This is a genomic window from Phyllobacterium sp., assembly GCF_037994405.1.
In the GTDB taxonomy this organism is placed as follows: Bacteria; Pseudomonadota; Alphaproteobacteria; order Rhizobiales; family Rhizobiaceae; genus Phyllobacterium.
This window is the reverse complement of the sequence record NZ_JBBNAN010000233.1, coordinates 1-55,243: the sequence shown is the minus strand read 5'-3', so window position 1 is coordinate 55,243 and position 55,243 is coordinate 1. Positions and strand designations below refer to the sequence as shown.

Here is a 55,243-nt window from a genome sequence, read left to right as displayed (position 1 = left end):
CAGTGCGTGGTGGTCCACCTTCACAATCACCAAACGATGATGCCTCGAAGGACCAATGGGAACGGGTTAGGCCCGCGGCCAGAATATCGACCATCAAGGCAAGCCCAAAGCCCTTATAGCCGCCAATCGGCAGTAGGCTGCCCTCCATAGCTGCTGCGGCATCATTGGTTGGCATGCCATTCGCGTCGATCGCCCAGCCATCCGGCAGCGCGACACCGCGATTATAGGCGTCGATCACCGCGACCTTGGCCACGACGCTTGAGGATTGGTCGATGACAAGGGGCTCGCGTCCTTCACGAGGGACGCCAAAGGCCAGGGGATTGGTGCCAAAGAACGGCGTCTGTCCACCGAACGGCGCGATGGAGGGCGATGCATTGGCGGCCATAAGCGCAATGAGGCCCTGCGCTGCGAGTTCTTCGACAAAGTAGCCTAGCGAACCGCAGGCATAGGAATTGCCGACAGACAAGGCGGCGATGCCGCAACGGTGTGCCGCCTGGACAAGCGGTTGCAACCCTAAGGCGATCGCCGGGTGGGCAAAGCCGGTTGCTGCATCTATCCTGAGCGCCGCAGCGGAAAGCATTTCAAGGCGCGGCTGTGCGTGACCATCGACCTTGCCGCAAGCCGCATGGTCGCAGTAAGTCGGCAAATATGAAAGCCCGACAATGGCTTGTCCGTCACGTTCCGCCGCAGCAATCGATCTGGCGACTGGCGCTGCGTTTTGTGCGCTGACGTTTGATGCGGTCAAGGCTTTGATCGCAAGGGTTTCGATTTCATCGAACGTCAACGTTCTAAGATCGGTCATACGGTCATTTCCTTTGTTTGGTCTGTCTTCTTTTGCAGCCTTGCAAGTTCCTCGTAAGGGATGTGACAGCGGATCTTGTGTCCGGGTTCCGCATCGATCAGTGGCGGCTCTCGTTCCTCACAAACAGCGCCAATCTTGCGCGGGCAGCGCGTGTGGAAAACGCATCCCGTCGGCGGGTTGATGGCGCTCGGAATTTCACCATCGAGCCGGACGCGAGCCTGCTCGGTCTCGTCCAGTTTCGGAACAGCAGAAAGCAATGCTTCGGTATAAGGATGATGCGGTCCCGAGAACACACGTTCCGAAGGCCCAAGCTCCATGATGCGGCCGAGATACAGCACTGCGATCTGATCCGACAGGTAACGCACCACTGCCAGGTCATGCGAGATGAAGATATAGCTGACGCGTTCCTTGGTTTGCAGATCGGCCAGCAGATTGAGAATTGCCGCCTGCACCGAAACATCGAGTGCAGATGTTGGCTCGTCACAGACAACGATCCGCGGATCGCCGGCAAAGGCGCGTGCGATCGCCACTCTCTGTTTCAACCCGCCGGAAAGTTGGCGGGGCTTTACGCTCAAATGCCGCTCAGTCAGCCGCACGGAACGGACAAGCTCGACAAGGCGTTTTTGTTGCGCGGAACCTTTGAGGCCCGCCAGTGTCCGCAGTGCCCGGCCCAGGATATGCCGGATCGAATGAGACCGGTTGAGCGCCGAATCGGGATTTTGGAAGACGATCTGCATCGCCTTGACCTGATCGGCTGACCGGCTTTCAAGCCTCGGCGCCAGCGGCTTGCCCTCAAGGTGGATAGCGCCGCCTGTGTCCGCAGGCACGAGACCGAGGAGCAGGCGGGCGAAGGTCGTCTTGCCGCTGCCGGACTCCCCGACAAGCCCGAGGGTCTGGCCCGGCATCAGATCGAACGAAATATCGTTCACGGCACGCAAGGCATGGCCGTGGCTGGCATAGGTCTTGTTGAGACCCTCAATGCGCAAGACAGGTTCCGGTGCAATGCTCATGACGGGCGCGGCAATGTTCCCGGGTGTTGTGCGTGGAAGCGTTTGTGCTTTCTCGTGATAGTGACACCGGGAAAGACGGCCCCCAAGATCATGCAACGGTGGCAATTCATTGTGGCACCGGCTGTCGGCAAGCGCACACCGATCAGCGAATGGGCAGCCGCTGATTTTCGCTCCAGGTGCGGGAAGAAAACCCGGAATTGTGTCGAGCCGTATCTGGTCCTTGCGCTGTCCGCCTCGCGGCAGGCAACGCAGCAAAGCGACCGTATAGGGATGACGAGGATTGTTGAAAACCTCGTCCGTGGGCCCCTCCTCCACCAGCATGCCGGCGTAAAGGACGCCCACACGGTCGCACATGCGGGAAACGACGGCGAGGTTATGGCTGATAAAGAGGATTGAGGCGGACAGTTCCTGCCGTAGCTTGGCAATCAGGTCGAGCACTTCCGCCTCAACCGTCGCATCAAGTCCCGTCGTTGGCTCGTCCAGGATCAGCATTGTGGGATCATTGGCAAGCGCCATGGCGATGCCAACACGCTGTTGCATGCCGCCAGAAAGCTGATGCGGATATCGCTGCATCACGCGAACGGGATCGGAAATGCGCACGCGGTTGAGCATGGCAATGGCCTGGTCCGATGCCCCCTGCCCCGTGATACCGCGCAGTTCGAAAATCTCGGTCAGTTGGCGCCCGATGCGGATCGACGGATTGAGTGCCTTGCCCGGATCCTGATAGACCATCGAAACGTGCTCGGCCCGCATCCTGCGCAGCGCTTCGCTGTCGAGCTTCATGACATTCTGGCCAGCAAGCGAAATTTCACCCGCAGTGATCACGCCGTTTCTTGGAAGATAGCGCACGACAGAAAGGGCGACAGTAGACTTGCCGCAACCCGACTCGCCGACGAGGCCATAGGCTTCTCCCGGACGTATTGTCAGGCTGAGGTCGCGCAGGACTGCCCTGTTGCGCCTGCCAACACGGTAGGCGACGGAAAGGTGGTGCAACTCAAGTGCATTGTCAGTGCTGGAAGGTTCAGTCATTGAGCGCTCCCTGAACCCCATCAGCCACCAGATTGACGCCAATGACCAGCGAGGCAATGGCAAGTGCGTCGAACAGTACAGTCCACCAGAACCCACCGCCGATCATGCCGTAATTGCTGGAAATACTTAGACCCCAGTCGGGCGAAGGTGGCTGGATCCCAAAGCCCATGAAACTGAGCGTCGCAACCGCAAAGATTGCATAGCCAAGCCGGACTGTCGTTTCGACGAGGATCGGCGGTATCACGTTCGGCAGTATCTCGACAAACATCGTATGTAGCGCGCTCTCCCGGCGCAGCTGTGCGGCCGCGACATAATCAAGTTCGCGTTCGGAAAGGACCGCAGAGCGCACCGTGCGGGCAATGATTGGTGAAAAACTGAGCCCTATGACGATGATGACCGTGGATTTCGATGTGCCCAGCGCAACGATTGCAAGGAGGGCAACAATGACAACAGGAATGGCCATAAATGCTTCGAGCACGCGGCTGATGATGTCGTCGACCAACCCGCGAAAATAGCCGGTAAAAAGACCAAGCGTCGTACCAGCCACTGTGGCGAGAAGCGTTGCGAGCGGCGCCACAGTCAGGATATCGCGCGAACCGACAATAACACGCGAGAACACATCGCGTCCGAGTTGATCCGTGCCAAACCAATGGTCCGCGGAAGGCGGCATCAGCGAATTGATGATGTCATCGGCAAGCGGATCATATGGCGTGAAATGCTCGCCAAAAAGGGCGCACACAACCCAGAAGAGCACGATGGCAAGACCGGTCAGGAAGGTTGCCGAACGGCTAAGCGAAATAACAACCTCGGTGGCGGGGCTGCGCTTGCTGACTGCGCTGGGCAATTCCGGTGGCTTTATTTCGATTGCGGTCATTGTTCCGTCCCCAGTCGAATACGCGGGTTGAGGACCGAGTAGAGAATGTCGGCAACCAGCGTCGCTACCGAATAGACGATGCCGATCGTCAGAATTCCGGCTTCAAGGATCGGGAAATCCTTGCCCCTAGCTGCCGTGAAGATAAGCGAGCCGATTCCTTGATAACGGAACAGCGTCTCGACCACGACAAGACCACCGATCAGGTAGCCGGTCTGGGTTGCAATCACGGTAATGGTCGGAAGCAGCGCATTACGCAGCACATGCCGCCAGATGACGGTGCGCCATGGGAGACCCTTTAGCACCGCCGTTCTCGTATAATCGGAATCGAGCGCTTCAATCATGCCGGAACGGGCCATGCGGGCAATATAGCCGAACAGCACCAGGAAGAGCGGCAGTGCGGGCAGGATCAGATAATAGATCTGCGTGAAAAACCCCGCATCTTTCGGCCAGGTTGCCGCGATAGGAAGCCAGTTGAGCCAGACACCAAAGACAAGAATAAAGATAATACCGGTAACGAACTCAGGCAGTACGGTCGCTGATAGCCCGCCGAGGCTGATGATGCGGTCAATCGGACGATTGTAATTCAGGGCAGCGATGATACCGCCGAGTATACCCAATGGCACGACCATGACGAAGGCGACCAGCGCGAGCTTCATGGAATGACCCAGCGCTTCGACGACGAACGGAGCAACTGGAGCGCGGAATATATAGGACGTGCCCATATCCCCCTGGACGAAACTGGAGATCCAGTCCCAATATTGCACGAGCAGTGACCGGTCCAGTCCAAGCGAGTGATTGAGTGCGTCAACGGCCCGTATATCCGCGAGCGGTCCCAATATGGCACGGCCGACGTTTCCGGGCAGCACCTGGCCGCCCAAAAACACCATTATGCTGAGCAGAAAGAGCGTTATGAGCGATAGAGCGACGCGTCTGAGCAGGAAAGAAAGAATGGCTGGTGCTCCTTGGTTAGCCAGCTCCGCATATATGGAGCTGGCTGTTGCAGGATGTCCCTTCCCTCCCCGTCAAGATTTCGACGCGCGGTCCAGATAGTTCTGTGACATGGCCGTCGGATGGACCCCGGTCACTCCCTTGGCTGTTGCCGTCAGGAAATCAAAGAAGTATCCGAAGATGACCGGCGTCTCTTCCAGTAGCAGGCGCTGTATCTTGCCTGCCGTTGCCTTCTGGGCTTCAAGGTCAAGCGCGGCAATATAGCCCGAAGCAAGCGTGTCATATTCCTTGTTCTTGAAGTGTGCCGAGTTCCACGTGCCTTCGCTCTTTAAGGGAGCGGACAGGTAGACGTTCGGCACGCCGCGATGCCCGTAATCGGTAATCCCCATGACCGAGTCGAGCCAGTTGGATTTGCCGAAAACGGCATCGCCATAATAGGCGCCCTGATCGAGAATGGTGAGTTCCAGATCGATGCCTATTTCTTTGACTGCATTCTGAATAAGCACTGCGTATTCCGGTATTTCCAGGTAGCGCTCCGTCGTCAGCGTGACCTTGAACCCCTTGCCGACGCCTGCCGCTTCCATCAGTTCCTTCGCCTGCTTCAAGTCCTGCTGCCGCTGCGGAACGGTTGGATCGGTCGAAGGATAGACCGAGGCAAACGGACTGTCATTGCCGAGCGCGGCCCGGCCACGCATGAGCCCCTTCTGCAGTTTGTTGCGGTCGATGCTCAGCGCGATGGCTCGGCGGACTCGAGGGTCCTTGAACGGATCCATATCGGTACGCATGTGCACCTGATGATGCGCGACAGATTTGAGGCTGAGGATCTCGACGTTGGGATCGTTGAGCAGGGCCACGCCGGCGAGAACCGGGAGCTGGTTGATCACATCCACCTGCCGGCCCTGAAGCGCCAGGATCATCGGCTGGATATCGCCGAAGAAAGTGAATTCCGTGCGGTCCGGCAAGCACTTTTCGCCCCAATAATCATCATTTCTGACGAATGAGGCGCCTACCTTAGGCGTGTATTTTTCCAGCTTGAATGGACCAGTCGCATTGAAGTTCTTCTCAAAATCGCCCTTGTAGTCAGCAGGTATGATAATCGCGTTGTAATTATCGGACGATACCATGTAGGGGAAGTTGCCGTTCGGCGCATCGAGATGGAATTCCACCGTATAGTCGTCGACCTTTTTGGTCGCGCCCTTTTGCAGATACCCGGTGAACACGGACAAGGCATTGGAAGAGTTTTTTGGATCGGCGAGGCGGTCGATGCTTGCCACGACGTCATCGGCCTTCATCTCGCCGCCACTGTGAAACTTAACGCCCTTGCGCAGCTTGAATGTCCATACGTCACCCTTGTCGTTCGGCTTCCAGCTCTCTGCCAGCATTGGCTTCAACACAAGATCGGGACCGTCAAGGCAAAGAAATTCACCGACCTGTTGCAACATCAAAAGCCCGCCAGCGTCAGCAACGCTGACCGGTTCGATGGCGGCGGTGGGAACGCTGCTCGCCACACGAATAGTCGCGCCTGGAGCGCCCTGCGCGCGTGCCAGGCTCGGCAATCCGCCGAAGCCGGCTGCAAACCCGACGCTTCCAAGGAAAGGTAATGACAGACCCAGCAGGCTGCCATGACGAATAAATTCGCGGCGGCTAACCCTGCCGTCAACGAGACCATCGATCAGATGGTTTTCGAGATCAGTCCGGCCACGCCGGAGAATGTCGAGAATCTTGTAGTTCTTCATGGCTTCTGCTCTTTCCCCTGTGTTCTGGTTCTTGCCGGACGAAGTATTTCACCGGCGTCTTCGTCGCCGAGCTGTCGGATCGTCCGCGACCGACAAATGATCGAATGCCATTTCCTCCGGGTCATTTGCAGCCCGGTCTTGGTGCCGGGGCTGGTGTCGAGCCAATCTTCTCCTTGTCAGTTCAACGGCAGGCGCCGATACGTCCCCTTCCTTGCGGGGTCATGATACTTGTTCCTTGGACCTTTATCCAAGTAATCGCGATGGCAGGCGGCCAATCTGTCTGGCGCCAGTGTAACGCCAAGACCCGGACCTTCTGGCACTGGAACAACATTGTTTCGCGGTGAAAACGGCCCGCCTTCAATGACATCCGTTGCCTGCATGCGAAACAGTGACTGGTTCGGCTCCCTGATCCAGCCAATTGCCGCGCACAAATGAAGATAGGCGGCGCTGCCGATGCCGGAGTCTCCACTATAGCACCAGAAATCAATCGCAGCATGCTCGCATGCTCCGATGAAACGCACGAGCCGTCCGATACCGCCGTGGATGGCCGGGTTACCGACGATGGCATCAGGCACCCGCAATTCGATAGCGCGCGCAATGTCGATATTGTGTGTGGAGAACGGTATCGAACAATGGCGGCGCAACTCACGCATTTCCTCGATTGTCGCCACCGGATCCTCCCAGTTGCGAACGTTCAGATCTTCTAACGCTCGCACAAGTTGTCGCGCCGTTGCAAGCGAATAAGCTTGGTTGGAATCGATCCGCAGCATCACATCATCGCCGAGCTTCTTGCGTATCTGCTCAAGGATGCGCAATGAGGTTCTTGGATCTTCGGTTGAGAACTTTCCCTCAAAGAAAGTCGTCCCGTAAATCTCGTGCAGTTCGGCACAATAATCGGCAACTTCTTCCGGCGTTTTCTCGCCCTTTCTTTGCGGCCCATCGCTGCGCAGGGAGAAATAATCGGTGAAGGGTATCTCTTTGCGCACCGCCCCACCGAGCAACTGGTAAAGCGGCTGGTTCCAGGCCTTGCCGCGCAGATCCCACAGCGCCATCTCGATTGCGCCGAACGCCATGATGCGATTGCGGTCATTGATGCTCTGAACGCCGGTCCAGAACGGCAGGCAGACGTTTTCAGCGCCGGCAATATCGAACGCGTCGCGCCCGATCAGCCTCGGGGCCAGCACGTCGGTAATGATGGTAGCAGCAACAGCACTCGGCGCTTCGCCAAGGCCGACCAGCCCATCGTCCGTCTCAACCTCGACGATCGTCGGCGAAAAGCCATCCAGTTCGCCAAACACCCACACATAGGGCGCCTCAAGGGTCAGGTTGATCGGTGTTGCGGTGATACGGCGAATTTTCATGTCAGTGGCAGAGCTCGAGGAAGGGCTTGCCGAGCAGTTCAGGATCAACATCGATCCCAAGACCTGGACCATCAGGAACGCCCATGCGGCTGCCAACGACAGGGGGCGCATTTCTGGCAGTACGGACCGTCACCCATTCATGGAAGGCAATGGCATGCAACCGCCGTTCTTCAGGTGTTGAGAGCGAAAGGTGCGCCATCGCTGCGGTATCGATTTCCGCCCCGCCGGTGTCTTCAACCGTAACCATGAAACCGAGATCGACGGCAAGGTCGCGGATCTGGCGTGTTTTGGTTACACCGCCCAGACGGGAGATCTTTAATGTCAGTCCGTCGGCTGCGCCTTTGCGGTGAATATCGAGCATCTCCTCCAGCGAAGTCACAGATTCATCGAGAACCATGGGCTTGTCGAGCGAGCGGCGAACCGAAAGACAATCGTCTATGGACACGCAAGGCTGCTCCATCGTGTAATCGATTTCGCGTGTGGCATCGACGAACTGCCGCGCCTGATAGGCCGACCATCCCGCATTGGCATCGCAAAAGATCACTGTACCTTTGGGGACGGACGCTGCGACTGCAGTCACTTTGTCAATATCGTCGTGGACTTTCCCGCCGACCTTAACCTGCAGACGGCAATAGCCTTCAGAGACGATGCGTTTGGCATTGGCTATCATCGCCTCAACAGAGCCGTGTGTAACGACCCTGTAGAGATCGGCCATATCACTTTCCTTGCCTCCGAACATTGTCACGAGCGGCACCGCCGCGTCGCGCGCCGTCAGATCGGAGCACGCCATGTCGAGCGCCGACTTGATATAGGGGTGCCCTTTGAAAACGGTGTCCATCAGCCGGTTGAGGCGGGTAAGCGCACGCGGGTCCTGGCCGAGGAGATGAGGAGCAATTTCGGCGACGCCGGCCTGAGCGCCTGCCGCAAAGGCAGCAGAATAGAAATTGCCCAGCGGCGCCATCTCACCCCAGCCAGTCAGTCCGGTGTTCGAGGTGACTGACACAATGACTGCGTCGAACCCATCGGCGCCGCGCCCCTTTGACATGTTATAGCGACCCTCAACGAATGGCTGCATGACGCGGTAGGCTTTTATGGTCTCGATATGCACGGCGTACGATCCTATGACTGGTGAACAGAAGCGGGGCCGAGAAAGGTATCGGCAGCAATCAGGTGTCGATGGGTTTCTGCTTATTAGCTCCGTTATGACCGGTAGGCGCCATATCAATGGCGTTTCGCCCCTCCAGGCTTCTTGCGAAAGCGACGAGCTCTTCAAAGTCGAGAGCAATATGCTCGCGCGCATGACGCTGAGCCGCTCCCATATCGTTACCTTTGAGCAGGCGCACATATTCCTCGTGAACGTCGAGCGATGGCACAGGCTCGTTGCGTGCGCGCTGATGCAGGGCAAAGTACATCTGAAGCCGGCTGGTCAATCGCTGCCATGTATCGAGCAGCAACGAATGATCGGCCCACTCATAGATCAATCCGTGCAGTTGTAGTGCCGTTTCGATCTGCCTCGTCGTGTCGACTTCGAGAGTTGCCTGTTTGACCGCATCATGCCGCCGGTCAAGTTCGGCATAGAACTGCGCCGTCCTGTTCGGCCAGCTTCTTTCGATGGCAAATTCATCGAGAACCTGATTGAGCGAATAGGCGTCCTCGATATCCTTGGCTGTTACTTCGATGACAAACGTTCCGGCATAAGGAATGCTGGTTAGGATACCCTCTTGAACCAGTTCCCGCATCGCCTCGCGCAAGGGCGCACGGCTGACACGCATCTGCTCGGAAATACGCAGCTCGTTCAGCTTCTGCCCTGGCTCGAGCTTGCCGGTGAGGATCGCCCGCTTCAGCAGCGTGACGATCTCCGCGCGGCGGGTTGTATCAACGATCGGATCGAAATCAATTCCGCTCATCTGTCGAGATCCTATGCTGAAAATCAACAAAATCAGATTGTCGACAATATTGCAATAATGAATCTTGTGAACTAGGATTCCATAGGTCGGCTCCACCTGCTTGTTGGTCGAGACACACCGCCCGCTTTGCGCTCACCGGAGATTAATATGACCCTAACCGGCTCTTTTCAGTTGGCTGCTTCCACCATTACTTTCCTGCTCGCAGCCATATGCGCAAAATCCTGGGCCCTTGGACCAAGCAGCGCAAAATTGCTCCTGACGATTGGCCTATATTCCGTTGGCAATCTGATTATGCTGCGCCTGGTACGTGAGTTTGGAATGGCGTCAGCCTTTAGCCTGTCAGCCGTCATTCAACTTATCGCCGTTAACCTGATTGCCCTGATGGTCTTTGGAGAAAGACTGTCCCTGGTTCAATCAATCGGAATCGTCCTCGCGGTTTTAGCCGTCTGCTTGATAACATTTGGACCGGTCGCTGAGTAGTCGCAGCCCGGCTACTCAATATCCTTGATGGCGTCGAGCGGTCCCTTCAGCGCGGTGCGCGGCGGCACGAGTTGAGGCTGAATGAGATAGGTCTGCACCACCGGACGGCTTTCGGACATGATCTCAAACGCCTTTGTGATCATCCCGTCGACATCTTGACGTATCATGATGACGGGAAACGGCAGGAACGATCCAAAAGGATCGTAGTCGTAGCAGCCGACAACGATGTCCAAAAAAGCCTCGTTGGGATGCTGTGCCATAAATCGCAGCAGCCCTTCGAAATTGATCGACGAATTGATGAACAACCCTCGCGGCAGTTTTCCTTCGCGCTGGTAAAACTGTTCGAACGCAATCTGCGCCATGTTGGGCGAGTACCCTGTCGGTTCTATGCATTTGTCGGAGTCGCCATCCATAAGCTCGCGTTTGACCGCTCGAAACCCGCGAATACGTTCACGGCTCGCATGGTCATCGCGCCCACCGAACAAATAAAGCTCATCCGCTTGAAGTGGCAGGTCTGAACTGAAATGGCGGATAACGGCTTCGGTCAACATCCGCGCTCCGCGATAATTATCGCTGATCACCGACGGTGCCAGCGCGCCTGGCAAGTCGATATTCACGTGCTTCAGCCCCGATGCGACGCACAGAGCATGAACACCGTCCGGATCCGTGGCGCCGGCCACGATCAGTTCGTCGACTGAATAGGAAATCAGTGTTTCGACTGTTTGCCGTTCTTCTTCCGGATCGCGGCAGGCGCTCACGACAATGGGACATTGCCCGCGGCTGCGGACATGCGCTTCGAACGTTTGGGCCATTGACGAAAAGTAACGATTGTCATGAACCGGCAGCAGCAGGCCAACAAGACCTGATCTTGAGCTGCGCAGACCCCGCGCCTGAAGATTGGCGGTATATTGATGCTGCTCCGCCAGATTGCGAATAAGATTTGCCGTACTTTCCTTGATGCGCCGCTTGCGCCAGGTACCGTTCAGAACCGCGCTTACCGTCGACGGTGAACTTCCGGAAAGAACCGACAGGTCATAGATGGTCGCTTTCTTTTTCGGTTGGTGTTCCATCAATTTCTCCTGCCGTCTTCTTAGTGCCAAACTCCGCTTGACGAAAGATTAAAACTGGCTGATATTCATTGCACCATCGATTGTGCAATTATACAACCCTTGATGGTGCGCTTGGATGCCGCGAGGAGGCGGTGGCTGATTCAGCGGGAGCTTTCGGGACCGTTTCGGTTCTGTATATGCCCGCTGCCCGGTTGGATGATAAGCTCCCGTGGGGAGCAAAGAGGAGGAGGAAGGAAATGAAAAAACTTTTGATCGCCGCAGTCGCGGTGTCGCTGTCCTTGGCGGGTGCATTGATCGCTTCGGCCGCCGATAGTGGCAAAGTCGGTGTCGTCGTTAAGATCGGCGGCATTCCGTGGTTCAATGCCATGGACGCCGGTATCAAGGAACAGGGCAAGAAGATTGGTGTTGATGCTTTCATGGTTGGCCCGACGAGTGCCGATCCGGCCCTTCAAGTTCGCGCCATCGAGGACTTGATTGCGCAAGGCGTGAAAGTCATTGGCGTTGTTCCGAATGATGCAAAGGTGCTTGAGCCGGTGCTAAGCAAGGCCAAGGAAAAGGGCATTATCGTCATCACCCATGAATCGCCAAGCCAGAAGGGCGCCGACTGGGATTTCGAGCTTGCTTCCTCAACCGGATTCGGTGAAGCGCATGCGAAACTTCTTGCCGAGAAGATGGGCGGCAAGGGCGAATATGCCGTTTTCGTCGGATCACTAACCGTGCCGCTGCACAATGCATGGGCTGACGCAGCCAATGCCTACATCAAGAAGAACTATCCAGACATGAAGCTGGTCGGTGACCGCTACGGCGTTGCTGAAGATGTCGACAAAAGTCGCTCGACCGCGCTTGACCTGATTTCGGCCCATCCGAACCTTAAGGGCTTTCTGGCTTTCGGTAGCCAGGGCCCGATTGGTGCTGGACGCGCCGTTGAAGAGCGCCGCAAGACCGGCCAGATCTTCGTCCTTGGACCATTCTCCCCTGGCCAGGGACAAAAGCTCATCAAATCCGGTGCCATTTCCGGTGGCTTCATGTGGAATCCAAAGCAGGCCGGCGAAGTCTTCGTCACCCTGGCTGACAAGCTGATGAAGGGCGAAAAGTTGAAAGACGGCGATAATATCGAGGGTCTGGGTGTGATCCACCCTGATTTCGACAATCACAACATCATCGTCGATGAGCTGGTGCCCATCAATAAGGAAACTGTCGACGATTTGGCCAAAATGGGCCTTTGATCCTTCGCGGATCCTCCCTGCTGCCGGACCACCACGTCTGGTCCGGCAGCTTCAAATCACGGATTTGACGGGCATATCACAATGGCTGAGATCGAGAGCATGGGTGGCGTGAAGCCGCTCCTGTCGTTGCACAACATCAATATGACCTTTGGCGGCATCAAAGCGCTCAAGAATGTGAGCTTCGAGGTGCTGCCGGGCGAGGTTCATTGTCTTGCCGGCGAAAATGGTTCCGGCAAAAGCACCCTTATCAAGATCATAACTGGTGTCTATCGCCCGGAGGCAGGAGCCGTCATCGAATATGACGGGCAGACCTATACGCATATGTCTCCGGTAACCGCACAGGCTGGTGGAATTCAGGTGATCTGGCAGGACCTGGCACTGTTTCCAGAAATGACTGTCGCCGAAAACATCGCCTTTCACAGCGTGATCGGCCGCTGGCCACGTCTTGTCAATTATCGCCGTATGCGTGAAATCGCAGTCAAGGCGCTGAACCGCCTTGGCGTTACGCTCGACGTCGACACCCCGTTGAAGGAATATTCCATCGCCCAGCGTCAGATCGTGGCGATCGCCCGTGCGCTGGTGGGGGAGGCAAAGCTCGTCTTCATGGACGAACCTACCGCCTCACTGACACAGTCCGAAACCGATCACCTGATCGAGATTGTCCGCTCCCTTTCAGCCTCCGGCGTCGCGGTGGTCTTTGTTAGTCACCGCCTTGCCGAGGTGTTAGAAATATCAAATCGTTTGACCGTGCTGCGCGACGGCGCACTGGTCGGTGTCTACCCAGTCGAAGGTATGACCCAGTCTCGCATAACCGAGTTGATGACCGGCAAATCTTTTGACCAACAGGTCCGTGCCAAGCCGGTCGAGGACAAGCAGATCGTACTGGAAGTCAAAAGACTATCACGCCCGGGCCAGTTCGAAGACATTTCTTTCACCGTTCGCCGCGGCGAGACGCTTGGTATCACCGGGCTCTTGGGCGCAGGCAGGACGGAACTCGCGTTATCGATCTTCGGCATGCTCAAGCCGCGGTCCGGAACTGTCTCACTGGACGGCAAGCCAGTCCGCTTTTCATCAAACCGCAAAGCCATCGAGGCTGGCGTCGCCTATCTTTCGGAAGACCGGCTATCGCTCGGGCTTATTCAACCGCAATCGATCGCGGACAATCTGGCGATCGCGTCGCTCGACCGCATCAAATCCGGCGGGCTGCTTTCCGAGATCCGCAAACGGGAACTGGTCGGACGCTGGGTTGCGGATCTCGGCGTCAAGATTGGCCGGCAGAGCGATGCGGTTTCGACCCTGTCGGGCGGAAACCAGCAACGTATCGCTATCGCCAAATGGTTGGCCACTGATCCGAAGCTTCTCATTCTTGATGCGCCGACGGTGGGCGTCGACGTTGGCGCACGTGCTGGCATCTTTGAAATTGTTGCCAAACTCGCCCAGAGCGGCCTCGCCATCATCCTGATTTCCGATGAGGTCCCGGAAGTCTATTTCAATGCAGATCGGGTGCTTCACATGGCGCATGGGAAGATGGCCGGATGGTTCGATCCGCGGTCCTGCACCCTTCAGGAAATCGAGGCGGCTGTCTATGCGTAAGCTCGTTCAATCCCATGCCACCGAGTTCGCGCTGCTTGGCGTCATAGCGGCCATGTGCATTTTCCTTTCATTGGCCACTGACAACTTTTTTTCCCTCGGTAATGCGTTCGATCTGCTCAACACGAGCTCAGTCAATATCATCTTTGCTGTCGGGCTTTTGGTCGTCCTCATCGCCGGAGGCATAGACATTTCTTTTGCTGTGGCAGCATCCGTCGTCCAGTACGGCGCAGCGCTGATCCTCGGATGGATTGGCGGAGGCGGTTGGATAAGCGGGCTTGTGATTGCCGGCGGTCTTGGAATATCGCTTGGCGCATTCAACGCGTTTTTGATCCACCGGTTCCGGATCATCTCGATTGTTGCCACGATCGCCACCTTCAACATCTATTTCGGCCTGCTGATGTTCTTCACGCAAGGCGTATCGATCTACGATCTGCCGGAATGGCTGACAGACAGAGTGGTTTTGTTCGAACGCGAGATGCCCGACGGCACATGGGCGGAAATAACACTGCCCGTGCTCGTAATGGCAATCTGTGTATTTGCGACTTGGCTGCTGATCACTCGCACAACGACAGGCCGGCAGCTCTACGCCTTCGGGGATAATCCGGAAGGGGCGCGCCGTTTCGGTGTCAATATCGGTGCGATGCAGTTCATCGCTTTCGGCTGGCTCGGGATGATGGCAGGGATCGGCGGCCTCATTCAGGCACATTATGCGCAAGAAGTGGTGCCGAACGCGCTCTACGGACGCGAGCTCGATGTACTGGCGGCTGTTGTCCTTGGCGGCGCACGGCTTGGCGGCGGCAAAGGATCGGTGCTCGGCTGCGTGCTCGGCGTTCTTCTGATCGCTATCACTCAAAACGGGCTGAACCTAATGGGTGTCTCCCCATTTGCATTCAAGATGATCATCGGCGCCATTATCCTGGTCGCCATAACACTCTCCAACACCAGCCTGGAAAAGCTTTTGCCATTCATGCGTGAGCAAGGAGCCCGGCGATGACCAGCATTGCAACACGCATCAGGGACCTGTTTGGCCCTGAGATCGCCGGTCCCGGCTTCGCTTTTGTTGCCGTAATGCTGTTCTTCGGCATTGCTTCTCCGCAATTTCTGAGCGGGGCAACATTTGGCTCGGTGGCGTTCCAGCTTCCTGAGCTTGGCCTATTAACGCTGGCAATGCTTCTGCCGGTGCTGACCGGCGGCCTCAATCTGGCCATTACCTTTACAGCAAATATCGCTGGACTGACGGTAGCCTGGGTGCTTCAGGCCAATGGCGGTGTCGATGCAGGCATCGCTTCCTTCGTTCTCGGCTGTATTCTGGCAATCGCAGTCGGGGCCGCGACCGGCGTTGTGATGGGCGTCGTGATTGCCTATACGCGCGCTCATCCGATCCTCGTTTCCCTGTCGATGATGATCTTCGTGCGCGGTCTCGGCGAGTTCCTGACCCGTGGCGGCGACGTTTCCGGGTTCCCAGCCTTCCTGCAGCCGATCGGTCACGGCAGCATTCTTGGCATTCCGATACCGCTTTTGATCTTTGTCGCCTGTGTCGTTATCTGGCACGTGCTTTTGACGCGGATGAAGCTTGGCTTCAACACCTACATGATTGGCTCAAATATCGAGGCAGCGCGCTATTCCGGCGTCAATACACGCAAGGTGATCGTGCTTGTCTATACATTGTCTGGTGCGATGTGCGCCATCGCGGGCATCATCATGCTGGCACGCTTCAATTCCGTGCGTGTTGGCCACGGTGAATCTTATCTGCTGATCACCGTGCTTGCCTGTTTTCTTGGCGGCGTCAATCCGTTCGGCGGCTTCGGGCGCGTCATCCCGGTGTTCGTCGCACTGGTCGTTCTCCAGCTCCTCTCGTCGGGGCTCAACCTTATGGGAGCCAATCAGCATCTGGCAACCGCGGTCTGGGGCATTCTCCTCATTGCGGTCATGATCCTGCGTTGGCTCGCGGCTCAACTCCTGATTTTCAATCGCACAAAAGGATAAGACAATGTCTGTTCAGGGATTTGGCGTCCATACCAGTATGTGGACAATGAACTGGGACCGCGCCGGCGCCGAAAAGGCGATTGCGGCAGCGGTCAAGTACAAGATGGATTTCATCGAGATCGCCCTGCTCAACGCGCCGGCAGTCGATGCAGCGCACACCCGGGCACTTCTGGGCAAGCACCAGCTCCGGGCCGTCTGTTCGCTTGGCCTGCCAGAACCGGCATGGGCTTCGGTTCGTCCAGATGCGGCGATCGAACATTTGAGGGTCGCGATCGACAAAACCGCTGAAATGGGCGCGGAAGCGCTTTCCGGCGTTATCTTCGGCGGTATTGGTGAGCGCACTGGCGTGCCGCCGACGGAGGGGGAATACGACAATATCGCCCGGGTTCTGACAGCGGCTTCCAAACATGCCAAGACCCGCGGTATCGAACTCGGCGTCGAGGCGGTCAACCGTTATGAGAACCACCTCATCAATACCGGTTGGCAAGCGGTGCAGATGGTCGAGCGCGTCGGCGCCGACAACATCTTTGTCCATCTCGACACCTACCATATGAACATCGAGGAAAAGGGTGCCGCTAACGGCATTCTCGACGCTCGTGAGCACCTTAAATACATCCATCTTTCCGAGAGCGACCGGGGGACGCCGGGTTACGGCAACTGTCCCTGGGACGAGATCTATGCGGCGCTCGCGGCTATCGGCTTTAAGGGCGGGCTGGCAATGGAAAGTTTCATCAACATGCCGCCGGAAGTCGCCTACGGACTTGCCGTGTGGCGTCCCGTCGCCAAGGATGAGGAGGAAGTCATGGGAAATGGCCTACCCTTCCTGCGCAACAAGGCGAAACAGTACGGTCTCATCTGATCGAGTAGGCTTAAAACCATATTCAGCCATCCGGGAGGAGAAGGAATGGCTTTTGAGGAGCAGGGAAACGATCGCCCTTTGATGGTTGCTGTTCTTGATGTGGGCAAGACCAACGTCAAGCTCAATGCAGTTTCGACTACGGGCGATGTGGTAGAGACACTTTCGGTTCCCAATCCTGTGCTGCCGGGCCCGCCCTGGCAGCATCATGATCTCGAAGGCTTGAGCGGTTGGATTTTCGGCAATCTTGCCGGGCTCTGTCGACGGCACACGATCGCGACATTTGTCGCCACGGGACACGGATCAGGCGGTATGTTGACCGGTCCCGATCCAGATGCCGGTGACGGTACCGTTCTGCCGATGATCGACTATGAACAGCCACTGCCTGATGCAATCCGTGACGGCTACGCACCGCTTTGCGGCACGTTCTTCGATCGCGGCAGTGCCGTCATGCTCTCGTCTACCCATCAGGCACGGCAGATGTACTGGATGGAGTGCGCCTTCCCGCAGGACTTTGCACGGGCACGCTGGTTTCTTGGTATTCCGCAATATTGGGCTTGGCGTTTAAGTGGTGCCGCCGTCTCTGAGGCCACATTTCTGGGAGCGCAATCGCATCTGTGGAACGTTGCGAAACAGCACTGGTCGCCGATCGTTACAATGCGCGCCTGGGAAAGGCTGATGCCACCCTTTGCCAAAGCCTGGACAAGGCTGGGCCCGGTCCGTCCCGAGCTTGCCAAGCGCCACGCTCTACCCGACACCTTGCACGTGCTTGCTGGCGGCCATGACAGCAGCCTCAACTATTACAGGTACCAGGCTGCCGGGCTGGATCGCCTTACAGCCGTTTCAACAGGCACGTGGATCGTTGGTTTCTCCGGGCAAACACCGCTCGAAAAACTCGATGAACATCGCGGCATGACGTGCAACAGCGATGTCTATGGCCACCCGCTGGGCGGTGCGCTAACCATGGGCGGCCGTGAATTTGTTCACGTTGCTGGGGCAAACGGCACCGCGATTGACAGCGACCGGGCCGCAATCGCAAAGATCATTCAGCAAGGGACAATGGCGCTTCCGTCTTTCGGTGATGATGACGGGTTGTTTCCCGGCAGTGCCGGTCGGGGAAAGATTGTTGGACCGGCACCTGTTGATAGCGTAGAACGGACATCGCTTGCGATACTCTATACGGCCTTGCTAACACTCGAATGCCTCGATGCGCTCGGCGCGAACGAACTCGTCGTTCTCGATGGCAGCTTTCTCAACAATCCAATGTACGCCGCGCTGGTCGCAGCGTTGCGGCCGGAGTGCCGCACGCAATTCAGTCTGGAGGCTTATGGCGTTGCCTCGGGGGCGGCGCTCCTTGCAACGCACCAGACCCGCACGGCACCCGCGACGATCGCGTTGCGCCAACCTGAAGACCTCGGTTCGCTTGGACCAGTACTTTTGGATTATGCGGCCCGCTGGCGCGCACTGTCCCATGCAAACGCAATGAACAAACCAGATATCGCTCCGGGTTCAAATCCGGACCACAGTGCTGAAAAGAAAGGTATTTCCCATGCAAACTAACCAGTCCGACACGGCGCTTCGCCGCGAAATGGTCGACATCTGCCGCCGGATGAATTCGGCCGGCATCAATCAGGGAACCGCCGGGAATCTCTCCGTCCGAACCGAAGCCGGATTTCTTATCACACCTTCCTCATTGCCCTATGACACAATGCAGCCTGAAGACCTGGTTGAAATGGATTTTGCTGGCACTTATGTCGGACGCCGTCCATCGTCCGAATGGCGCTTCCACCGCGACATTCTGAAAAACCGGACAGACATCAATGTCGTGCTGCATTGCCATTCGATCTATGCCACAACGCTCGCCTGCCACCACAAGACGATCCCGAGTTTCCATTACATGACAGGTGTCGCCGGAGGTACCACAATCCGCTGCGCGAAATATGCCACTTTTGGCACACAGGCCCTGTCGGACAATGCGCTGGACGCCCTGCAGGACCGCCTGGCCTGCCTGTTGGGTCAGCATGGTCAAATATCCCTGGGAAAGACGCTTGAGGCAGCATTGTGGTTGGCAATCGAGGTCGAAACGCTGTCGCGCATCTATGTCCAGGCGCTGACACTCGGCGAACCACCGGTACTCCCGGATGAAGAAATGGCACGTGTTATGGAACAGATGCGTCGCATGAGCTATGGCCAGGCACCCGATCCTGAAGGCGCGAACGATGTCGCAAGGCCCCGTTAGCTGCTTAATAACGGATTTGCAATTCTTTGAGCCTATAGACATCAGGTGAAATTGCCGATCTGGACAGAAGCCCCCTCGCCTCTGGCTTTAGCGGTCACTCACTCTCTTTTCTGGGCCGCACCTGTCCATGCCACCATCCGCAACCGACAACAAAATGGAAAAGCGAAACGAGGAGCGCAAGAAGACGAGGCTGCGCTCAGGCAAGCTTGTGACGCTCGATGGCCAGTTTCTAACGGAATGCCATTTTCAGAATCTTGCAGGTGGTGGGGCCAAGATCAGAATCGTCAGCCAATGTACGATCCCGAACCGCTTCTGGCTGTTCGACGATCAATATTGCGGCGCTCTGATTACGGAAATTGTCTGGCACAAGGATGCGGAATATGGCGTTCGTTTTGTTCAAGATCCCGGCATAGTTCCGCTGAACGATACAATTTTGAACACGCTTGCGGGCAAGTATTACTCACTCTGATCATTCGCATGCAATTGCACCTTGTGCAGTTACGGCCGTTCGAGACCCTTGGTATTCTGGTCGCGAATTTCCTTGGCCGTGATGTAGTTGAACTGCTCGACAAGCAGATCTTTTATCAGCGGCTGCGGCAACCGGGCATTGACGCCGTCAATAATCGATTTCTTGACGTCCTCAAACCTGACGCTCTGCACGTCCTTCGCAGCAGAATAATGCCCGTAGAACTGACTGAAAATCTCGTCATTGATGAAATAGGAAACAGGGACGTTGATGGACGCCTTTACGGTCTTGTCGAGGGTATAGGCAAGCTGTGTTATGACGTAGCCGTTGACCGCGCCATCAATAATAATTGGAACACTGAAAACATCGGTCTTGCCATCATCCAACGCGACTTCACCGGATTTCGGTGCAACGGCAGCTGTTGCCGAATTCTGCCAGACGGCAAAATACAGCGATCCGAGGGCTACGCCGCAAATCCACAGACCGATAAGCGCAATACGGATCATGCCCCGTGGCCGTCCCTCAACTGGTGCATTGTATAGGTGCCATCGGCTTCCTGGGTCTCAAGCGCATCACGTATCAGCCCGGTTAGTTCTGTCACGGCGCGCAAGTGAAGTTTGAGCGCTTCGCAATTGCGATCCAACTTCTGGCGCAAATTGTCGAGGAAGGGCTGGAGTGATTTCAGCGCAGATGTGTCGAGCGTCTTTGCCGCCTTGCCCATCGCCTTGTTGAAGTCCCGCAAACCCCGGCTCTTGTTGGCATTGATATCTGCTAGATCGACCGTGTGGCCATCAAGAAGCAGGCGCGTCTCACGCTCTACCACTTCTTCCAATCGCCGAATCGCGAAAAGGACTGGATCAAGCGCTGGTTCGTTCCTTGGGGCAAAAACTGTCGTTTCGGTCATATCGCTGAGCTTCTGATTGTCGTTCACGATTTCCATATCCATTCCCTCCAAATTTTTCGGCCTCAGCCCTGTCGGGGTTCTTCAACGTTTTGCGTTGTTTTCATTTGCTTTTGAATGAGTTGCCGTTCGATCTGGTACAAAATGACATTTGAATCCTGTTGTTTGAAATTGAGTTGGTCATTGGGTATACCCGGTGTTGCCTGCGCCACTTGCGCGGCTTCGCTTTTCGCCTTCCTGGCGCTTTGCAGATCCAGCATGCGCGCGATACCAATACCGCCAGCATCGGTCATCTTGTTTGCAACGGCTTCCGCCATCATCGATTTCCAGTAATCGCCTGCAATGCCTTGACCAAAGACGGCCTGATTATCACCTGTGAACATGGACTCGACAAAGGATTGCAGCATGAAAGCTTCGAACTTCTTGTAGGCTGGATTTGGCGCCTCAGGCACTTTCGCATCAGCCATTGCGACACCCGTCTGCTGTATTGATGCAAAATTATCGCGCGACAGCTGGAGCGATGCCGCGATGCGGTCGGAGACCATGCTTCGCAGTTTCTCGACGGATGCTCGCATGGTTTCCGGATCCGCCGCCATGGCGACATCCAGTACCAGATCCGAAGGAGGACTAATGGCCATCGATTGCTGTTCCATCCCGTTTCATGTCCTGCACCTTAACCGCTCAAACTTACGGGAGGCTTGAGCCCGCACCATCAGATTGAATGTTTCGCCTGAAGATGGCTCATATATTCATCCATCTCGTCGGCAGCGCGAAAGCGCTCCAACTCTCGTCCCAATGATTGCAAGCGGCGATCAAGCGTATCGATCGTACGGGATATCTTCAGCAATTCTTGTCTCTGAGCGATCATACTCTCAGCCAATTGCGCCTGTCGCGCCTTGTTCAGCTCCAGCCGCTTCATGATGATGTGCGCCGGCACGATCACGGCATTGCCCTCGAAGCGATCATCATGCATCTTGAACAGGGCTGCATTCTCTTCCTCTATGGCAGCAAGCTGCTCATTAAGGCGAGCGAGTTTCATCTCGGCCTTTGCCTTCGCCAATTTCTGCAACCTGATCATTCCGAGATAGGACGCTCTGGCCTTTGGCATTTTAGAAGCTCCTCAAATACGAACCGGCTTCATTGCTGAAAAAACGCAGCAGATCGGGCATGGCGAAATAAAGCAGCATCAGTCCACCCGCGAGAACGAAGGGCATCGAGATGAAATACACCGGGATGGAAGGCGTCAGCTTGTTGATCAGGCCAACCGCAATATTGACGACCACGGCAAAGACAATGAAGGGCGCAGCAATACGGATGGTGGCGAGGAACGCTTTAGAGAGTGTATCGGTCAAGTTAACCATGGCTGTTCCCGGTTGGAAGATGCCGTCGACCGGGATTGCCGAATAGGAGGAAAGCAGGGCTCGAAATACTTCAAGGTGCAGATCGGAGACAAAGAAGAGGCAAAGCGCCGACAGGGTAACGAAGCTTGCGATCGCAGCTTGCGGTTCTTCTGATTCGATCGCTCCCGCGGGTGCCCCGGAATAGCCCGTCGCCATGGCAATCGCATTGGCCATGAACTGCAACGCCCAGAAATAGAGCCGCGCAAGAACGCCGATCATTGCGCCAACGATGATCTCCACAACGATGATCCGCATCAGCAGCAACGGCGCGGATTTGGCCGCCGGTTCGACTTGTGGCAGGACCAGGGGCACAACCATCAGTGAACAGGCTAGTGCAAGGAAGAGCCGGATCTGCATGGGGATGCGCGGACTGGAAATGCCTGGCATGACCAGCAGGCAGGCGCCGACACGCGCAAAAACCAGAAAGGCCGCGACGATGCTATCACTCAGCTGCGGCATGGTTCAGCCGAGCCTCACGAGATCGTCCCGAGCGAGCGAACTTCAACGCCGCGGGCGATTTCGACATGTGAGAGAACCGACAATGTCGCGAACAGGCGTTCGATGATCATGCGGATATAGGGCCGTGCCTCTGGCGAGGCGACCAGGACAAATCGTTCGCCCGCATCAAGATATTTGCGGATTGCCGCACTCGCCTCGGTGCCGAACTGTTCCAACAAACGCGGGTCGATATCGAATTCGGTGATCTCACCCTTGGCGTCGCGCTTGAGGCTCTGGTGGAAGACCAGATCCCAGCGATTACCAAGGCGCAGGACAGAAAGAACGCCGTTGTCGGCAAGATCACCGCAGATCTGTTGCGCCATGCGCATGCGCACATGTTCGACGATCATCTCGGAGCGACGGACGTGGGGAGCCACCTCGGCAATCGCCTCAAGAATAAGATTGAGGTTGCGGATGGACACCCTTTCCGAAAGCAGAAGCTTGAGCACCGCTTGAAGGCCCGAATAGGACAGATGTGCCGGGCAGATGTCATCGAGCAATTTGCGGTATTCGGGGCCGAGCCGATCCAGCAATCCACGCATATCCTTATAGGAGAGCAGCTGGGCCAGGTTGTTGCGGACGATTTCGCTCAAATGCGTGAGCAGCACCGAAAGATTGTCGACGGTCATGTAGTTGTCGCGCTTGAGCTCGGCGGCGAAGGTTTCCGGCACGGAATAGGCCTTCATGCCGAAGGCTGGTTCCCTCACCTCTTCGCCCGGTACATGCGGCGGCGGACGGTCGCCGGGAATGACCAGGATCTCGCCAACCCTGACTTCATGCGAGGCAACTACCGTCCCGTGGATCTTGATTCGGTAAGTCTTCGGCGGCAACAGAAAATCGTCCGTCACCTTGATCTCCGGGACGACAAACCCGTATTCGACTGCGAACTTCTTGCGCATCTTGTTGACGCGATGCGCCAATTCCAGTTGAGAAGCGAGCAATCGTGCCGAAAGCTGCTTGCCCATGCAGAGTTCGATCTGTGCGGTCTCGAGCGACGCTCGAACCGAATTGCGATCCTCCTCTTCGGCAGCCTTGTGCTTCATGGCCAGTTCGGCTTGCGCAGCTGCCGCGACGCGCGCCAATTTGCGCGGCACAGAAATGCCGATGACAGCCAAGCCAATCGCCAGCACGAAAAACGGAAAGGCCGGCAGACCAGGCAAAATGCCAAGCACGAACAATAGCAAAGCCGCTACGAACAGTGCCTTCGGATAGGCGCCCAACTGACCAAAGACGGCTTTGTCCGTGGAACCGCGTGTGCCGCCCTTGGACACCAGAAGGCCTGCGGCAAGTGACACGATCAGCGCAGGTATCTGGGTGACAAGGCCGTCGCCAACCGAGAGTTTCGTGAAGACGTCCGCCGCCTGACTGACCTCCATGCCATGGCGCGTCACGCCGATAATGATGCCGCCAAAAATATTGACAGCGGTGATGATGAGGCCAGCGATAGCGTCGCCGCGTACGAACTTTGAAGCACCATCCATTGAACCGAAAAAGGCGCTTTCTTCTTCCAGCTCGCGCCGCCGGTGTTGCGCCTGTTTCTCGTCGATCAGCCCGGATGAGAGATCCGCGTCGATCGCCATCTGCTTACCGGGGATAGCGTCGAGCGTGAAACGCGCACCCACCTCGGCGATACGGGTTGCACCCTTGGTGATGACGAGAAAGTTGACGATGATCAGGATGGCAAAGACGACCAATCCGATGACGAAGTCACCACCCATGACAAACTGCGAAAAGCCATGGATAACCTGCCCTGCAGCGGCATAGCCCTCGTCGCCATGGGTGAGAATCACACGCGTCGTCGCAATATTGAGTGACAGACGCATCATCGTGGCGATCAGCAGCACGGTTGGAAAAGCCGAAAAGTCGAGTGGCCGCTGGATCCACAGTGCGACCATCAGGATCAACACTGAAAGGGCTATGGAAAAGGCAAGGCCGATATCGAGAACGATGGGCGAAACCGGCAAGAAGAGAACCGTAAGGATGATCACGATACCGAGCGCCAGTCCGACGTCGCTGCCGGTGAGGTATCCCTTGTCGCCCAAACGTTTTACTGCGGCCTGCTGCACGGCTTTCTCCTATTATCTCTGCAACAATAGGGAGCGAAGCTTACGCGAGGCCAAAGTGCTGGCTGATGCTGGATATTTCAGCCATTGTTGGTCTTGCCTATACGCCGGGCATCCGCATCCCTACGCCTTATGAGAACGGGCGCCTTCAGAACCCGTTTTCAATGCGCGAATAGACCAGCAATGTGAGCGTGTTGATCTGCGAGCCAACAAAAGGCGCCGTGAGCGCCAGAACGGCAAGAATAACGATGATTTTCGGAACGAACGTAAGAGTGATTTCCTGAATCTGCGTCAATGCCTGGAACAGCGCGATACAGACACCGGCAAGCATGGCCGCTCCCACCGCGGGGCCGGAGGCGACAATCACCGTCCAGATAGCCTGATTGATGATATCGAGCGCATCGGCCTCATTCATGATTAGCTGACGACGATTCCAGCCGTGATCGGAAGCGTGGCCCCGCCCTTGAGCGTCGCGATCATTCCATCACTGTAAATGCGCACCGACTCAACTACACCACTGGTAGTGCCGTCGGCACTGGTAACAGTCCTGCCAATGATACCATCGGCCTGCTGCAAGGATGAGCTCGCCAGTAGCTGATCCAGCTTGGTGTTGGTTTGCATGGCCTGCTCGACACTGGAAAATTGCGCCAGCTGGGTGACCTGCTGTGTCGCATCCATCGGCTGGGTCGGATCCTGGTTCTTCATCTGGGCGACGAGGAGCTTCAGAAACGTCTGATAGTCCACACTGGGACCAGCGGTCTTTGTCGTATCCGTCGTGGTGCTGGTTTGAGTTCCTACAGCAGGGATGGTGGTCATGCGAGTGCCTCCGGCCTGACATTCTGTTCTGTTTGTGAAGGGATGGCCGGCTCTGTGTCGCCGGAAAGTATCTGCGCTTCGAGGGCATAGAGCAGTCGAATGGATTTCAGCGCCTCGAACACACGATCGTTGCAGACCAGTTCGTCGATCAGCTTCAGCTCCTTCAGCATCTGCTGGTTTTCGAATGTCGCAAGGAGTGACGTCAGCATCCGCTTGAACGTACGATTGGCGTCTTCCTTGATGGCAGGATTGATCAACATGATCTGTGCGGCGAAATAGAGCTGCCGCAGAGGCGTCGTTGTTTGATCGGCCTGGAGAACGTGGCTTTCAAGAAGAAAACTCACATCGTTCATGAATTCGAGCGACACTTTCCGGTCGGCGCGCAATACGGCACCGTTCACATAGATTTTTTCACCGGCACGCAGCGAGATTTTCATGCTTTAAAGCCCGTCGCGAATGGTTCTGGTAATTTCGATGATACTGTCATAGTCCGTGGATTTTTCCTGCCGGATTGCCTCCAGCTCCTTAAGAATGAATATGCCGATCGAAATCAGCGAAGCGCGCAGTTCAGGCGGCAACCCATTTGCCGGGCTGCCAAGATCCTCGATCACGAGCATCCACAAACGTGACGTAAACAGGACAGCTTCGATACCTTTGTAGGAATAGCCGCCCTCGTCCCGGGCTTCTTCGAGCATCATGATCGACTGATCGAACAGGGAGCGTTCGCGCTCCTTGGCGTTGTCAGCGCCGTCGCTCATGATGTCGTCGTATCGGGCCTGGTACATATGTCTTTCCAGTCTGCTACGATTTATTTCAGATAGTTGAGCAAGCTCAAGCTCTGCAGCTTGACCGTAAGTGCATAGGACGCCTGGATCTGCGTGGTCAGAGCATTGACCCTCGTTGCTGCCTCATTGGGATCAACGGCTTCAAGGTCGAGCACTGAACTGTTCAGGACCTTGAGCTGAACCGTTAGCCGGTCTGTTGCGTCCTTTGTCCTTGCCTGCGCATTACCGAGGAAGGACTGTGTGTCGGCCAATGCAGTCGTTGCTTGGGAAGTCGTTTCGCTAGCCTTGCTAACCACGGCATTGAAGGCAGCTTGATTGAGACCGATATCACCCAACTCGGCAATCATCGTGTAGCTCATGGCCATCTGGCGAAAACCGGCACCATTAGCGCTGACGGAGGTTTCCGCGAGTTCACTTGGAGCAATCCGGCTCTTGACCAAAGTATCCGACGCCGAGGACCAGTTGGTCGACCACGACGTTGCATCGAATTGCGACGAAAACGATGTATCAAGGTAATTCTTCATGTCGGCAGCGCTGATGTTCGCCACCTGCGGATCAGTGGTTGGAAAGCCAAAATAATCCTGGAACGATTGCAGCACCGCCGCACGGGCAGGATTGCCGGCAGCATCATAGTCGCCGAGCGGTTTCACATCGGTATTAACGCCGGCGAAAACATACTCACCGTTGAAACTCGTGTTGACGAGATCAGTCGCTGTCTGCATCAGACCCTTTGCTTTGTCGACAGCCACAGCGGGTTCTGCAGCGCCACTGGCAAGAGCGGTCACAAGGCTGAGAAAATCCTGACTACCCTTGACTATGTTGCTTAAGGCGGACTGGGACGTTGTCATTCGTTCTGCGGTCACGCCGTTGGTATCGGTAAGGACCGTCAGGCGATCATATTCCTTGCGCAGCGAGATCGACTGGCCTGTTCGGCTCCCTAACGTAAGCCCCTTGTCGAAAACGAAGCCAGTCGTGGATTCGGTTTGCGCTTTGATAAGATCCGCTTGGGCTTTTGCCAGAATGTTGCGGGTCGAGTTTGCCAGTACGTATGACGAAATGGATTGGGTTTTCATATCTATGACGCCGCCTGGAGGAGTTCTTTGAACATGTTATCGATGGTGGAAAGGATCTTCGCCGACGCCTGGTATGAGTGTTCGAGATCGAGCATCGCCGCCATTTCGTTGTCGATATTCACGCCACTCACATTGGAAAGAGCATCGCTCGCTCGCGATGCCAGAACGCCGTTATAGGTGTTCGTCTCGGTCACCGATTGGCGCTTGGCTTCAAGTGAGCTGATCGAAGCGTCCGAAAAATCGAGTAGGCTCTTGTCATTGCCGGCACCTGCTGCGGGATCATAGCTGCGCGGCGTGGTGATCGCACTGATGAGCTTCTGCAACCGCGCTGAAAAGCCGGCCGAACCATCGGGATTTTGCACGTAATCCGGATCAGCCGGGACCGTACCACCATCGCGCAGCAATGCGGGATTCCCGCCTTCGGACAGGACATATGCCGAAGAAACCTTGATCGTACCGGCGATACCTGGGGAGATCGTTCCATCAGCCGGCATTACCGGTGCGCCGGAATAGGTGAAGAGCCCGGGGACAGCCGGCTTGGTTGGCGGCGTTCCCTGGTCCGTCTCGGCAAACATGCTGACCAGGCTGCGTGCAATTTCATCGAGTTGTTTTTGATAGTCCGGTGCTACCTGGTCGCGTAGCTGCAAAAGGCCGCTCAGGCGGCCCGTGCCATAAGGCTGCTGAAACGTATCATGCGACAATGGCACGCCATCGACATAGACCTGGTTGCCGGACGTTCCCGCACTAAAGGCGCTTGTCGGCGTGAAGCTGACCGTACGCGCGGATCCCTCGAAGAGCGTCACGCCGGATTGGGCGAACACCACCATGTCATTGTCGCCGCGCACGAGTGTGGTGATGCCGATTTCACTGGAAATCTGCTTCAGCAAACCGTCGCGTTCGTCGAGATCGTCGGATACATCCGCACCGGTCCGCGTACCGTTGACAACGCGGGTATTGACGGCTTCGAACTTCGCCAGAAGCGTGTTGAGGTTCTTGACCGAGTCATTAATGTCAGTATCGGCATCCTGGCGCAGTTTTTGTACTTCGTCATTACCGCTATTGAGCGCACTAGCAAGATCCGCGGCCTTCGAGACGACCGCTTGTCCGACGGTGGTGTTTCCCGGCTGCGAGGCATAGAGCTGCAGGGAGTCGCGCAAATCCCCCAGAAGCGCGCTCGGCGAGGCCGACGCATCATTGGCGGAATAGATGCCTGAGAGCCGGTCAAGGCCACTTTGAAGCGTATCGGAGGCACCAAGTTGGCTGTTGGTATCAATGTACTTGGACAGGAGCGCTGCGTCGGCGGAACGGGTCACTGAAAGATAGGTCAAACCGCCGGGGCCACTGACCACCGAACCAATACGCCGCGAAAAATTGGGATCGTTGGCACCCGCAATATTACGCGATACCAACGCGGTCTGTTTCGAAACGGTCGTAAGAGCACTCTGAGCAGTGAGGAGCGCCGAAGTTAGTGACATGCCCTTTGTCCAATCGCCATTAGAAATTCAGCTACCTTTTCAGATTGACCAGCACATCCATCAAATCCGCCCCGGTCTGGAAGACCTTGGAATTCGCCGTGTAGTTTCTCTGAGCTTCGATCATGTCCGTCAGGTCCTGCGCGATATCGGCAGTCGATTGTTCAAGTGCGCCCGAACTCAGGCTGCCAAAACTCCCGCTGCCGGCAAAGCCAATCTGCACATCGCCGGAATCCGCACTTGTCGAGAAAACATTGCCCGACATGACGAGGAGATTGTCGGGGCTTGGAACGTCGGCCAGAGCGATCTTGTAGATCGCGCGCTTCGCGCCGTTCTTGTAGATGGCCATTACAGTGCCATCGGCACCAATATCCACATTGTCGATCGGGCTGGGTGAATTGCCGTCAATCTTTACCTCGATCGGCGTGTAGTCGCCGGCCAGTTGCTTTGTTGCGGCAAAATTCAGTTCGAGCGTTTGGCCATTGGGAATATTGACTGAAAGTGACGTGTCGGTAGAGGTAAGTTTGCCGGTCACCGCATCGAAATCAAAGTTCTCCGTCCTTAGTGCTGCAGCCGAGTATGGGAAACCGCCCGTCGCTGCCGCATCCGCGTGATTATAGGCTGTGACTTCCCACTTGTTGTCAGCTGTCTTGCTCATATAGAGATCGAGAACAACCACGTTACCGAGATTGTCGAAGGTCTGGACGGACGTCTTGGCTGTGTATTGCGCGCTCGCGGTCGCTGTCGCTGATGGCAAATTGGCCGCTGGCACGATTGCCGCCCCGGCCGGGAAATTGGCCGTGAACGTGCCGACACGGCTCGGATCGGCAATCAGGTCATTTTGCCCGATATTGACCTTCTCCAGCCCCTGATAGCCGTTTGCCACAGGGTTCGCATTGCCGTTCGTGATGGGATAGCCCATCAGATAATAACCGGCGGTATTCACCAGATTGCCCGAAGCATCAGGCACGAACGAGCCTGCGCGGGTGAGATATGGCGTGCCATTTGCGTTGCTGACGATGAAAAAGCCATTTCCTTGCAGGGCAAGGTCCGTCGACGATGTGGTGTAGCGCAGTGAGCCGTCGTCGGAAATGTGATGACGGACTGTCGTTTGGATCCCGCCGGAATTATATTCGCCGCCCGAGCTTGGCAGGACGAGTGATGAGAACTCCGTGCTGGCCCGCTTGTAGCCGGTCGTGCTGGAATTGGCGATGTTATCCGACACGGTCGACAGACGGTTGGCCTGGCCATTCATGCCCGATATACCGGTTCGCATCATTCCGTAGAGGCTCATATCCGTCTCCTTCGCCAAAACTCCGTACAAGATCGTTATCGTGCGATACTTGCGCGAAGCTGACGCTTTGCATTCCTGAGGGGATTCTTGAATTCCGACCCTTCCGCCGAGGCGGAAAATCGCTTAGTCGAGATTGATGCAGTAACCAAGGAAGCGCTTGGAATCGATCGGGTCATGCCCAAGCTGCTCACGCAGTTTCTTGCGCAGCTTGCTGATGTGACTTTCCACGACGCTTTCCTCGACATCGCTGTCAAAAATGCCGTAGATGGCACTGAATATCTGCGCCTTGTTAAGGCGGCGTCCGCGATTGGCGATCAGATATTCAAGAATGCGGCGCTCCCGCCGCGGCAGCGAAAAATCGACGCCATTTATTTGCGGATCGCGGCCATCGGAAAAGACCCGGATCGGGCCGATCTGGGTGCCCGCGCCACCATTGCCATACCGGCGGCGGATCGCATTGATCCGCGCCAGGATTTCACGCACATGCATCGGTTTGCGAACAACATCGTCGACACCGGCTTGGAAAAGTTCCAGCGTGTGCTCCAATGACTGTGACTCGTTGACAGCGATAACCGGCGCCGAACAACGCTCGCGAATTTTGTGTGGAAACTGGCTGCGATTGGCACATTCCCCTATGAGAAATGCCTCGACTGCCATAATGTCGCTCTGCTGGACAGTGGCGACCCAATCGCCAAAATCATCGGGAGCAAACCCTGTTGTTGTTATGCCCTCACGGGCGAACCACGCCGAATACCCACTCGTCACCAGACTTCGTTCGTCGACGACTACGATCACAACCCCACCTTCCGAATCAATAAGATGCCCCAAGCAATACACAACTAGCGGGGCGGAAGACTCGGCGACAATTCCCAATTAATTGCACCTAATTTATTGGGAGTCCGAACTAATTTTGAAGGGGTGTCTCTTGCTGCGGCAAAAAGGCGGGTTCCACACCCGGCAATTTCTGCTGCTGGGACCTTACCAAGAGATACTGTTGCGCGCAAATTCACGTTTTATTACTGAGTATTAATAGAGTCACTTATCGCAAAACATTCGGGCCTTTTGCGTCCAGTTTCCAAACCCGGTTGCCACCATATTCTCCATTACCCGGCAAACATAGTACTTCTGCGCCGGATCGTTGTTTGGCCCGGCATGATAACGTGCTACGGCCATTGTCCAGCTGCCTTCGCGTGAACGAAGCTGTTTTAGAAATCGCGCGGCGTAATCCACATTGGCGGCCGGGTCGAGCATGGCGCTCACCGAGGGGAAAGCGGCGGAGTGGTAAAAGTGATCAATTTGCATGCATCCAAGGTCGATCAGTTTGGCTCCGTGTGCATATACCTCGTTGAATTTTGCCTCTGCAGCTGCCGCTGATGGCATGAAAAAAGCTCGCCCATCGACGTTCATGGCATAGGGCTGGAGTGAGTCCTTGTGCCCGGTTTCAGTCAGGCCGACTGCATAGAGGATGCCGATGGGAATGTCGTATTTTGTCGAGGCATGATGCATCTCGCGCTCGCAAAGATTCTCGGCAAATGCAGACGGGCACGCGACGAAAGCACTAAACAACCAGGCCGCGTGAAAGGTTGCTGTCAATCCCAGTCCTGGCCAATTTTTCCTCGCGCTCATCCGGTAAAATATCTCCAAAAGACTGCTGGTTCGTCGACCGATCGCCGGGCGTTCCCTGGAATGCCGAGTGACCTTGACCGTTGGCGCGCGAACCGGCTTGCTGCTCTTGTCCACTTGGATTTTGTTGCCCTGTCTGCGTGTTGGCAGAGGTACTGGAACGATCGACCACCGATATTGTGATGGAGGAAGCATCATCGCCTATACCCGCCCGCTGCAGTGCCTTTCCGAGGGTATCGTGATCCTTGGCGAGGTGGTCCGCCATTGCCCTGCTTTCCGCTGTCAGTTGAATATGCATGCCTTCCGAAGTCAGCCGCAACCGCGCGGTGACCGTTCCAAGCTCGATCGGTTGCAACTGAATGACCAGCGTCCTTGCTGCCCCCGTGGTCCGGTCAGACAGGATCTGGACATCTTGCACCTTTAGATGGGTCGTTAGCTGCGGCGTAGCTGGCGCTGGGGTTGCGGCCAACTTTACTTCAGCCTGAAGCGGAACCGGCGGGGTTGAAACCGATGCGTTGGCTATTGGCGCTGACTGTTCCACTGCAACTTTTGCAATACTCCTGGGGTCTGGCGCCTCCGCTTCTGCAGCTGCTGCGTCGTTGGCCGCGCCTTGTGTCGGCACTGGTGCAGGCAGGGACTGGGCTTTCTCCTGTTTGACTGAAAGATCAGGAGTCGCTTCCCGAGGCATCGGCTTCGTTGTCGCCTGAACCGGCTTTTCGGGCTTGGTATGAGGCAGCGGCGCGTCGTATTCCACGCCTTGGTCAATTGCCGCCAGCACGGTTTCGGAAGGTGCAGACATGGCCCCAGTCTGTTCTTGCGTCAGCTCTGCGTCTGCGACAGGCTCTTGGCTACCCTGGCGATGTTCCTGGCGTTGCAGCAGCTGTTCGAAGGCCAAAATTGTCTGACCGAACACATTTTGAACAGAAGCGGTCGCGGATGATCTGTCCTTGTCCGGCTCGGCTGCCTTATCCACGTCGGATGACGCTGCGCTATCGGCCGCATCATCCGTATCAAGTTTCAATTTCGGCAATGCGATCTTCACAATGGTCTTGAAATCCAGAACATCGTTGCTCTTCGGCATTTCTTGATCATTTCCGCGATCCTTGCCCTTGTCACGGACAAGCGCGTCGAACGGCGATCTCAAAGGCATGTCAGCTCCAATGGTCATTTTCTGGCCTTCCCGAGAAGCGCGTCGATGGCGTCAAGTTTCTTTCGTGTCTCATCAATCAGAGGATCAGCCGCTTCGGCCCGCAGCGGGGTGGCTTTGGCAGGCACACTGGCGGGCACAGGCGCGCTTATGACGTCCGGCTTTTGCACCGTTTCCAGCTCCGGGATTGGCTGTGCAAGGATCCTGCTTGCCATAGCCATCGCTGCATCCAGCAGTTTTACATCGCGATCATGCAGGCGTTCTTTCGGCAATTTTGACAGCATGAACTTGGCATCACCCGTCTTGTCCGAGCCGACATTGCTGATTGCCAGGTAAAGCTTCGCCTGTGTGTCGTCGGCTCTCATCGCAACAGCAAGTGCATCGGCTCGCACCGAGATAAAGCGGGCACGGGAGAGATTGCCGCCGACAATCGCGCCACGTGCAATGCGCAGGTAAAAGGGCAACCGTGCATTTGGCCATGCGAGGGAGGCGACCTCTTCAATCTCGTCATTGCTGATCTTGTCTTTCAGTTCCGTCACGGCATCGACAAGCTGTCGGAAGAAATCTTCCGAATAGGGCGAGAAGGCGAATCGCTGCAGATAGTTGCGCGCAAGCAGCCTGACCTTGTCCTTGTCGCCAAGGCGAGCAGCGATGATCAGCCCGCGCCGCAGTGCCGCTTCCTCGAGCAGAGTACCAGGTGCATTGAGCCGGATATAATCCAGCCGCTTGAGCGCCGTTCCAGCATCGAGGGCGGCAAGCTGCGTCGCGGTAACCAGATAGATGGAGGCAACAAGTTCGCTTGGAGCATCTGCTGGCAGTTCCTGGAAATTCTCGATCGTACGTAGCGTATCGCCCTCCGCATAGGCGAGAGATCCGGCCACGAGTTTGGGATCGATCCGGTCGAGTTTGGTCGATGTGAGGATTGCCCGCACGACCTCCGGATTGCCGCCATTGAGGAGGTAGACGAAAATTGAATAGGCATTGGCAGGTTTCTGCCAGACCTCCGGCCTGGCTGCCCGCAGCTGTTCGGCAATATGGCCGAGGACGCGATTGAGCATCGGCAGCGCTTCCGGCTTGCCGGAGGCCACCTGATCCTGGAGCATGCGCATGGACCGCACCAATAGGTAAGGCTCAGGCGCAGGCAGGTTGACCTGTGCGGCGGCCGTGGCCAATGGCAGGCTCACAAAGCCGAAAAGCAACCATCGCAGTGCGCGCCGTACCCTCATCTGGCAGCCGTCTTCAAAAAGATGTCGATGCGTCGGTTTTGCGCAGCATAGGGATCTGCTGCGATCTTCGGATCGCGGTCTGCATAGCCCTCGACGCGCAGAATGCGTTTCGGATCAAGCCCGCCACGCGTCATCATGTAATAGGCCATTTGCGCTCGCGCCGACGAAAGGCGCCAATTGTCATAAGTTTCGCTCTTGAACGGCCGTGCGTCGGTATGCCCGCTGATGATGACGTCTCCCTTGCGGGAGGCAATGATCTTGGCGATTTGATCAAGCACCTGAACGACGCGTTTGTCCGGTTTGGCCGAGCCGATGGCGAACATGCCGTAGTCCACCTTGTCGGTAAGCTGGATCATGACACCTTCTTGCGTGGGTACGACTGTAATATCGGGTGCTTTGTTTTCGCTGGCAGCACCTGTCTTTTTGGATATTTCGGCCGCAAGATCGCGTGCAGAAGCGACCTGAGCGGCATCCGGTTTATCGTCCTTCGCCAGCGCCTTTTCGGCAGGATCGGACGGTTTCGTGTCTTCAACCGCTGGGGATTTTGTCTCGGGCTTCAGGTCTCCGGCCGCCATACGCTTCTCCAGCGCCGCCTCCTGCTTTTGTATATCGGCCTTCTCGGCATTTGCCCGTTGCTTGGAATTTTGATCCTGCGACGGTGGCGGTACGGCTGGGCTGTTCGTTAGGGGAAATATCTCTTCTTCCACATGAGTAGACCAGTAATTGGGATTGAACGGATCGCGATAGGCATCGCCGCCCTCGGCGCCCGTTGAGGGACCAGCCTGGCTGGAACCGCCCTCCCCTTTGGCAGAGCGGTTCTGCAGGACGCCGGAATCCGTGGCGATCTCGGCAAGAACCGCATATGGATCCTTGAAGATCTGCCGTTCTTCTTTCTCCGGTACCGGCTCTACCTGTTTTTCATTACGTGCGCTCTTGGTCTCTGGATCGGTCGATTCCGGACGTTCGAAGCGAACCTTGCCCTCCACGTTCTCGGTTTCCTCGATGCCCTTGGGACGCGCCTGCCGGTCCATCAGCTTGACCGGATTGAAATAGCTTGCAACAGCCGCCTTCGTTTCCTCGTTGGCAGCGTTGATCAGCCACATGACGAGAAAGAATGCCATCATCGCCGTCATGAAATCGGCATAGGCGATTTTCCACACGCCGCCATGATGTCCCTCTTCGCCATCACCGCGGCCACGGCGGACGATTATAATCTCGCGATGTGTTTCAGGGTCAATGTTCATCGATTCTGATCCTTCAGCGTGTCGATCAGGCGGCCAAGTCGCGTCTCGATGACCACATCGTCTAGTTTTATCGACAATTCCGATTGACTGGCCTCGGTGAAGGTGAAGCGTATCGGATCGATCTCAGGCCGCTTGTGTAGCGCATCGAGAAGGTGCCGAGGCCCGGCAACATCGACGAGTACTCCCTCAAGTCCTTTGGTCAGCCGCTCCACTTCGCTGACAAATCCATTGATCGTACGATCGCGCAGGCTCTCTTCGACCAAGGGGGCGACCACCGCCGCGAGTGAACCGGAAAGGTCGCCAGCTATAGCCGCAAGGCCATCCATGATCTGTGCTGCCATGCGGGCACCAGTTTGTTGCACAAACAGTGCATCGGCTGCCGCCAATTGTTCCTGGAATTCACGCTCAAGCCGCATCTTTTCGGCTTCGAACAGCACCGCGGCCTCTGCCTGACCCGACTCGCGACCGGCGGCAAAGGCATCCTTGATCTTGAGTTCGTAGTCGATGATATCGACAATGTCTTCCAGCGGCTCTTTCGTATCTTCCACCGGATCGGCGTGTTCTTTACTCGCACCTGTAAAAACCGTAACGCGATCGGCCGACACATGTTTCGGCGTAAAATCCGTCAGCACACTGGCAACTGATCTCGTAGCCATCAAGCCGCCTCGTGCACCCATTGCTTAAGGATCGCCGCCACACGCTCTTCATCCATATCGATCATCTGCTCGAGACGATTCTGAGCTGGAACACGCATGCGCCGCCTCAACTCGCTGAGATCATCATAGGGCAGGCTATGTTCGGTGCGCGCCGGGGCCACGGCCGGAAGATTCGCTGCGCTGGCGAGGTTGGGCACTGTCACATCCGAGCTGGAAGCGAGCTGCGGCACCTCCTGCGGCTTGCCCATTTCACGCATCAACGGGCGCACGCCAAACCAGATGATGAGCGCAACGGCGGCAATGAGTGCAGCCGCATTTGCGAAGCTGCCGGCCTGACGGAAGATCATTTCCGATATTGGCGTGGCCGTCGGCTGCATCTGTTCATCAGACGCTTCCATGAAATTGACCGCGGTCACGTTGATGACGTCACCGCGCTTCTGATCGAGGCCGGCAGCTGTTGCCACAAGTTCGGTGATCTTGGCGATCTGCTGCTCGACAAATTTGTCCGGAACGGGCGTAACGCCCGCTGTCGCCATCAGCCGTGCCTGATCGATGACAACTGCGATCGAAAGCCGCTTGACCTGGTAGCCGTCGCTGGTCGTGGCGACAGTTTTCGAATTGAGTTCGTAGTTTGTCAGTTCTTCGCGTTTGTCAGTCTTTTCCGACGAACTGTCGCCATTCTTGCTTGCGATAGCTTCCTGCGGAATATTCTGCTCGACGCCTGTTGCATTGTCGCTGGTGGAATTCTTCGAATCGCCGCTTTCGCGCACCACTCGCACCGAGCGTTCCACACGCGATTCAGGATCGAAAACCGTCTCATTCGTCTGGCGCCGATCGGTATCAAGTGCGACCTGAACGCTGGTCTGGAAATGGCCGACGCCAAGATAGGGTGCGAGGGCCTTGCGGATATTTTCATCCACCGATGCCGAGACATTCTGTTCGAGCGTCGCCGACATCACCGCGCCGGCATTGGTGCCATCGTCCTTTGATGCGAGGAGACGGCCGTTGGTATCGAGAATGGTGACCTCGGCCGCGGTTAGTTGCGGCACTGCTGCCGCCACGAGCTGGCGGATCGACTGGGCCGACTCGATGGCAAAATCGCCTTCGGTGCGAATGACAACCGAAGCGGACGGTGCCTGGTCGCCGCGGCGGAAACTGCCCTTTTCGGGCAGAACGATGTGAACGCGCGCTGCCTTGATGCCGCGAATCGCCTGGATCGTCCGGGATATCTCGCCCTCTAGCGCGCGAACGCGGGTAATTTCCTGCATGAATGACGTGAGACCGAGCGACCCCATATTGTCGAAGAGTTCGTAACCGGCATTGTTGCTGGTGGGCAGGCCTTTTTCCGCCAGATACATACGTGCCTGGTCGGCTTTCCCAAAGGCAACAAGAATGGACGTACCGTCCGATTTGACGTCGAAGGGAATGCCTGCTTCGCCAAGCGCCATGCCCATGCGGTTCACATCGTCGCGACTGAGGCCGACATAAAGCGTCTCATATTGCGGACGGTTGAGATAGAGGCTCGAAGCGAGAATGGCCCCGAACAGCGCAATCCCGATAATCCCGAGGGCAATGAGCCGCCGCGCGCCAAGCTTCTTCATGCTCGCGAAAAGCTGCTCGAATGTCTGCCTGATATTCTTTTCCATCAACACCCACCACGATCCCGTGACGAAACAATAGAGGGCGAAGCTTGCGCGAAGTTAGAGTCCGCGCTGCGGAATGAAAAAGGGCCACGCAAAAAGCGTGGCCCAGACTTAATCCGAAGAACTCGCCCTTACTGGAAGAGTTTCAGAATGCTCTGGTTGCTCGAATTGGCAATCGACAGAGCCTGCACGCCAAGCTGCTGCTGAACCTGGAGAGCCGACAGACGAGCCGATTCCTTGTTCATGTCAGCGTCCACCAGCTGGCCAACGCCGCGATCGATCGCGTCCATCAGGTTGTCTGTGAACGTCTGCTGGGTCGTGATACGGGTCTTGGCCGAGCCGAGAGCCGCAGCAGCAGCCTTCATTGCATCAATAGCTGTTCCGACGGCCGCAGAGGTTGTGGCGCCGGTCAAAGCGGCTTCCAGATCATAGGCAGAAACGGCCATGGTGGTCACACCGGTACCGGATGTATAGCCGGTCACAATGTTCTGTGCCGTGCCGCCGGTTGCCAGCAGGTTGACGCCTTGGAAGGTGGCACCCTTGGCAATATCAACAACTGCGGCTTTGGATTGCGCGATGTCCGCATCGATGATTGTGGCGTCGGTGCCTGGTGTTTCCCTGGCAACATATTTCGCCTGGATGTCCTGGGCCTTTGTGATCGCTTCGTTCAAAGCGGTGTAGGCCGTGTCAACGATGGAGGCGCCGAGACCAAGACCGTCCTTGACGGCCGAAAGAGCCGAATTCTGGGTGCGCATACCGGTGGCGATTGACCAGTAGGCAGCATTGTCGGCAGCCGTGGAAACGCGCTGACCGGTAGCAATACGGTCTTGCGTGGTAGCGAGGTTCTTGTTGGTTGTGTTAAGTGTCTGCAGCGCCGTCATTGCTGACGCGTTGGTAAGAATGCTGGTCATAGGATGAAGCCCCTAATGAGATACTTGATGGGGACATATCGGATTTTCACCGATCTGACGGAGCGGCATGATGCCTATTGTCTCAACGACAACCCGTCATGGTTGATGAGTACGACTAAAGTATTACCGTTTTAATAACAAGGGGCTTTGCTTTTTAAGTGATGCAAAGTTTGAACTTCGTGCATTGCCTGTGCGCCTCTTCTTGTTGATGGAAGTGAGCGTTTGCAGCGCGGTCATCATCGACATATGCCAGAACATTGGACGTCAAAAATCCCTATGAACAATATGGCGGGGACATACCCGTTCGGCCGGCCTAACGGACCGGCCTAGTGCCTGTCGCCTCGAAATATCGCACGCCGTTATACGCTAATGTTATTGGAGCTGGTCGCACCGGCATTTCGACTTAAGTTCTAGGCTCCGGACCTATTAATCTGGCATCAACATTTGACAGCAACTGCCATGAGGCATCGCTCGAAAACGGACCACCATCGGCAACTTTGCGCCGGAAGCGGGCTTCCAATAGGAGTTGTCAGGCGCTGCTTCATCTGCCGTGGGGCGGCTTATTCGGGTGCGGCAACGCGAATGGGACGTGTTCCGACCGGAGCGCCTGTCTCGCGGTCGATGGTGACGGGATCGATCTCCGTTCCGGTCTCGGCGTCGAAGAACCGGGTCACCTTGCCCCCGCCGCGATGCTTGCGTCCCCACGCGCCGATCGCAAATAGGACCGGCAGAAAGTCGCGGCCGGCTTCCGTCAGCACATATTCGTCCCGTGGCGGACGGTCGGAATAGCGGCGTTTCTCCAGCAGCCCCTCGTCAGTCAGGGCTGAAAGTCGCCCCGTCAGCATCGTCGGCGCGATACCAAGACTCTTGCGGAATTCATCAAAGCGGGTGAGACCCGCATGGGCATCTCGCATGATCAGCATACTCCATGCATCCCCAACAAGGGCAAGGCTCCGGGCGATCAGGCATGGCTGGTTTGAAAGATTCTTCATGTTGATATCTTTTTGATAGTGACTTACTACTAATTTCATAGTAACTGATTATTCATCGATGTTCCATGACAAAATGAAAGCAGACGGCAATGAGCAAGACAGAACGCGGCATCGCCCTGGTCACGGGCGCTTCCTCAGGCATTGGGCTGGTAACGGCACGAGCGCTGCGGCGCGATGGCTACCGTGTATTCGGTACCAGCCGAAAGCCGATGTCCGATACCCCGGACGGGATCACGATGCTGATCTGCGATGTAACCGATGACGCATCGGTGCAGACGGTCGTCGACGAGGTTCTAAGCCGCGCAGGGCGGATTGATCTTCTTGTCAACAACGCCGGGATCGGGCTGCTCGGCGGCGCTGAAGAGTCCTCTGCGGCACAGGCGAAGGCTGTGTTCGACGTGAACGTGTTCGGCGTCCTGCGGATGACAAATGCAGTCCTGCCCGTGATGAGACGCCAGCGCAGGGGCCGAATTGTCAACCTGAGTTCCATACTCGGGCTAATTCCCGCTCCTTATAACGCCCTCTATGCATCGACCAAACACGCTATCGAGGGCTATTCGGAATCTCTCGATCACGAAGTTCGAACGCAGGGCATCCGCGTTGTGCTCGTCGAGCCCGGTGTGACCCGCACGTCCTTCGAAGATAACATCACCCGACCAGACCAGCCGCTTCCCGTCTATGATACTATTCGCGCCGACGCGCAGAGGCTGATGCGCGAACTCATCGAGAAGGGTGACGCACCTGAGGTAGCCGCCGCAACAGTCGTAAGGGCCGCCAATTCGGCATCGCCCAAAAGACGCTACACTGCAGGCAAAGCAGCGGGGCAGGTTCGTTTTATGCGCCGCTTCCTGCCGGAGTCCTTCGTAGACAAAAACCTGCGGAAATTCAGCAGACTTCCCGATTGAGCTTGCCTCGCCGCATGGCTGGCGCTGCCGGCTCACCACAGAAACGAAAGTTAGTCTGATGAAATCATTCCTGATCGATCGATATACGAAAGGCGGCGCTCTGCGGCTCGGCGAAAGTCCCGAGCCGCAGCTGCGGGAGAATGACGTGATGGTGGAGATTCACGCCGCCAGTGTGAATGTTCTGGATACCAAGATCAGAGATGGAGAGTTCAAGCTCATCCTACCATACCGCCTCCCGCAGGTCCTCGGCAACGATGTAGCGGGCGTCGTGGTCCGGGTCGGGGCCAATGTCCGGCAGTTTAAGCCCGGTGACGAGGTCTATGCACGTCCGGCCCAGGATCGCATCGGGACATTTGCAGAGTATATCGCCATGGACGAGGCCGATGTAGCGATGAAGCCGAACAATCTGACCATGGAAGAGGCCGCATCCATTCCGCTTGTCGCCCTGACAGCATGGCAGGTGCTTGTCGAGCGGGCCAACTTGCAAAAGGGGCAGAAAGTCCTGATCCATGCCGGCTCGGGCGGCGTGGGCACGATCGCGATCCAGCTTGCCAAGCATCTCGGGGCATATGTGGCGACGACCACAAGCACAGTAAATATCGATCTCGTCAAAAGTCTCGGCGCAGATGTCGTGATCGACTACAAGAAGGACAACTTCGAGGAGGTCCTGCAGGGTTATGACGTCGTACTAAACAGCCTCGGCACAGACACGCTGAAGAAATCCCTTGGTGCGCTGAAGCCGGGCGGGAAGCTGATCTCGATTTCCGGTCCGCCGGACCCGGATTTCGCAAAAGAGAATGGTTCTGGCTGGCTGCTTCAACAGGTCATGGGCCTGCTAAGTTTCGGCATCAGGAGAAAATCGAAACGCCAAGGCATCAGCTATTCCTTCCTCTTCATGACGGCCAACGGTGGGCAGCTTGGTCAGATTACCGCCCTGATCGAGGCAGGCGCCATACGACCCGTAGTGGATCGGGTCTTCCCGTTCGAGAAGACCAATGAGGCGCTGAACTATGTCGAAACGGGTCGTGCGAAGGGGAAGGTTGTCGTCGCTGTGAAGTGACGTCAGGGGCCAATAGGGGCCAGCGGCATTTGTCACTTGCAGCCATATCGACGGATTGATTCAATTGCAGTGCAAGGAGGCATTGCAATGAGTGATTACCTGCGCTGTACAGAAAGCGCCACAAAATCGAAAACATGTTCGGAAAACTCAAGGACTGGCGTCGCATTCACACCCGATATGACCGCTGCGCGCGCACCTTCATCGCAAGCATTTGCATAGCGGCAGCCGTAATCTTTGGCTCTGATGAGTGGCTCGTGAGCCTTGAACGGTCATGAATATGAGCGGATCAGGCTTCCCACCAGAATATTCCAGCCGTCGATCAGCACAAAAAACAGTATCTTGAATGGCAATGACAGGACAGTCGGCGGCAGCATCATCATACCCATCGACATGGTCAAGGTCGCGACGATGAGGTCGATCACCAGAAACGGCAGAACGATGAGAAAGCCGATCTCGAAACCGCGGCGCAACTCGGATATCATGAATGCCGGCACAAGGATGCGCAAGTCCACCACTTCGTTCGTCTTGGTGCGAAACGACTCGTCAGCCAGATCCTCGAAGAGCCTCAGATCCTTGTCACGCACCTGCCGCAACATGAATTCGCGGAACGGCGTCGTGATCTCGTTCATCGCGACATCTTGTGTGATTTGGTTATTGACCAGCGGCTGAACACCCTTCTGCCACGCCTGGTCGAACACCGGCGCCATCACGTAGAACGTCATGAAGAGGGCAAGGCTGATCATCACCAGATTGGCCGGTGTCGTCTGCAAGCCAAGACCAGCGCGTAGCAGCGAAAAGGCAATAGCGAACCGTGTGAAGCTCGTCACCATGATCAACAGGCCGGGCGCGATCGACAGGACCGTCAGCACCGCCAGCATCTGGATGATCTGGCCGCTTGTCGATGCGCTGCCAGGAGGTATCAGCCCTTCGAGAATCGAAGTTTGCGCCATCGCTGTGCCACTCAAGGTCAGCAGCAGCACGGGTGTCAGAAGCCGTCGTTTCATTCCATCACCAGCGCCCAGATGTACACTTTCTCGATCTTGCCTTCGGAGCGCATGCGCGCCCTCTCCTGCAGATCCATTCTCAGATATTCGAGCCCGGCGGGACCGCGCAGCTGCATCAGATTGACTGTACGCAGGAATGCCATGAAGTCTCCGGCGACCGTTGCCGCCAGTTCATCCGATATTTTCTCGCCGGGGCGGGCGACAACGCCGGCTTCAAGCCGCAACCACACATCTTGCGGGATCTTCACATTGGTAAGGATCGGCTTGAGTGGTACGACGGTGCCGGTTGGAATCTCGGCCTGCGTCTTTTTCCCCTCTGCCGTCTTCGCCGTATCAGCATCGTGTGTAGCCAGCCCGAGTTGTCCACCAAGAAACCAACCGCCTCCGGCTGCAATGAGCGTTAGAACAGCGACCACCGCGATCAAAGCGATGGTCGTAGGACCTTTCGGTGGTATCGAGATCGTGTCTTCTGCGACGGCGCTCATTATTTCGACCTTAGAACGGTGCGACGGTGTCGAGGACCTGCTGTCCCCAAGGCGGCTGCTGCACCTCGCTCTGCCGCCCGCGCCCGCCATAGGAAATGCGCGCTTCCGCGATCTTCTCATAAGAAATTGTGTTGTACCCGGAGATATCCCGCGGCCGTACGACACCGGCAACATTGAGAATGCGCAATTCGTTATTGACGCGGATTTCCTGCGATCCCTGCACGACCAGGTTTCCGTTTGGCAGGATGTTGGTGACGATCGCCGCAACCCGCAGATCGACCTTCTCGGACCGCTCGATTTTACCCTCTCCCTTGGAATTGGTGTCGGAGTTGAGGTCAAGATTGCCATCGATAGTCCCACCCGGGAAACCGCTGCCGCTGATATCGGCCTTACCACCATAGACCTGCGATGAAACGCGTGACCGGTTCGACTTGTTGTCGAATTTCGCTTCTTCGTCGATCCTGATGACAACGGTCAGCACATCGCCAGGATTGCTCGCGCGCGGATCACGGAAAAAGCTGGCTTGGCGATCTTGCCAAAGCGAATATTTCTGCGGCCGGGGCTGCGTCGGGTAATAAGCCGGATCGGCAACGTTGAAAGACTGCCCGACGCCAGCACCAACCGGCGACATTGCTGGAGCGCGGTTCAGGTCGCGGAAATTGTCCGCACAACCCGAAAGAACAACGACACTGGCGAACACGATTGATGGTGCCGCTTTTTTCATTGGGCGGTTCTTTCTTTTTCTGGAACGACACGTGACCCGACAATAACCCGGGCCAGCCTCGACGATTTCTCTGCAGGCATCTCGTTCAAAATGACACTGGACACGCGCGGGTTGAGCTTGAGCAACAATGCGGCTGCGGCCTCATCGCCGAGAAGCGCCATTTGCGCTGCGGCTGCGTCAGGACGCATTTTTGAAATGATTCCAACGAGCGAGTCCTCGGCCTTGTCGATGAATTCATCGCGCCGCTTTAGCCAGACTTCATATTCCTTGCGCTTGGCATCCAACTGTTCGATGCGGCTGTCGACATCCGCACGCAATTGCTGGAGCTCGCGCGTCTGCATGGCATAGCGCGCTTCCGCAGCCTTGTCGGTAATATTGGTGCAGTAGCGGTCGATTTCCTCGCCGGTTTCATCTTTGGGTGCGGCCTCCTGTGAAAGCCCGTAGGCGACGGGCAAAAGCATGGTGCAGCTGAAGGCAAAAATCGCAAAGCCCGTGCTGATGAATTTCCTCATGTTCAACACCGCACTCATTGAACGACCAGCTCCGCGTGGAGCGCGCCCGCGGTCTTGATGCCTTGAAGGATGGCGATTATGCCTTGCGGCTTCACGCCAATCTGGTTGAGACCCTTCACCAGGCTCTCCAGATCGGTCCCGCCCAGTACACCGATATTTGATGTCTGCGCCGCCTGGATATTCGTGTTGGGCTCGACAGCTGTCACACCATCGGAGAACGGTTCGGGCTGCACGATGGTTGGCGTTTCGGTCACACGCACTGAAAGACTGCCGTGACTGATCGCAACGCGCGAGATTCGCACCTTCTCGCCAATGACGACCGTGCCAGTCCGTTCGTCGACAACCACCCTCGCCACCTCGTCCGTGGAGACCGGGAGACCTTCGATCTCCGCAAGAAAGCGTGTCGCGGACATGTTTTTCGGCTTGCGCAACCGGATCGATTTGGAGTCGCGTTCCTTGGCGACCGGCTGATTGTAGCGCCGTTTGGCAAAGGCATTGATTGTGTCGGTTATACGCACCGCGGTGGTAAAATCGGGCTCACGCAGCTCGACAACCAGTTCATCCTGGCCGAAATTGCCGGTTACTTCTCGTTCGACCAGCGCACCATTGGGAATGCGGCCGCTCGTCGGGACGCCTTGCGTGAGTGTCGAGGCCTGGCCTGATGCGGTAAAACCGGAGACGACCATATTGCCCTGAGCCACGGCATAGGTCTGACCGTCTGCGGCTGCGAGCGGTGTCATCACCAGCGTTCCGCCAGCGAGCGATGTCGCGTCGCCCAGCGATGAAACGGTGATATCGATACGGGACCCGCGTCCTGCAAAGGGCGGCAGATTGGCTGTCACGATGACCGCTGCAATATTTCTGACACGGGACGTGCCCGGCGGAAGGCCGATACCGAGATTGTCCAGCATGGCCCGCATCGACTGTTCCGTGAACGGCGCATTGCGCAAACTGTCGCCTGTACCGTTCAGGCCTATGACGAGACCGTAACCGACCAGCTGGTTTTCGCGCACGCCCTGGATATTTGCGATGTCTTTCAGGCGCGCGATCGCCCCGCCTTCGCCCAAAGGTGACGCTGCGCCACCCCAGCGGCCATCGTCAGCCTCTCTTTCGGCCTTGCGCCAGGCGGCCTGTGCATCGGCCGGCGAGCGATAGTCCTTGGCATTGGGCGACGATTCACCCGCATGGACCAAAGTCGTTCCCGCAAGGATCAGGGCTACGAGACACGCAAGTCGCCGCATCATTGCATCCCGACCTGGACTGTACCATCGGCAAGGACCGTTCCCGAAACAATGATACCGCTGTCAATGTTGCGCACCTTGATGAGGTCGCCCGCATGGCCGGCTTCCATCGGTACTCCCTTGGCGGTGATGACCAGCGAACCGGTGTTGTAGACGAGCGCGACGGTGACGCCGCGCTGGATCAGGTCTGGCTCGTTGACCGCATTCACCAGTATGGGCCGGCCGGGCAACAAGGTCCTGCGTGCTACCTTGCCGATAAGCTGCTGGGTCGACATGACATAACTTGCGGCCGCACTCGCCTTGATGGTGAACATCTTTTCCTGAAGACCGACGTCACTGATGGTCTGGCCCGGATAGATGATCTGTGACGGCACGATAAAGGCAATGCGATCCGCATGAGCAGCAAATGCAAGGGGCGTCAGGCACAGGGCAAGTGCCACCGTGCGAGCCATCCGTTTAAACACATGCCGCGCAGCCTTCATGATAATCCTCAGCCACCCAGATTCTTTGAAACAACCGATGCCATTTCATCGGCGGCCTGAATGACCTTGGAGTTCATTTCGTAGGCGCGCTGGGCCGTAATGAGATCGGTGATCTCCTTGACGGGATCCACATTGGAACTTTCGAGGTAGCCCTGCTTCAGCGTACCGAAACCGGGATCACCCGGTACACCGGTCACGGGGTCGCCGGAAGCATCGGTCTGACGGAAAAGATTGTCACCAAGCGGCTCGAGACCTGCCTCATTGGCAAAATTGGCGATCTGCAGCTGACCGAGATTTACGGGTTGGGTCTGGGTCGCCAGCTGGGCAAAGACCTGCCCCGTTTCGCTGATCGTAACCTTGACCGCATCGGTCGGAACAACAATGTTGGGCTCGACCAGATTGCCGTCCAGCGTCACAAGCTGGCCAGTCGCGTTCGTGTTGAAAGCACCGGCGCGGCTATACAATGTATCGCCTGCCGCATTCTGGATCTGGAACCAGCCACGGCCGACCATTGCAACGTCGAACGGATTGCCCGTCTGATTGAGCGCGCCCTGGATATGAAGATTGCGCACCGCCGAGGTCTGCACGCCAAGCCCGACCATCGCACCTTCCGGAATGACGCTCTGGTTTGCCGCGTCGGGTACACCGGCGCTGCGTTCGGCCTGATAGAGCAGATCCGAGAACTCGGCCTTGGCGCGCTTGTACCCGGTCGTGTTGATGTTGGCGATGTTGTTGGCAATCACTTCAAGATTGAGCTGCTGGGCGTTCATACCCGTTGCAGCGATGGTAAGCGCTTTCATGACTTGTCCTTAAATGGGCATGCGGCTGATTTCGAGATAGGCCTGGACGATCTTGTCGCGAATTGCGATCGCCGTTTGCAGCGACTGCTCCGCATCCATGACCGCATTGACCACGTCACGGGTTGGCACGTCGCCCGTCATGCTTTTCATCGAAACCGCCTCGGCGTTTTCGAGCTTGCCGCTGACCGATCCTGCCAGTTGCGACAGGACATTGTCGAAGGAGGGTTGGCCTGCCGCTGCGGCCGGCATCGCCGTACCGGGTGTGGTTGTCCCTTGGTTTACTGTCTCGGACAACTTCGAAAGGGCATTGCGGGTGGAAACACTCAGAAGTTGATCGATCATCAGGAATTCCTCAAAAGGTCGACGGTCATGGCAATCAGTTCGCGGGCTTGCTTGACCACCTGGAGATTGGCTTCATAGGAACGGTTTGCTTCACGCATGTCCGCCATTTCGACGACCATGTTGACGTTGGGATATTTCACATAGCCCCTGGAATCGGCTGCCGGGTGGCTTGGATCATATTCTTCGGTGAAGTTGGACGTGTCCTTGCCCACTTCAGCGATCCGTACGGTCTCAACGCCGGTGTTGCGATCAAGCTCGGTGGCAAAGGAAACGGTCTTGCGCCGATATGGATCGCTGCCGGCGGTCTTGCCGGTTGATTGCGCATTGGCGAGATTCTCCGAAACGATGCGCAGGCGCGTTGATTGTGCGGAGAGGCCGGATGCAGCGACCTTGAGGGCGGCTTGTAGCGGATCGGACATCGTCGTCAGCTCTTCACGGCCGAGAGCATCATGCGGTGAAACGCCTTAACGATACTGGTGTTAAGCGCAAACTGCCGATTGATCTCTCCGGATTTGACCATTTCCCCTTCAAGACTGACCGTGTTCTTCGAATGATTCTGTTCGGTCACCGCGTCCTTGCGCAGGGCAGTCGCTGCAATACCGGATGCATCGATTTCAAGATGCTTGGGATTGGTCGCCGCCATGGTCAGCTGCGTCTGTTCCAGCACGTCCTTGAACGGCTCGACATCACGCGCCTTGAACCCAGGCGTATTGGCATTGGCGACATTCCCCGAGACAGCTGCCTGTCTCACCGAAAGCCATTCGGCCTGACGCGACGCCAGATCGAACAGATGGATTCCCTGCATGACTTCCCTCGCACGTCTGAACCGATTAATCTGGCATTAACCTATCTGGTCAAACTTGCGTGAGACTTGCGGCGCCATCAGCTGCGGAACTTATGTTGTCAGCATGAGTCACTAGTTTGTACGACTGATCACATCGCCATCGGATGTCTTGATCGACCAGCTATCAGGATCACTGCCATGTTCGATCGCAACGAGCGTACTGCCATCTGGTAGCACCGACCCTTTTTCGACAAACCAGTAGCCGCTGCCGTCTTCGATCATAACCAGCCCGCCAATCACTTCACGTACCAGGAAAACCGGCTTGCTCGGAAATGGCTGTTTGCTCGCTTCGTCAATGCGCGCAAGCCTGTCGCCCGTTTGCTCCGATGTCGTTGCGGTGGTCATCGGATCAAGCTCCTCTCCCGCCTTCGGCTGCTGCGAGATAACCTGCTTGCCATGGGTCTCACGTACGACTTTCTGGTTCGAGCGATTGAGTGGATCGCGAACCGCCTTGGCCGCTGCCTGCGGTTTCGGACGCGCGTCAAGGATGTCGTAGTACATCACGAACGGCAGCACCGCACATATCGTCGCCAGGATGAATCCCGCTCCCTTCAGATAACCGTCAAAGCGCTTGTCACGTGGCGGCTTCACTGGAACGGCTGCTGTTTCAGCCTTTGGCATTGACCTCGCCTGTTGCTTTGTCATGTTGGTTCCTTTGGCCTGAGTGCCGCGGCAAGATCGCCATAGGGGTCATGGGAAAGCGGCATAACCGGCGTCTGCTGCATGGCGTCATAAATAAGCGGGACAAGATTGACTGCCTGATCGATCAGTGGGTCACTCCCGGCCTGATAGGCACCGATCATCCGCAAGTCCCGGGTTTCTTCAAAACGCGAAATCAAACCGCGCAGGCTTGTCGCGAGCTTCGCCTGCTCGGGCGTCCAGTTGTGCTGGGCAAGGCGCGAAATTGAACCAAGAATATCCACGGCCGGATACCGGCCTTGCGAAGCGATACCGCGATCAAGCACAATGTGCCCGTCCAACGTACCGCGGATCGCGTCGGAAACCGGATCGTTGTGATCGTCGCCGTCGACAAGGACGGCGTAAATCCCGGTGATCGTACCGCCGCCCTCAAGTCCCGGTCCAGCCCGTTCGAGGAGCCGCGGCAACTGGCTGAAAACGCTTGGCGGATATCCGCGCGAGACCGGAGGCTCGCCCGCTGCAATGGCGATCTCGCGTGCAGCATGGGCAAAGCGGGTGATCGAATCGACGATCAGCAGAACATTGTCGCCGCGATCGCGGAAATATTCGGCAATGGCCGTCGCAGTATTGGGCGCCAGGCGCCGCATCATCGGGCTCTCGTCGCCGGTGGCGATCACCGCAATGGTCTTTTCCAACTTCCCCGCCATCGTATCTTCAAGCATGTCGCGCACTTCACGCCCGCGCTCGCCCGTCAGTGCCAGCACGACAGTGTCGAAATCGGTAGCCTTGGTCATCATGGCGAGAAGCGTCGACTTACCGACTCCTGATCCGGCAAAAATGCCCATACGCTGGCCAAAACACATCGGTACGAAGACATCGACTACATTGACGCCACTGCGCAGGCCATTCTCCACCCGGCTCCGGTTCATCGCAGACGGCGCGGGGCAATCGACCGGCATCGGCTCGGTCCCCGCCAGGAGAAGTCCCTTGTCGTCGATCGGGGAGCCACGCGCATTAATGACCCGGCCTTTCCAGGCCGGCGTTGGCGCGATGCGAAACGGCCCTTCGGGAAAGACAGGCGTTCCGAGCGGCGGCGTGAGCCGATCATCGAAGGGTTTGACCAATACGCGTTTTTGTTCCAGCCGAACCACTTCTGCGGGGTGTAGCGTGTCGTTGGAGCGGATCATTACCGTGTCGCCGAGTTGCGCCCTGTCCGATATGCCGCGAACGCCGATGGCGGATCGCGACACTTCATTGACATAACCACCCACGGCCACAGCAGGGTGGTGTTGGGCCGCCTGCGATACGAGCCGGGCAAGGGCCTCAAGACTGCCTCTGCGGTCACTCATCGTCTGCAGGGCGTTTTCAACGGCCTGCATGATCTACCTGACGCTCATGCTGATCAAATGCTCTGTCACGTTGTCGATCCGAGCGTCTTGACGGCATCCTTGAACGTATTCTCGTTGCCGCGTAACAAGGCATCGACCCGCTCAAAGGCACGCGTCACGCTCATCAACCGTGTCATCTCGCTAATTGCGTCGACATTGGAGCCTTCGACAGCGCCCTGGATGACGCCGGCATTGGGATTATCCAGCGCAGGCTGGGCGGCAACGCTTGGAATGACTGCAGAATTGTCGAAATAGGTCAGCTTGGCATTTGGATCGATCGTGAAGAGTCCGATCGCTCCGAGTTGCCGTCCATTTTGATAGACGGCTCCGTCCGATGAAATCTTCGGCGGTCCGCCGTTTGGATCGATTGTCAGCGGCTGCCCGCCCGCATCGAGTATGGGATAGCCTTTGACCGACAGGAGCTCGCCCGACGTTGACATCTGCATGCGCCCGTCGCGCGTATAGACCTGACCCGCAGGCGACTGCAGCGAAAACCAAACATCGCCCTTTGCCGCCACGTCCAGTGGATTGCCGGTCTGGGTGATGGGCCCCGCTTCGGTCTTGATAAAGCTCTCGCCTGCAGAGACGAAGCTTGAATTCTCTGCGGCTTTCGACACCATGGCATCAAACTTCATGCCCGTCGCGCGAAAGCCGGGGGTCGACATATTCGCCACATTATGCGCCAGCGCGTCGAGCCGGCGTTCGAGCGAGATCTGCGAGGAGAGCCCCACATAAATTGAATTTTCCATCAGCGTCCACCCAGTTTGAAGGATTGCAGCGTTGTCAGAATGCTGTCCGCGATGCCGATCGTCGGCGTCCCTCCGATCAACATCGAAGGGATACTGGTGGACGTCGACGGATTGCTCATTTCGTGCATGGCGGTGAAGCGCGCTATGAACTTGTCGAGTTTTGCCGGGTCTTGCAGATCCTTCAGATTGAGCTTGTCCTCGACCATCTTGGCCTGCCGATCGATATCCATGTTGGATGTCGCGGTCGGGATGGAGAACGTGGTTTGGAAAACTTGCAAAAGTGCCTTGTCGCCGAGAATTTCATAGGCACTCGTGATCGTCGGTGCCTTGCGGGCGAAGTAGAGTGCAAGGCGAACGCCTTCGTTCTGCTGGCCCGTCTCGACCTCAAGCGTCTGGCGTACATATTTGTCGACGATTGGCTGTAGCGCTGCCGGCTGGCTGGTTGCCTTGTCAGCGTATTTGACGAAGTTAAACGCGGTCGCCAGTTCCTTGTAGCGTGTATCCGTCAGCTTGTTGGCAAAGCTCTCCTTGTTATCAATACCTTCTGTCAGGACCTTGCGGACAAAGGCCTTGGCATAAGCCATGTCGCTGAGACCGAACGCCTTCAAGGCATAATTGTAGAGCCTCGTATCCTTCATGAAATCGTCGACTGACTTCACATTCTTGATGTTCTTCAGGTAATAGTCGGTGTCGCGCTGAACCAATGGCTCCTTGGAGACGCGGGCAAGTGAGCGCGGCAAATCCGCAGCGATCAAGCGATAGCTCGTCATTGTATTGATCATGATGCGCCTTTCCCGAAGCGTTTGGCTCCCTATGTGGCAAATCAAGCTTGCCTGAAGCTGTCGGCACAATGGCTGCCATGATCCCAACTCGGGAGCTTGAAGATGTTTTGGTCGCAGGACAATCAAGCAGACATCCCCTTGACTGCATGGTACGAAATAGCTGCAAAGGCGGTATGGAAAACGCCCGCTGACATCAAGGCCGAGTTTGGGACTAAATACTAAACAAGAATCGCGCTCTCACCATGGAGATGGTCTTTAAACTGAACGAGGCGCCTGGAGGATCCCAGCTGAAATCCTTATTCAGCCGTATCATCTCTCCAAAAAGTCTTGAACTCTCCCGATCAGTGATCTTGCCACCTGGCTTGTCCTACTTCTGCAAGGTTCACGCAAGCCGGACCTGATAGCTCTCCCTTGCTGGCAAATGTGCAGGAGAGAGTCTTGGGTATTCTTGTTGGACTGGTCGTGACGATGGGATGTCTCCTTGGCGGGTTTATCGCCATGGGCGGTCATGTCGCCGTTCTCATGCAGCCATGGGAATTCGTCATCATCGGCGGCTCGGCTTTTGGCACATTTCTGGTTGCCAATCCCTTTTCGGCGGTCAAGGACACCGGCCGGGCCTGCATGGAAGCCTTCACCAACAAAATCCCCAAGCAGCGCGACTACCTCGATGTGCTCGGCGTTCTTTATGCATTGATGCGGGAATTGCGGGCTAAATCGCGCAACGAGGTCGAGGTCCACATCGACAATCCGACGGAATCGCCGATATTCCAGACATTCCCGAGCGTGTTGAAGAACCACGATCTTACACATTTCATCTGCGACTATTGCCGGCTGATCATCATCGGCAACGCGCGTTCGCACGAGATCGAAGCGCTGATGGATGAAGAAATCCACACCATCGCGCGCGACAAGCTGAAGCCTTACAATGCCATGGTCAGCGTTTCCGAAGGCTTGCCGGCGCTCGGCATCGTCGCGGCAGTCCTCGGGGTAATCAAAGCTATGGGCGCACTCAATGAATCGCCAGAGATACTCGGGCACCTAATAGGAGCGGCCCTCGTCGGCACCTTTGCCGGTATTTTCCTTTCCTACGGCGTCGTCGGACCGATCGCAACCAAGATCAAGACCACGCGCGAAAAGCAAAACCGCCTTTACATGGTCGTCAAGCAGACCTTGCTGGCCTACATGAATGGCGCCCTCCCCCAGATCGCTCTCGAATATGGCCGCAAGAGCATTTCCGCCTATGACCGTCCGTCGATCGACGTGGTCGAGCAGGAAACGTTGACGCCTGCTCCGATGCAACAGGCGGCATAGGATAAGTCATGGACGCCGACACGGAACAGAAACGACCGGATGTGCTGGCAGAGAGTATCTTGCGCGTGGCCGGCATGTCGGTCGACGATCTTAAATCTCTGGAAACGGTGTTCCGCGAGCTTGCTGCATCTTTCGGCGCACGGGTAGCAGCGCAAACCGATGTGCCCGTCAGTGCTGAATTCGTCAGCATCGGGTCACTGGAGAAGGACGATATCTCCGCAACACTGTCGCGGACCGGCCTTGTCGGCATGGTGCCCGTTTCAAAGTGGGGATCGCGCCTGCTATTGGCCGCTGACCGCAACTTCGTCAACTGCGGCATTGAAGCGCTTTTTGGGGCGGGCGGTAGTCTGGAGATGGGAGCTGCGGTTCGGCCGCTGACTGCCGTTGATCTTGGCATTGCCCGACAGGCTTTCGCCGATGTCACGGCATCACTCGACCACATGTTTTCCGGCGGTGTAGAATCCCTTTTTCAAATCGGCGATCTGGTAGAGGCCGCACATCTCGCCCCCGGCGCCGTCACCGAAACACGCATGATCTGCTGCGCGATTGCGCTCAAGGCCGCCGGCCGGTCCGGTCAGATCCTGATCCTGTTGCCACGCTCCAGCTTCAAGCCAATGCAGGATGCGATTGCTCGCATGCTGCGCCAGCCTGCACATCATTCCGATCCAACCTGGGCGAAGAAATTGCGTCTGGAAGTCAGTCGTGCCCGCATCGATGTCGAAGCTTATCTGCAACAGGGGTCAATGACCCTCGAACAGATTGCCCTGTTGAAACCAGGACAGGTCTTACATTTGCCAAAGGATGCAATCGACCAGGTGCGGCTGCGCAGTGGCAATCAGGCGCTTTACAAATGCCGCCTTGGCAAGGCCGGCAGCGCATTCACCGTGCGGATCACGGATCCCGTCAATGAAGAAGAGGATCTCCTCGATGAGCTTGCCGCTGGTTAATCTGCTTTCGATCGCTCTGACCGCAATGTCACTCATCATTTTTTTTACGGCTCTGCGCAAGGCCAACCGGCTGACAGCGATGAGCCGCGTCATGGCCCATCAGGTTGCAAGTTCCGCTGCCAACCTCCAGCAGGCACTCGCAATTCTGCAGGCCGAGCGGGAAACCTGCCGCGACGAAAGCGTCCGGCTTGAAGCCCGGTTGCGGGATTCGGATCGCGTCCGCTCCGAGATCACCCGCGCCATCGATCTCGTCGAGCGTGCCAAAAGTGACCTGAAGGATGGCGTTCGCCCTGCTTCGGCTACCGCCCAGCCATCGCCCGCTACTCCAAGGCCAGCTATGCCAGCCTTTGTCTCCGCATCGCCCGCGATGCGTGACCTAGTGGCCCCGCCTGAGGTACCGGCAAGAACCCTCCCCGTTTTCGTCAACCGCATCGTTCGTAGCGCCGATGTGGCAAGCGTCGTCCTATAAACCCAGTTTCGTTCAGGATCCTCAAGACAATGGCCACAACCGACAAGAATTCAATCGAAGACGAGCTTAACGAGGCGATCGAAGAGCTAAAGCGAGACGACCCGCAGCCGAATCGCAAGCCGGCTGGCTCCAAGTCGAATATTGATCTCATTATGGGCATTCCCGTTGATGTCCAGGTCGTTCTTGGATCAACGTCCATGCCTGTCGCTAACCTCATGAAGCTCGGGCGCGGTGCCGTGGTCACCCTCGACAAACAGATTGGCGATCCCGTAGACATCGTCGTCAATGGTCGTGTCATTGCCCGGGGCGAAGTGATCGTCCTTGAAGACGATAGCTCCCGTTTCGGCGTCAGCCTGACAGAAGTTATCGGCAGCGGCGCCTGACCTGACCACTTATCAATCTTAACCCCAAAAGCCGGACCGCATGAGCGATCAAGAAACACCTCAAAGTGCGAGTGCAATTCAGGATCTATCCGGTCCAGAAAAAGTGGCTGCATTGCTCGTCGCGATTGGGCGGCCATCTGCATCGCGGCTCCTCAAGCATTTCACCGCTGACGACCTGCGTTCGCTCGCTGGTCATGCCCGCAAACTCGAGCCGATCACACCAGGCGATTTCGAAGAACTTGTGAAGGAGTTCGAGAATGCGTTTGCCGATGGCGCGCCGGTCTCCGAGGCTGGCATGCGCTTTGAGGGTCTGCTGCGCGAGACACTGTCGGCAGAAGATGCGAGTGCGGTCATCGAGAACCGCCGTCCCGAACTGCTGACGCAGGAATCGGTGTGGGACCAGCTTCCACGCATTCCGGCCGACGTGCTCCACTCCTATCTGGTCGCACAGCACCCACAGGTTACGGCCTATGTGATTTCCCGCCTGCCCTCCGACGTCGCAGCCAAGCTACTGATCCGTTTTGCTGCAGCGGAGCGCAGCGCCATCATTCAGCGCACCTTGCATATCCGTAAGGTAAGACCAGCCATTACCGGAATGCTGGAAACAATTCTGCAACGCGAAGTGACTGGCAAGGACAATACCAGTTCCGAAAAGAGCCACCACGGCACGATTGCCAACATTATCAATCAGCTGGAAAAATCCGAGATCGACGAACTGCTCGCGGACCTCACCGATCTCGGAGCTGACGACCTTGCCAAGATCAAGGCCAAGCTTTTCACCTTCGAAGATATAGCCCGTATCTCGCAGCGTGCACGGCTCGTGCTCTTCGACGAAATCCAGACCGACGT

General features: G+C 56.7%; 61 protein-coding genes and 1 pseudogene (1 of these 62 cut by a window edge). 17 read left to right on the top strand and 45 right to left on the bottom strand.

Annotated features, from left to right (window positions below; all coding sequences use genetic code 11):
• From AAAC48_RS12915 to AAAC48_RS12880, 8 genes are all read right to left on the bottom strand, one after another.
• Window positions 1–802 carry the 5' portion of an Ldh family oxidoreductase gene (locus AAAC48_RS12915; protein ID WP_340654551.1) on the bottom strand. 227 nt of this gene lie to the left of the window's left edge, so only the first 802 of its 1,029 coding nucleotides appear in the window; its start codon is at window positions 800–802; its stop codon lies beyond the left edge, outside the window.
• A complete protein-coding gene (locus AAAC48_RS12910) occupies window positions 799–2,841 on the bottom strand; it encodes an ABC transporter ATP-binding protein (RefSeq protein WP_340654550.1) in 2,043 nt (680 codons plus the stop codon). The genes AAAC48_RS12915 and AAAC48_RS12910 overlap by 4 nt, the downstream gene beginning before the upstream one ends.
• Window positions 2,834–3,715, bottom strand: a complete 882-nt coding sequence (locus AAAC48_RS12905; RefSeq protein ID WP_340654549.1) for an ABC transporter permease — start codon at window positions 3,713–3,715, stop codon at window positions 2,834–2,836. Before AAAC48_RS12905 ends, AAAC48_RS12910 begins: the two co-directional genes overlap by 8 nt.
• Complete coding sequence (locus AAAC48_RS12900; protein WP_340654569.1) at window positions 3,712–4,653, bottom strand: ABC transporter permease; 942 nt, start codon at window positions 4,651–4,653, stop codon at window positions 3,712–3,714. The genes AAAC48_RS12905 and AAAC48_RS12900 overlap by 4 nt, the downstream gene beginning before the upstream one ends.
• 84 nt (window positions 4,654–4,737) lie before the next feature.
• Window positions 4,738–6,399 carry an ABC transporter substrate-binding protein gene (locus AAAC48_RS12895; protein WP_340654548.1) on the bottom strand — a complete coding sequence of 554 codons (1,662 nt, stop codon included), beginning with the start codon at window positions 6,397–6,399 and terminating at the stop codon, window positions 4,738–4,740.
• A 176-nt stretch (window positions 6,400–6,575) separates the two neighbouring features.
• Complete coding sequence (locus tag AAAC48_RS12890; protein WP_340654547.1) at window positions 6,576–7,832, bottom strand: mandelate racemase/muconate lactonizing enzyme family protein; 1,257 nt, start codon at window positions 7,830–7,832, stop codon at window positions 6,576–6,578.
• Window positions 7,762–8,868, bottom strand: a complete 1,107-nt coding sequence (locus tag AAAC48_RS12885) for a mandelate racemase/muconate lactonizing enzyme family protein (protein WP_340654546.1) — start codon at window positions 8,866–8,868, stop codon at window positions 7,762–7,764. Before AAAC48_RS12885 ends, AAAC48_RS12890 begins: the two co-directional genes overlap by 71 nt.
• Window positions 8,869–8,926: 58 nt before the next feature.
• Window positions 8,927–9,667 (bottom strand): GntR family transcriptional regulator, encoded by a 741-nt coding sequence (locus tag AAAC48_RS12880; RefSeq protein ID WP_340654545.1) that lies wholly within the window; start codon window positions 9,665–9,667, stop codon window positions 8,927–8,929.
• A gap of 147 nt (window positions 9,668–9,814) precedes the next feature.
• Between AAAC48_RS12880 and AAAC48_RS12875 the strand changes: the two genes are divergently transcribed.
• The gene (locus AAAC48_RS12875; RefSeq protein WP_340654544.1) at window positions 9,815–10,147 is read left to right on the top strand and encodes a hypothetical protein; all 333 of its coding nucleotides are present in this window, start codon (window positions 9,815–9,817) and stop codon (window positions 10,145–10,147) included.
• Between the two features lie 11 nt (window positions 10,148–10,158).
• Here AAAC48_RS12875 and AAAC48_RS12870 read toward each other — a convergent pair whose 3' ends face one another.
• Entirely contained in the window at window positions 10,159–11,217 is a 1,059-nt protein-coding gene (locus AAAC48_RS12870) for a LacI family DNA-binding transcriptional regulator (RefSeq protein ID WP_340654543.1), read from the bottom strand.
• A 236-nt stretch (window positions 11,218–11,453) separates the two neighbouring features.
• On the opposite strand from AAAC48_RS12870, the gene AAAC48_RS12865 reads away from it, so the two are divergent.
• From AAAC48_RS12865 to AAAC48_RS12830, 8 genes are all read left to right on the top strand, one after another.
• Window positions 11,454–12,443 carry an autoinducer 2 ABC transporter substrate-binding protein gene (locus AAAC48_RS12865; protein ID WP_340654542.1) on the top strand — a complete coding sequence of 330 codons (990 nt, stop codon included), beginning with the start codon at window positions 11,454–11,456 and terminating at the stop codon, window positions 12,441–12,443.
• A gap of 81 nt (window positions 12,444–12,524) precedes the next feature.
• Window positions 12,525–14,036: a sugar ABC transporter ATP-binding protein gene (locus AAAC48_RS12860; RefSeq protein ID WP_340654541.1), complete on the top strand. Its 1,512-nt coding sequence runs from the start codon at window positions 12,525–12,527 to the stop codon at window positions 14,034–14,036.
• On the top strand, window positions 14,029–15,030 hold the full coding sequence (locus tag AAAC48_RS12855; RefSeq protein WP_340654540.1) for an ABC transporter permease: 1,002 nt from the start codon (window positions 14,029–14,031) through the stop codon (window positions 15,028–15,030). Before AAAC48_RS12860 ends, AAAC48_RS12855 begins: the two co-directional genes overlap by 8 nt.
• On the top strand, window positions 15,027–16,022 hold the full coding sequence (locus AAAC48_RS12850) for an ABC transporter permease (protein WP_340654539.1): 996 nt from the start codon (window positions 15,027–15,029) through the stop codon (window positions 16,020–16,022). Before AAAC48_RS12855 ends, AAAC48_RS12850 begins: the two co-directional genes overlap by 4 nt.
• Before the next feature lie 4 nt (window positions 16,023–16,026).
• Window positions 16,027–16,881, top strand: a complete 855-nt coding sequence (locus AAAC48_RS12845; RefSeq protein ID WP_340654538.1) for a sugar phosphate isomerase/epimerase — start codon at window positions 16,027–16,029, stop codon at window positions 16,879–16,881.
• A gap of 45 nt (window positions 16,882–16,926) precedes the next feature.
• Window positions 16,927–18,438 carry an FGGY family carbohydrate kinase gene (locus tag AAAC48_RS12840; protein WP_340654537.1) on the top strand — a complete coding sequence of 504 codons (1,512 nt, stop codon included), beginning with the start codon at window positions 16,927–16,929 and terminating at the stop codon, window positions 18,436–18,438.
• A complete protein-coding gene (locus tag AAAC48_RS12835) occupies window positions 18,428–19,117 on the top strand; it encodes a class II aldolase/adducin family protein (protein WP_340654536.1) in 690 nt (229 codons plus the stop codon). Before AAAC48_RS12840 ends, AAAC48_RS12835 begins: the two co-directional genes overlap by 11 nt.
• Window positions 19,118–19,271: 154 nt before the next feature.
• Window positions 19,272–19,586, top strand: a complete 315-nt coding sequence (locus AAAC48_RS12830; protein ID WP_340654535.1) for a PilZ domain-containing protein — start codon at window positions 19,272–19,274, stop codon at window positions 19,584–19,586.
• Window positions 19,587–19,615: 29 nt separating this feature from the next.
• Here AAAC48_RS12830 and AAAC48_RS12825 read toward each other — a convergent pair whose 3' ends face one another.
• From AAAC48_RS12825 to AAAC48_RS12720, 22 genes are all read right to left on the bottom strand, one after another.
• Window positions 19,616–20,089 carry a hypothetical protein gene (locus tag AAAC48_RS12825; RefSeq protein WP_340654534.1) on the bottom strand — a complete coding sequence of 158 codons (474 nt, stop codon included), beginning with the start codon at window positions 20,087–20,089 and terminating at the stop codon, window positions 19,616–19,618.
• The gene (locus tag AAAC48_RS12820; RefSeq protein ID WP_340654568.1) at window positions 20,086–20,487 is read right to left on the bottom strand and encodes a flagellar protein FlgN; all 402 of its coding nucleotides are present in this window, start codon (window positions 20,485–20,487) and stop codon (window positions 20,086–20,088) included. The genes AAAC48_RS12825 and AAAC48_RS12820 overlap by 4 nt, the downstream gene beginning before the upstream one ends.
• A 62-nt stretch (window positions 20,488–20,549) precedes the next feature.
• On the bottom strand, window positions 20,550–21,122 hold the full coding sequence (locus AAAC48_RS12815) for a rod-binding protein (protein WP_340654533.1): 573 nt from the start codon (window positions 21,120–21,122) through the stop codon (window positions 20,550–20,552).
• A 74-nt stretch (window positions 21,123–21,196) separates the two neighbouring features.
• Complete coding sequence (locus AAAC48_RS12810; RefSeq protein WP_340654532.1) at window positions 21,197–21,592, bottom strand: hypothetical protein; 396 nt, start codon at window positions 21,590–21,592, stop codon at window positions 21,197–21,199.
• A gap of 1 nt (window position 21,593) precedes the next feature.
• Window positions 21,594–22,343: a flagellar biosynthetic protein FliR gene (gene fliR / locus AAAC48_RS12805; protein WP_340654531.1), complete on the bottom strand. Its 750-nt coding sequence runs from the start codon at window positions 22,341–22,343 to the stop codon at window positions 21,594–21,596.
• Between the two features lie 14 nt (window positions 22,344–22,357).
• The gene (gene flhA, locus AAAC48_RS12800; RefSeq protein WP_340654530.1) at window positions 22,358–24,448 is read right to left on the bottom strand and encodes a flagellar biosynthesis protein FlhA; all 2,091 of its coding nucleotides are present in this window, start codon (window positions 24,446–24,448) and stop codon (window positions 22,358–22,360) included.
• A 145-nt stretch (window positions 24,449–24,593) separates the two neighbouring features.
• Window positions 24,594–24,860, bottom strand: coding sequence for a flagellar biosynthetic protein FliQ (locus tag AAAC48_RS12795; RefSeq protein WP_340654529.1), 267 nt, complete (start codon window positions 24,858–24,860; stop codon window positions 24,594–24,596).
• A 2-nt stretch (window positions 24,861–24,862) separates the two neighbouring features.
• Window positions 24,863–25,261 (bottom strand): flagellar hook assembly protein FlgD, encoded by a 399-nt coding sequence (gene flgD, locus AAAC48_RS12790; RefSeq protein ID WP_340654528.1) that lies wholly within the window; start codon window positions 25,259–25,261, stop codon window positions 24,863–24,865.
• Window positions 25,258–25,698 (bottom strand): flagellar biosynthesis repressor FlbT, encoded by a 441-nt coding sequence (gene flbT, locus AAAC48_RS12785; protein WP_340654527.1) that lies wholly within the window; start codon window positions 25,696–25,698, stop codon window positions 25,258–25,260. The genes flgD and flbT overlap by 4 nt, the downstream gene beginning before the upstream one ends.
• A 3-nt stretch (window positions 25,699–25,701) precedes the next feature.
• Entirely contained in the window at window positions 25,702–26,046 is a 345-nt protein-coding gene (gene flaF, locus AAAC48_RS12780; protein ID WP_340654526.1) for a flagellar biosynthesis regulator FlaF, read from the bottom strand.
• A gap of 23 nt (window positions 26,047–26,069) precedes the next feature.
• Window positions 26,070–27,119, bottom strand: coding sequence for a flagellar hook-associated family protein (locus AAAC48_RS12775; RefSeq protein WP_340654525.1), 1,050 nt, complete (start codon window positions 27,117–27,119; stop codon window positions 26,070–26,072).
• A gap of 2 nt (window positions 27,120–27,121) precedes the next feature.
• The gene (gene flgK, locus AAAC48_RS12770) at window positions 27,122–28,594 is read right to left on the bottom strand and encodes a flagellar hook-associated protein FlgK (protein ID WP_340654524.1); all 1,473 of its coding nucleotides are present in this window, start codon (window positions 28,592–28,594) and stop codon (window positions 27,122–27,124) included.
• A gap of 31 nt (window positions 28,595–28,625) precedes the next feature.
• Window positions 28,626–29,885, bottom strand: a complete 1,260-nt coding sequence (locus AAAC48_RS12765; RefSeq protein WP_340654523.1) for a flagellar hook protein FlgE — start codon at window positions 29,883–29,885, stop codon at window positions 28,626–28,628.
• 123 nt (window positions 29,886–30,008) lie between these two features.
• The gene (locus AAAC48_RS12760) at window positions 30,009–30,680 is read right to left on the bottom strand and encodes a response regulator transcription factor (RefSeq protein WP_340654522.1); all 672 of its coding nucleotides are present in this window, start codon (window positions 30,678–30,680) and stop codon (window positions 30,009–30,011) included.
• Between the two features lie 240 nt (window positions 30,681–30,920).
• Window positions 30,921–31,391 (bottom strand): transglycosylase SLT domain-containing protein, encoded by a 471-nt coding sequence (locus AAAC48_RS12755; RefSeq protein WP_340654521.1) that lies wholly within the window; start codon window positions 31,389–31,391, stop codon window positions 30,921–30,923.
• 52 nt (window positions 31,392–31,443) lie between these two features.
• Window positions 31,444–32,676, bottom strand: a complete 1,233-nt coding sequence (locus AAAC48_RS12750) for a flagellar hook-length control protein FliK (protein ID WP_340654520.1) — start codon at window positions 32,674–32,676, stop codon at window positions 31,444–31,446.
• Window positions 32,673–33,881 carry a chemotaxis protein MotC gene (locus tag AAAC48_RS12745; RefSeq protein WP_340654519.1) on the bottom strand — a complete coding sequence of 403 codons (1,209 nt, stop codon included), beginning with the start codon at window positions 33,879–33,881 and terminating at the stop codon, window positions 32,673–32,675. The genes AAAC48_RS12750 and AAAC48_RS12745 overlap by 4 nt, the downstream gene beginning before the upstream one ends.
• Window positions 33,878–35,125 carry a MotB family protein gene (locus tag AAAC48_RS12740; protein WP_340654518.1) on the bottom strand — a complete coding sequence of 416 codons (1,248 nt, stop codon included), beginning with the start codon at window positions 35,123–35,125 and terminating at the stop codon, window positions 33,878–33,880. The genes AAAC48_RS12745 and AAAC48_RS12740 overlap by 4 nt, the downstream gene beginning before the upstream one ends.
• Window positions 35,122–35,781 carry a hypothetical protein gene (locus AAAC48_RS12735; protein WP_340654517.1) on the bottom strand — a complete coding sequence of 220 codons (660 nt, stop codon included), beginning with the start codon at window positions 35,779–35,781 and terminating at the stop codon, window positions 35,122–35,124. The genes AAAC48_RS12740 and AAAC48_RS12735 overlap by 4 nt, the downstream gene beginning before the upstream one ends.
• On the bottom strand, window positions 35,781–37,427 hold the full coding sequence (gene fliF / locus AAAC48_RS12730) for a flagellar basal-body MS-ring/collar protein FliF (RefSeq protein ID WP_340654516.1): 1,647 nt from the start codon (window positions 37,425–37,427) through the stop codon (window positions 35,781–35,783). Before fliF ends, AAAC48_RS12735 begins: the two co-directional genes overlap by 1 nt.
• A gap of 128 nt (window positions 37,428–37,555) precedes the next feature.
• A complete protein-coding gene (locus AAAC48_RS12725; RefSeq protein ID WP_340654515.1) occupies window positions 37,556–38,335 on the bottom strand; it encodes a flagellin in 780 nt (259 codons plus the stop codon).
• Between the two features lie 560 nt (window positions 38,336–38,895).
• Window positions 38,896–39,327, bottom strand: a complete 432-nt coding sequence (locus AAAC48_RS12720; protein ID WP_340654514.1) for a helix-turn-helix domain-containing protein — start codon at window positions 39,325–39,327, stop codon at window positions 38,896–38,898.
• An 89-nt stretch (window positions 39,328–39,416) separates the two neighbouring features.
• On the opposite strand from AAAC48_RS12720, the gene AAAC48_RS12715 reads away from it, so the two are divergent.
• The 3 genes and pseudogenes from AAAC48_RS12715 to AAAC48_RS12705 all read left to right on the top strand — a co-directional run.
• Entirely contained in the window at window positions 39,417–40,232 is an 816-nt protein-coding gene (locus AAAC48_RS12715) for an oxidoreductase (protein WP_340654513.1), read from the top strand.
• Window positions 40,233–40,290: 58 nt separating this feature from the next.
• A complete protein-coding gene (locus AAAC48_RS12710) occupies window positions 40,291–41,292 on the top strand; it encodes an NADP-dependent oxidoreductase (RefSeq protein WP_340654512.1) in 1,002 nt (333 codons plus the stop codon).
• 107 nt (window positions 41,293–41,399) lie between these two features.
• Window positions 41,400–41,567 (top strand): annotated as a pseudogene (locus tag AAAC48_RS12705) (hypothetical protein); the annotation flags it as partial.
• Here AAAC48_RS12705 and fliP read toward each other — a convergent pair.
• From fliP to AAAC48_RS12635, 14 genes are all read right to left on the bottom strand, one after another.
• Entirely contained in the window at window positions 41,562–42,296 is a 735-nt protein-coding gene (gene fliP / locus AAAC48_RS12700) for a flagellar type III secretion system pore protein FliP (RefSeq protein ID WP_340654511.1), read from the bottom strand. The pseudogene AAAC48_RS12705 and the gene fliP sit on opposite strands and share 6 nt — an antisense overlap.
• Window positions 42,293–42,781, bottom strand: a complete 489-nt coding sequence (locus tag AAAC48_RS12695) for a flagellar basal body-associated FliL family protein (protein WP_340654510.1) — start codon at window positions 42,779–42,781, stop codon at window positions 42,293–42,295. Before AAAC48_RS12695 ends, fliP begins: the two co-directional genes overlap by 4 nt.
• 10 nt (window positions 42,782–42,791) lie before the next feature.
• Entirely contained in the window at window positions 42,792–43,505 is a 714-nt protein-coding gene (flgH, locus tag AAAC48_RS12690; protein ID WP_340654509.1) for a flagellar basal body L-ring protein FlgH, read from the bottom strand.
• Window positions 43,502–43,966 (bottom strand): MotE family protein, encoded by a 465-nt coding sequence (locus AAAC48_RS12685; RefSeq protein WP_340654567.1) that lies wholly within the window; start codon window positions 43,964–43,966, stop codon window positions 43,502–43,504. Before AAAC48_RS12685 ends, flgH begins: the two co-directional genes overlap by 4 nt.
• A gap of 65 nt (window positions 43,967–44,031) precedes the next feature.
• A complete protein-coding gene (locus AAAC48_RS12680; RefSeq protein WP_340654508.1) occupies window positions 44,032–45,261 on the bottom strand; it encodes a flagellar basal body P-ring protein FlgI in 1,230 nt (409 codons plus the stop codon).
• Window positions 45,258–45,710 (bottom strand): flagellar basal body P-ring formation chaperone FlgA, encoded by a 453-nt coding sequence (gene flgA, locus AAAC48_RS12675; protein WP_340654566.1) that lies wholly within the window; start codon window positions 45,708–45,710, stop codon window positions 45,258–45,260. The genes AAAC48_RS12680 and flgA overlap by 4 nt, the downstream gene beginning before the upstream one ends.
• Window positions 45,711–45,748: 38 nt before the next feature.
• Window positions 45,749–46,540 (bottom strand): flagellar basal-body rod protein FlgG, encoded by a 792-nt coding sequence (gene flgG, locus AAAC48_RS12670; RefSeq protein WP_340654507.1) that lies wholly within the window; start codon window positions 46,538–46,540, stop codon window positions 45,749–45,751.
• Window positions 46,541–46,549: 9 nt separating this feature from the next.
• Complete coding sequence (locus AAAC48_RS12665) at window positions 46,550–46,882, bottom strand: flagellar hook-basal body complex protein FliE (RefSeq protein ID WP_340654506.1); 333 nt, start codon at window positions 46,880–46,882, stop codon at window positions 46,550–46,552.
• Window positions 46,882–47,301, bottom strand: a complete 420-nt coding sequence (flgC, locus tag AAAC48_RS12660; protein ID WP_340654505.1) for a flagellar basal body rod protein FlgC — start codon at window positions 47,299–47,301, stop codon at window positions 46,882–46,884. Before flgC ends, AAAC48_RS12665 begins: the two co-directional genes overlap by 1 nt.
• A gap of 5 nt (window positions 47,302–47,306) precedes the next feature.
• A complete protein-coding gene (gene flgB, locus AAAC48_RS12655; protein ID WP_340654504.1) occupies window positions 47,307–47,687 on the bottom strand; it encodes a flagellar basal body rod protein FlgB in 381 nt (126 codons plus the stop codon).
• A gap of 111 nt (window positions 47,688–47,798) precedes the next feature.
• Complete coding sequence (locus tag AAAC48_RS12650; protein ID WP_340654503.1) at window positions 47,799–48,347, bottom strand: hypothetical protein; 549 nt, start codon at window positions 48,345–48,347, stop codon at window positions 47,799–47,801.
• Window positions 48,348–48,367: 20 nt separating this feature from the next.
• Window positions 48,368–49,744, bottom strand: a complete 1,377-nt coding sequence (fliI, locus tag AAAC48_RS12645; RefSeq protein ID WP_340654502.1) for a flagellar protein export ATPase FliI — start codon at window positions 49,742–49,744, stop codon at window positions 48,368–48,370.
• Window positions 49,745–49,779: 35 nt separating this feature from the next.
• Window positions 49,780–50,505: a flagellar basal-body rod protein FlgF gene (gene flgF / locus AAAC48_RS12640; protein WP_340654565.1), complete on the bottom strand. Its 726-nt coding sequence runs from the start codon at window positions 50,503–50,505 to the stop codon at window positions 49,780–49,782.
• The gene (locus tag AAAC48_RS12635; protein ID WP_340654501.1) at window positions 50,502–51,284 is read right to left on the bottom strand and encodes a DUF1217 domain-containing protein; all 783 of its coding nucleotides are present in this window, start codon (window positions 51,282–51,284) and stop codon (window positions 50,502–50,504) included. Before AAAC48_RS12635 ends, flgF begins: the two co-directional genes overlap by 4 nt.
• Before the next feature lie 438 nt (window positions 51,285–51,722).
• Between AAAC48_RS12635 and motA the strand changes: the two genes are divergently transcribed.
• From motA to AAAC48_RS12610, 5 genes are all read left to right on the top strand, one after another.
• Entirely contained in the window at window positions 51,723–52,595 is an 873-nt protein-coding gene (gene motA, locus AAAC48_RS12630) for a flagellar motor stator protein MotA (protein WP_340654500.1), read from the top strand.
• Between the two features lie 8 nt (window positions 52,596–52,603).
• The gene (locus tag AAAC48_RS12625) at window positions 52,604–53,542 is read left to right on the top strand and encodes a FliM/FliN family flagellar motor switch protein (protein ID WP_340654499.1); all 939 of its coding nucleotides are present in this window, start codon (window positions 52,604–52,606) and stop codon (window positions 53,540–53,542) included.
• The gene (locus AAAC48_RS12620; RefSeq protein ID WP_340654498.1) at window positions 53,523–54,011 is read left to right on the top strand and encodes a hypothetical protein; all 489 of its coding nucleotides are present in this window, start codon (window positions 53,523–53,525) and stop codon (window positions 54,009–54,011) included. The genes AAAC48_RS12625 and AAAC48_RS12620 overlap by 20 nt, the downstream gene beginning before the upstream one ends.
• Window positions 54,012–54,040: 29 nt before the next feature.
• The gene (gene fliN / locus AAAC48_RS12615; protein WP_340654497.1) at window positions 54,041–54,394 is read left to right on the top strand and encodes a flagellar motor switch protein FliN; all 354 of its coding nucleotides are present in this window, start codon (window positions 54,041–54,043) and stop codon (window positions 54,392–54,394) included.
• A gap of 40 nt (window positions 54,395–54,434) precedes the next feature.
• On the top strand, window positions 54,435–55,243 hold an 809-nt coding region (locus AAAC48_RS12610; protein WP_340654496.1), incomplete at its 3' end, for a flagellar motor switch protein FliG.

Excerpts from the sequence above, each read along its gene's own strand:
- flgH (WP_340654509.1), bottom strand. The coding sequence starts at position 43,505 with ATGAAAAAAGCGGCACCATCAATCGTGTTCGCCAGTGTCGTTGTTCTT.
- AAAC48_RS12845 (WP_340654538.1), top strand. The coding sequence starts at position 16,027 with ATGTCTGTTCAGGGATTTGGCGTCCATACCAGTATGTGGACAATGAAC.
- AAAC48_RS12810 (WP_340654532.1), bottom strand. The coding sequence starts at position 21,592 with ATGCCAAAGGCCAGAGCGTCCTATCTCGGAATGATCAGGTTGCAGAAA.
- flgK (WP_340654524.1), bottom strand. The coding sequence starts at position 28,594 with ATGTCACTAACTTCGGCGCTCCTCACTGCTCAGAGTGCTCTTACGACC.
- AAAC48_RS12910 (WP_340654550.1), bottom strand. The coding sequence starts at position 2,841 with ATGACTGAACCTTCCAGCACTGACAATGCACTTGAGTTGCACCACCTT.
- flgD (WP_340654528.1), bottom strand. The coding sequence starts at position 25,261 with ATGACCACCATCCCTGCTGTAGGAACTCAAACCAGCACCACGACGGAT.
- AAAC48_RS12665 (WP_340654506.1), bottom strand. The coding sequence starts at position 46,882 with ATGATCGATCAACTTCTGAGTGTTTCCACCCGCAATGCCCTTTCGAAG.
- AAAC48_RS12720 (WP_340654514.1), bottom strand. The coding sequence starts at position 39,327 with ATGAAGAATCTTTCAAACCAGCCATGCCTGATCGCCCGGAGCCTTGCC.
- AAAC48_RS12735 (WP_340654517.1), bottom strand. The coding sequence starts at position 35,781 with ATGGCTACGAGATCAGTTGCCAGTGTGCTGACGGATTTTACGCCGAAA.
- AAAC48_RS12830 (WP_340654535.1), top strand. The coding sequence starts at position 19,272 with ATGGAAAAGCGAAACGAGGAGCGCAAGAAGACGAGGCTGCGCTCAGGC.
- AAAC48_RS12865 (WP_340654542.1), top strand. The coding sequence starts at position 11,454 with ATGAAAAAACTTTTGATCGCCGCAGTCGCGGTGTCGCTGTCCTTGGCG.
- AAAC48_RS12825 (WP_340654534.1), bottom strand. The coding sequence starts at position 20,089 with ATGATCCGTATTGCGCTTATCGGTCTGTGGATTTGCGGCGTAGCCCTC.
- AAAC48_RS12860 (WP_340654541.1), top strand. The coding sequence starts at position 12,525 with ATGGCTGAGATCGAGAGCATGGGTGGCGTGAAGCCGCTCCTGTCGTTG.
- AAAC48_RS12835 (WP_340654536.1), top strand. The coding sequence starts at position 18,428 with ATGCAAACTAACCAGTCCGACACGGCGCTTCGCCGCGAAATGGTCGAC.
- AAAC48_RS12625 (WP_340654499.1), top strand. The coding sequence starts at position 52,604 with ATGGACGCCGACACGGAACAGAAACGACCGGATGTGCTGGCAGAGAGT.
- AAAC48_RS12740 (WP_340654518.1), bottom strand. The coding sequence starts at position 35,125 with ATGAACATTGACCCTGAAACACATCGCGAGATTATAATCGTCCGCCGT.
- flgG (WP_340654507.1), bottom strand. The coding sequence starts at position 46,540 with ATGAAAGCGCTTACCATCGCTGCAACGGGTATGAACGCCCAGCAGCTC.
- AAAC48_RS12620 (WP_340654498.1), top strand. The coding sequence starts at position 53,523 with ATGAGCTTGCCGCTGGTTAATCTGCTTTCGATCGCTCTGACCGCAATG.
- fliP (WP_340654511.1), bottom strand. The coding sequence starts at position 42,296 with ATGAAACGACGGCTTCTGACACCCGTGCTGCTGCTGACCTTGAGTGGC.
- fliR (WP_340654531.1), bottom strand. The coding sequence starts at position 22,343 with ATGCCGCAGCTGAGTGATAGCATCGTCGCGGCCTTTCTGGTTTTTGCG.
- AAAC48_RS12875 (WP_340654544.1), top strand. The coding sequence starts at position 9,815 with ATGACCCTAACCGGCTCTTTTCAGTTGGCTGCTTCCACCATTACTTTC.
- AAAC48_RS12905 (WP_340654549.1), bottom strand. The coding sequence starts at position 3,715 with ATGACCGCAATCGAAATAAAGCCACCGGAATTGCCCAGCGCAGTCAGC.
- AAAC48_RS12795 (WP_340654529.1), bottom strand. The coding sequence starts at position 24,860 with ATGAATGAGGCCGATGCGCTCGATATCATCAATCAGGCTATCTGGACG.
- AAAC48_RS12815 (WP_340654533.1), bottom strand. The coding sequence starts at position 21,122 with ATGGCCATTAGTCCTCCTTCGGATCTGGTACTGGATGTCGCCATGGCG.
- flgB (WP_340654504.1), bottom strand. The coding sequence starts at position 47,687 with ATGCAGGGAATCCATCTGTTCGATCTGGCGTCGCGTCAGGCCGAATGG.
- AAAC48_RS12685 (WP_340654567.1), bottom strand. The coding sequence starts at position 43,966 with ATGCTTTTGCCCGTCGCCTACGGGCTTTCACAGGAGGCCGCACCCAAA.
- flbT (WP_340654527.1), bottom strand. The coding sequence starts at position 25,698 with ATGAAAATCTCGCTGCGTGCCGGTGAAAAAATCTATGTGAACGGTGCC.
- fliI (WP_340654502.1), bottom strand. The coding sequence starts at position 49,744 with ATGCAGGCCGTTGAAAACGCCCTGCAGACGATGAGTGACCGCAGAGGC.
- AAAC48_RS12750 (WP_340654520.1), bottom strand. The coding sequence starts at position 32,676 with ATGACCATTGGAGCTGACATGCCTTTGAGATCGCCGTTCGACGCGCTT.
- AAAC48_RS12855 (WP_340654540.1), top strand. The coding sequence starts at position 14,029 with ATGCGTAAGCTCGTTCAATCCCATGCCACCGAGTTCGCGCTGCTTGGC.
- fliN (WP_340654497.1), top strand. The coding sequence starts at position 54,041 with ATGGCCACAACCGACAAGAATTCAATCGAAGACGAGCTTAACGAGGCG.
- AAAC48_RS12890 (WP_340654547.1), bottom strand. The coding sequence starts at position 7,832 with ATGGTCCAGGTCTTGGGATCGATGTTGATCCTGAACTGCTCGGCAAGC.
- AAAC48_RS12635 (WP_340654501.1), bottom strand. The coding sequence starts at position 51,284 with ATGATCAATACAATGACGAGCTATCGCTTGATCGCTGCGGATTTGCCG.
- AAAC48_RS12820 (WP_340654568.1), bottom strand. The coding sequence starts at position 20,487 with ATGACCGAAACGACAGTTTTTGCCCCAAGGAACGAACCAGCGCTTGAT.
- AAAC48_RS12870 (WP_340654543.1), bottom strand. The coding sequence starts at position 11,217 with ATGGAACACCAACCGAAAAAGAAAGCGACCATCTATGACCTGTCGGTT.
- AAAC48_RS12850 (WP_340654539.1), top strand. The coding sequence starts at position 15,027 with ATGACCAGCATTGCAACACGCATCAGGGACCTGTTTGGCCCTGAGATC.
- AAAC48_RS12745 (WP_340654519.1), bottom strand. The coding sequence starts at position 33,881 with ATGAGGGTACGGCGCGCACTGCGATGGTTGCTTTTCGGCTTTGTGAGC.
- flgC (WP_340654505.1), bottom strand. The coding sequence starts at position 47,301 with ATGTCCGATCCGCTACAAGCCGCCCTCAAGGTCGCTGCATCCGGCCTC.
- AAAC48_RS12695 (WP_340654510.1), bottom strand. The coding sequence starts at position 42,781 with ATGAGCGCCGTCGCAGAAGACACGATCTCGATACCACCGAAAGGTCCT.
- AAAC48_RS12775 (WP_340654525.1), bottom strand. The coding sequence starts at position 27,119 with ATGAAAACCCAATCCATTTCGTCATACGTACTGGCAAACTCGACCCGC.
- AAAC48_RS12680 (WP_340654508.1), bottom strand. The coding sequence starts at position 45,261 with ATGATGCGGCGACTTGCGTGTCTCGTAGCCCTGATCCTTGCGGGAACG.
- AAAC48_RS12755 (WP_340654521.1), bottom strand. The coding sequence starts at position 31,391 with ATGCATCATGCCTCGACAAAATACGACATTCCCATCGGCATCCTCTAT.
- AAAC48_RS12895 (WP_340654548.1), bottom strand. The coding sequence starts at position 6,399 with ATGAAGAACTACAAGATTCTCGACATTCTCCGGCGTGGCCGGACTGAT.
- AAAC48_RS12715 (WP_340654513.1), top strand. The coding sequence starts at position 39,417 with ATGAGCAAGACAGAACGCGGCATCGCCCTGGTCACGGGCGCTTCCTCA.
- AAAC48_RS12725 (WP_340654515.1), bottom strand. The coding sequence starts at position 38,335 with ATGACCAGCATTCTTACCAACGCGTCAGCAATGACGGCGCTGCAGACA.
- flgA (WP_340654566.1), bottom strand. The coding sequence starts at position 45,710 with ATGGCTCGCACGGTGGCACTTGCCCTGTGCCTGACGCCCCTTGCATTT.
- fliF (WP_340654516.1), bottom strand. The coding sequence starts at position 37,427 with ATGGAAAAGAATATCAGGCAGACATTCGAGCAGCTTTTCGCGAGCATG.
- AAAC48_RS12880 (WP_340654545.1), bottom strand. The coding sequence starts at position 9,667 with ATGAGCGGAATTGATTTCGATCCGATCGTTGATACAACCCGCCGCGCG.
- AAAC48_RS12710 (WP_340654512.1), top strand. The coding sequence starts at position 40,291 with ATGAAATCATTCCTGATCGATCGATATACGAAAGGCGGCGCTCTGCGG.
- AAAC48_RS12765 (WP_340654523.1), bottom strand. The coding sequence starts at position 29,885 with ATGAGCCTCTACGGAATGATGCGAACCGGTATATCGGGCATGAATGGC.
- flaF (WP_340654526.1), bottom strand. The coding sequence starts at position 26,046 with ATGTACCAGGCCCGATACGACGACATCATGAGCGACGGCGCTGACAAC.
- AAAC48_RS12840 (WP_340654537.1), top strand. The coding sequence starts at position 16,927 with ATGGCTTTTGAGGAGCAGGGAAACGATCGCCCTTTGATGGTTGCTGTT.
- AAAC48_RS12650 (WP_340654503.1), bottom strand. The coding sequence starts at position 48,347 with ATGCCAAAGGCTGAAACAGCAGCCGTTCCAGTGAAGCCGCCACGTGAC.